55 protein-coding genes (1 of these 55 cut by a window edge) are annotated in these 57,394 nt (G+C 61.4%); 40 read left to right on the forward strand and 15 right to left on the reverse strand.

The features are described 5' to 3' along the window. The 8 genes from PMI03_RS17645 to PMI03_RS17680 all read left to right on the forward strand — a co-directional run. Positions 1-595, forward strand: a 595-nt coding sequence (locus tag PMI03_RS17645) for a zinc-binding dehydrogenase (protein ID WP_007695798.1), incomplete at its 5' end; no start/stop codon positions are given. Between the two features lie 59 nt (positions 596-654). Next, positions 655-1,464, forward strand: coding sequence for a transporter substrate-binding domain-containing protein (locus tag PMI03_RS17650; protein WP_007695800.1), 810 nt, complete (start codon positions 655-657; stop codon positions 1,462-1,464). Between the two features lie 61 nt (positions 1,465-1,525). Then, positions 1,526-2,200, forward strand: a complete 675-nt coding sequence (locus tag PMI03_RS17655; protein WP_007695802.1) for an amino acid ABC transporter permease — start codon at positions 1,526-1,528, stop codon at positions 2,198-2,200. Next, positions 2,197-2,874 carry an amino acid ABC transporter permease gene (locus PMI03_RS17660; RefSeq protein WP_007695803.1) on the forward strand — a complete coding sequence of 226 codons (678 nt, stop codon included), beginning with the start codon at positions 2,197-2,199 and terminating at the stop codon, positions 2,872-2,874. The genes PMI03_RS17655 and PMI03_RS17660 overlap by 4 nt, the downstream gene beginning before the upstream one ends. Beyond that, the gene (locus PMI03_RS17665; RefSeq protein WP_007695805.1) at positions 2,871-3,620 is read left to right on the forward strand and encodes an amino acid ABC transporter ATP-binding protein; all 750 of its coding nucleotides are present in this window, start codon (positions 2,871-2,873) and stop codon (positions 3,618-3,620) included. Before PMI03_RS17660 ends, PMI03_RS17665 begins: the two co-directional genes overlap by 4 nt. Positions 3,621-3,624: 4 nt before the next feature. Then, entirely contained in the window at positions 3,625-4,302 is a 678-nt protein-coding gene (locus PMI03_RS17670) for a GntR family transcriptional regulator (protein WP_007695815.1), read from the forward strand. Between the two features lie 86 nt (positions 4,303-4,388). Continuing rightward, the gene (gene recX / locus PMI03_RS17675) at positions 4,389-4,931 is read left to right on the forward strand and encodes a recombination regulator RecX (protein ID WP_039974277.1); all 543 of its coding nucleotides are present in this window, start codon (positions 4,389-4,391) and stop codon (positions 4,929-4,931) included. Positions 4,932-5,008: 77 nt separating this feature from the next. After that, positions 5,009-5,611 carry a DUF922 domain-containing Zn-dependent protease gene (locus PMI03_RS17680; RefSeq protein ID WP_007695825.1) on the forward strand — a complete coding sequence of 201 codons (603 nt, stop codon included), beginning with the start codon at positions 5,009-5,011 and terminating at the stop codon, positions 5,609-5,611. A gap of 73 nt (positions 5,612-5,684) precedes the next feature. Here PMI03_RS17680 and PMI03_RS17685 read toward each other — a convergent pair whose 3' ends face one another. Continuing rightward, the gene (locus tag PMI03_RS17685) at positions 5,685-6,104 is read right to left on the reverse strand and encodes a heme-binding protein (RefSeq protein ID WP_007695827.1); all 420 of its coding nucleotides are present in this window, start codon (positions 6,102-6,104) and stop codon (positions 5,685-5,687) included. Positions 6,105-6,383: 279 nt separating this feature from the next. Here PMI03_RS17685 and PMI03_RS17690 point away from each other — a divergent pair, with 279 nt between their 5' ends. From PMI03_RS17690 to PMI03_RS17765, 16 genes are all read left to right on the forward strand, one after another. Continuing rightward, a complete protein-coding gene (locus PMI03_RS17690) occupies positions 6,384-7,406 on the forward strand; it encodes a LacI family DNA-binding transcriptional regulator (protein WP_007695829.1) in 1,023 nt (340 codons plus the stop codon). Between the two features lie 82 nt (positions 7,407-7,488). Beyond that, complete coding sequence (locus tag PMI03_RS17695; RefSeq protein WP_007695840.1) at positions 7,489-9,096, forward strand: ABC transporter substrate-binding protein; 1,608 nt, start codon at positions 7,489-7,491, stop codon at positions 9,094-9,096. A 10-nt stretch (positions 9,097-9,106) separates the two neighbouring features. After that, on the forward strand, positions 9,107-10,075 hold the full coding sequence (locus PMI03_RS17700) for an ABC transporter ATP-binding protein (RefSeq protein WP_007695843.1): 969 nt from the start codon (positions 9,107-9,109) through the stop codon (positions 10,073-10,075). After that, entirely contained in the window at positions 10,068-10,934 is an 867-nt protein-coding gene (locus PMI03_RS17705) for an ATP-binding cassette domain-containing protein (RefSeq protein WP_007695845.1), read from the forward strand. The genes PMI03_RS17700 and PMI03_RS17705 overlap by 8 nt, the downstream gene beginning before the upstream one ends. Before the next feature lie 11 nt (positions 10,935-10,945). Beyond that, positions 10,946-11,872: an ABC transporter permease gene (locus PMI03_RS17710; RefSeq protein ID WP_007695847.1), complete on the forward strand. Its 927-nt coding sequence runs from the start codon at positions 10,946-10,948 to the stop codon at positions 11,870-11,872. A gap of 24 nt (positions 11,873-11,896) precedes the next feature. After that, entirely contained in the window at positions 11,897-12,784 is an 888-nt protein-coding gene (locus PMI03_RS17715; RefSeq protein WP_007695849.1) for an ABC transporter permease, read from the forward strand. Between the two features lie 40 nt (positions 12,785-12,824). Next, positions 12,825-13,637, forward strand: a complete 813-nt coding sequence (locus tag PMI03_RS17720; protein ID WP_007695851.1) for a glycerophosphodiester phosphodiesterase family protein — start codon at positions 12,825-12,827, stop codon at positions 13,635-13,637. Between the two features lie 176 nt (positions 13,638-13,813). After that, on the forward strand, positions 13,814-14,599 hold the full coding sequence (locus PMI03_RS17725; RefSeq protein WP_007695854.1) for a GntR family transcriptional regulator: 786 nt from the start codon (positions 13,814-13,816) through the stop codon (positions 14,597-14,599). A 45-nt stretch (positions 14,600-14,644) separates the two neighbouring features. Next, complete coding sequence (locus tag PMI03_RS17730) at positions 14,645-15,574, forward strand: ABC transporter permease (protein WP_007695856.1); 930 nt, start codon at positions 14,645-14,647, stop codon at positions 15,572-15,574. Continuing rightward, positions 15,571-16,428, forward strand: coding sequence for an ABC transporter permease (locus PMI03_RS17735; RefSeq protein ID WP_007695857.1), 858 nt, complete (start codon positions 15,571-15,573; stop codon positions 16,426-16,428). Before PMI03_RS17730 ends, PMI03_RS17735 begins: the two co-directional genes overlap by 4 nt. Before the next feature lie 5 nt (positions 16,429-16,433). Continuing rightward, positions 16,434-17,225, forward strand: a complete 792-nt coding sequence (locus tag PMI03_RS17740; protein ID WP_007695860.1) for an SDR family NAD(P)-dependent oxidoreductase — start codon at positions 16,434-16,436, stop codon at positions 17,223-17,225. A 17-nt stretch (positions 17,226-17,242) separates the two neighbouring features. Continuing rightward, positions 17,243-18,178: a polysaccharide deacetylase gene (locus PMI03_RS17745; protein ID WP_007695862.1), complete on the forward strand. Its 936-nt coding sequence runs from the start codon at positions 17,243-17,245 to the stop codon at positions 18,176-18,178. After that, positions 18,175-19,716 carry a gamma-glutamyltransferase family protein gene (locus tag PMI03_RS17750; protein ID WP_007695864.1) on the forward strand — a complete coding sequence of 514 codons (1,542 nt, stop codon included), beginning with the start codon at positions 18,175-18,177 and terminating at the stop codon, positions 19,714-19,716. The genes PMI03_RS17745 and PMI03_RS17750 overlap by 4 nt, the downstream gene beginning before the upstream one ends. After that, complete coding sequence (locus PMI03_RS17755) at positions 19,713-20,684, forward strand: ABC transporter ATP-binding protein (protein WP_007695867.1); 972 nt, start codon at positions 19,713-19,715, stop codon at positions 20,682-20,684. The genes PMI03_RS17750 and PMI03_RS17755 overlap by 4 nt, the downstream gene beginning before the upstream one ends. Further along, positions 20,681-21,676 carry an ABC transporter ATP-binding protein gene (locus PMI03_RS17760; RefSeq protein WP_007695868.1) on the forward strand — a complete coding sequence of 332 codons (996 nt, stop codon included), beginning with the start codon at positions 20,681-20,683 and terminating at the stop codon, positions 21,674-21,676. The genes PMI03_RS17755 and PMI03_RS17760 overlap by 4 nt, the downstream gene beginning before the upstream one ends. A 6-nt stretch (positions 21,677-21,682) precedes the next feature. Then, a complete protein-coding gene (locus PMI03_RS17765) occupies positions 21,683-23,182 on the forward strand; it encodes an ABC transporter substrate-binding protein (protein WP_007695870.1) in 1,500 nt (499 codons plus the stop codon). 66 nt (positions 23,183-23,248) lie between these two features. Here PMI03_RS17765 and PMI03_RS17770 read toward each other — a convergent pair whose 3' ends face one another. Genes PMI03_RS17770 through PMI03_RS17790 form a run of 5 tightly spaced genes read right to left on the reverse strand, consistent with a single transcriptional unit; the run spans position 23,249 to position 28,532 of the window. Then, positions 23,249-23,974 carry a ribonuclease activity regulator RraA gene (locus PMI03_RS17770; protein WP_007695872.1) on the reverse strand — a complete coding sequence of 242 codons (726 nt, stop codon included), beginning with the start codon at positions 23,972-23,974 and terminating at the stop codon, positions 23,249-23,251. A gap of 18 nt (positions 23,975-23,992) precedes the next feature. Next, the gene (gene araD, locus PMI03_RS17775) at positions 23,993-25,729 is read right to left on the reverse strand and encodes an L-arabinonate dehydratase (RefSeq protein ID WP_007695873.1); all 1,737 of its coding nucleotides are present in this window, start codon (positions 25,727-25,729) and stop codon (positions 23,993-23,995) included. A gap of 55 nt (positions 25,730-25,784) precedes the next feature. Beyond that, positions 25,785-26,648: an ABC transporter permease gene (locus tag PMI03_RS17780; RefSeq protein WP_007695876.1), complete on the reverse strand. Its 864-nt coding sequence runs from the start codon at positions 26,646-26,648 to the stop codon at positions 25,785-25,787. 3 nt (positions 26,649-26,651) lie between these two features. After that, a complete protein-coding gene (locus PMI03_RS17785) occupies positions 26,652-27,470 on the reverse strand; it encodes an ABC transporter ATP-binding protein (RefSeq protein ID WP_007695877.1) in 819 nt (272 codons plus the stop codon). A 54-nt stretch (positions 27,471-27,524) separates the two neighbouring features. Further along, the gene (locus tag PMI03_RS17790) at positions 27,525-28,532 is read right to left on the reverse strand and encodes an ABC transporter substrate-binding protein (protein ID WP_039974280.1); all 1,008 of its coding nucleotides are present in this window, start codon (positions 28,530-28,532) and stop codon (positions 27,525-27,527) included. A gap of 129 nt (positions 28,533-28,661) precedes the next feature. Here PMI03_RS17790 and PMI03_RS17795 point away from each other — a divergent pair, with 129 nt between their 5' ends. After that, entirely contained in the window at positions 28,662-29,354 is a 693-nt protein-coding gene (locus PMI03_RS17795; RefSeq protein ID WP_007695881.1) for a GntR family transcriptional regulator, read from the forward strand. A 31-nt stretch (positions 29,355-29,385) separates the two neighbouring features. Here PMI03_RS17795 and PMI03_RS17800 read toward each other — a convergent pair whose 3' ends face one another. Next, positions 29,386-29,922 carry an SMI1/KNR4 family protein gene (locus tag PMI03_RS17800; protein WP_007695883.1) on the reverse strand — a complete coding sequence of 179 codons (537 nt, stop codon included), beginning with the start codon at positions 29,920-29,922 and terminating at the stop codon, positions 29,386-29,388. Positions 29,923-30,169: 247 nt separating this feature from the next. Between PMI03_RS17800 and PMI03_RS17805 the strand changes: the two genes are divergently transcribed. The 4 genes from PMI03_RS17805 (at position 30,170) to nadC (ending at position 34,510) form a co-directional block, all read left to right on the forward strand. After that, positions 30,170-31,072, forward strand: a complete 903-nt coding sequence (locus tag PMI03_RS17805) for an NrtR DNA-binding winged helix domain-containing protein (protein ID WP_007695885.1) — start codon at positions 30,170-30,172, stop codon at positions 31,070-31,072. Between the two features lie 69 nt (positions 31,073-31,141). Continuing rightward, the gene (gene nadA, locus PMI03_RS17810; RefSeq protein WP_007695888.1) at positions 31,142-32,113 is read left to right on the forward strand and encodes a quinolinate synthase NadA; all 972 of its coding nucleotides are present in this window, start codon (positions 31,142-31,144) and stop codon (positions 32,111-32,113) included. Next, positions 32,110-33,651: an L-aspartate oxidase gene (locus PMI03_RS17815; RefSeq protein ID WP_007695890.1), complete on the forward strand. Its 1,542-nt coding sequence runs from the start codon at positions 32,110-32,112 to the stop codon at positions 33,649-33,651. Before nadA ends, PMI03_RS17815 begins: the two co-directional genes overlap by 4 nt. A 1-nt stretch (position 33,652) precedes the next feature. Then, positions 33,653-34,510, forward strand: a complete 858-nt coding sequence (gene nadC, locus PMI03_RS17820; RefSeq protein WP_007695892.1) for a carboxylating nicotinate-nucleotide diphosphorylase — start codon at positions 33,653-33,655, stop codon at positions 34,508-34,510. A 22-nt stretch (positions 34,511-34,532) separates the two neighbouring features. Here nadC and PMI03_RS17825 read toward each other — a convergent pair whose 3' ends face one another. Then, positions 34,533-35,309, reverse strand: coding sequence for an SDR family oxidoreductase (locus PMI03_RS17825; protein ID WP_007695894.1), 777 nt, complete (start codon positions 35,307-35,309; stop codon positions 34,533-34,535). A 111-nt stretch (positions 35,310-35,420) separates the two neighbouring features. Continuing rightward, positions 35,421-36,281, reverse strand: a complete 861-nt coding sequence (locus PMI03_RS17830; protein ID WP_007695896.1) for a MurR/RpiR family transcriptional regulator — start codon at positions 36,279-36,281, stop codon at positions 35,421-35,423. A 239-nt stretch (positions 36,282-36,520) separates the two neighbouring features. Here PMI03_RS17830 and murA point away from each other — a divergent pair, with 239 nt between their 5' ends. The 11 genes from murA to PMI03_RS17885 all read left to right on the forward strand — a co-directional run bounded on the left by murA (position 36,521) and on the right by PMI03_RS17885 (position 50,649). Further along, a complete protein-coding gene (gene murA, locus PMI03_RS17835; RefSeq protein WP_039974291.1) occupies positions 36,521-37,777 on the forward strand; it encodes a UDP-N-acetylglucosamine 1-carboxyvinyltransferase in 1,257 nt (418 codons plus the stop codon). Next, positions 37,774-38,664, forward strand: a complete 891-nt coding sequence (locus PMI03_RS17840) for an N-acetylglucosamine kinase (protein WP_007695901.1) — start codon at positions 37,774-37,776, stop codon at positions 38,662-38,664. The genes murA and PMI03_RS17840 overlap by 4 nt, the downstream gene beginning before the upstream one ends. A 272-nt stretch (positions 38,665-38,936) precedes the next feature. Next, complete coding sequence (murQ, locus tag PMI03_RS17845) at positions 38,937-39,860, forward strand: N-acetylmuramic acid 6-phosphate etherase (protein WP_007695903.1); 924 nt, start codon at positions 38,937-38,939, stop codon at positions 39,858-39,860. 67 nt (positions 39,861-39,927) lie between these two features. Beyond that, positions 39,928-41,448 carry an ABC transporter substrate-binding protein gene (locus PMI03_RS17850; protein ID WP_039974281.1) on the forward strand — a complete coding sequence of 507 codons (1,521 nt, stop codon included), beginning with the start codon at positions 39,928-39,930 and terminating at the stop codon, positions 41,446-41,448. Between the two features lie 27 nt (positions 41,449-41,475). Next, entirely contained in the window at positions 41,476-42,435 is a 960-nt protein-coding gene (locus PMI03_RS17855; protein ID WP_007695907.1) for an ABC transporter permease, read from the forward strand. Continuing rightward, complete coding sequence (locus PMI03_RS17860; protein ID WP_007695909.1) at positions 42,435-43,274, forward strand: ABC transporter permease; 840 nt, start codon at positions 42,435-42,437, stop codon at positions 43,272-43,274. The genes PMI03_RS17855 and PMI03_RS17860 overlap by 1 nt, the downstream gene beginning before the upstream one ends. Next, the gene (locus PMI03_RS17865; protein ID WP_007695911.1) at positions 43,271-45,013 is read left to right on the forward strand and encodes an ABC transporter ATP-binding protein; all 1,743 of its coding nucleotides are present in this window, start codon (positions 43,271-43,273) and stop codon (positions 45,011-45,013) included. Before PMI03_RS17860 ends, PMI03_RS17865 begins: the two co-directional genes overlap by 4 nt. Positions 45,014-45,035: 22 nt before the next feature. Then, complete coding sequence (locus tag PMI03_RS17870; RefSeq protein WP_007695913.1) at positions 45,036-46,055, forward strand: serine hydrolase; 1,020 nt, start codon at positions 45,036-45,038, stop codon at positions 46,053-46,055. A 10-nt stretch (positions 46,056-46,065) separates the two neighbouring features. Further along, positions 46,066-47,181, forward strand: a complete 1,116-nt coding sequence (locus tag PMI03_RS17875) for an anhydro-N-acetylmuramic acid kinase (RefSeq protein WP_007695915.1) — start codon at positions 46,066-46,068, stop codon at positions 47,179-47,181. A gap of 106 nt (positions 47,182-47,287) precedes the next feature. Then, on the forward strand, positions 47,288-48,238 hold the full coding sequence (locus PMI03_RS17880; protein WP_007695917.1) for a lytic transglycosylase domain-containing protein: 951 nt from the start codon (positions 47,288-47,290) through the stop codon (positions 48,236-48,238). A 140-nt stretch (positions 48,239-48,378) separates the two neighbouring features. Further along, entirely contained in the window at positions 48,379-50,649 is a 2,271-nt protein-coding gene (locus PMI03_RS17885; RefSeq protein ID WP_007695919.1) for an FdhF/YdeP family oxidoreductase, read from the forward strand. A 13-nt stretch (positions 50,650-50,662) separates the two neighbouring features. On the opposite strand, the gene guaD is transcribed toward PMI03_RS17885, so the two are convergent. From guaD to PMI03_RS17915, 6 genes are all read right to left on the reverse strand, one after another. Continuing rightward, positions 50,663-52,021: a guanine deaminase gene (gene guaD / locus PMI03_RS17890; RefSeq protein ID WP_007695921.1), complete on the reverse strand. Its 1,359-nt coding sequence runs from the start codon at positions 52,019-52,021 to the stop codon at positions 50,663-50,665. Between the two features lie 11 nt (positions 52,022-52,032). Continuing rightward, positions 52,033-52,890, reverse strand: a complete 858-nt coding sequence (locus PMI03_RS17895) for an aromatic ring-hydroxylating dioxygenase subunit alpha (protein ID WP_007695924.1) — start codon at positions 52,888-52,890, stop codon at positions 52,033-52,035. Between the two features lie 33 nt (positions 52,891-52,923). Then, complete coding sequence (locus PMI03_RS17900) at positions 52,924-53,859, reverse strand: ABC transporter permease (protein WP_007695927.1); 936 nt, start codon at positions 53,857-53,859, stop codon at positions 52,924-52,926. Between the two features lie 14 nt (positions 53,860-53,873). Further along, positions 53,874-54,917, reverse strand: a complete 1,044-nt coding sequence (locus PMI03_RS17905) for an ABC transporter permease (RefSeq protein ID WP_007695929.1) — start codon at positions 54,915-54,917, stop codon at positions 53,874-53,876. A gap of 1 nt (position 54,918) precedes the next feature. Beyond that, entirely contained in the window at positions 54,919-56,493 is a 1,575-nt protein-coding gene (locus PMI03_RS17910; RefSeq protein ID WP_007695930.1) for an ABC transporter ATP-binding protein, read from the reverse strand. A 78-nt stretch (positions 56,494-56,571) separates the two neighbouring features. Continuing rightward, positions 56,572-57,394 carry the 3' portion of a BMP family ABC transporter substrate-binding protein gene (locus tag PMI03_RS17915; RefSeq protein WP_007695931.1) on the reverse strand. 299 nt of this gene lie beyond the right edge of the window, so the window shows 823 of its 1,122 coding nt (coding positions 300-1,122); its start codon lies beyond the right edge, outside the window; the stop codon is at positions 56,572-56,574.

Below are 57,394 nucleotides of genomic sequence, written 5' to 3' on the forward strand. Positions count from 1 at the left end.
CGCCGAGCCGCTGGCGGTTGCCGCCAACGTGCTCTCGCGCACGGGCTGCGGCCCGGAGGACGTGGTCTTGATCTATGGCGCGGGCACGGTGGGTTTGACCGTGCTGCAGGTCGCCAAGATGAAGGGAGCACGCTGCATCATCGCCGACATCGATGATCAACGCCTCAAGCGTGCCCGCGAATTCGGCGCTGACGTCGCGTTCAACTCTCTGGAAACGTCCGTTTCGGACATGGTTGCCGGCGAGCTCGATGGGCTCGGTCCCTCGGTGGTTATCGACGGTGCCGGTATCCCCGCTTTGCTGGAGGAAGCCTGCCGCGTGGCGGCGCCGGCGGGCAGGATCGGGCTGCTCGGGTTTTCGGCTGTTCCTTGCAATGTCAGCCAGCAGGAAATCGTTCGCAAGGAACTGAGCCTCGTCGGCTCCCGCCTCAACCGCCGTTTCATTCCGGAGGTGGTTGGCTGGCTGGAAAGCGGTGCCCTCAAGCCAGCCGCCATGATCACACAGACTTTCGCCGCCGCTGATGCCGCCGCTGCCTTTGACCTTATCGAACGGCACCCAGAGAAGACGCTCAAAGTCCAGCTCGCCTTCGACGCATGACCGTCACCGCATTCGTGCGGCGGAAGCATTCATTCTTGTTACCTTGGGAGGGTATATCCATGTTCTTGAAACGCGCATTTCTCGGTCTTCTCGGCGGTCTTGCCATCGTCGCATCCGTCTCTATGCCGGCTTCTGCCGAATCCGGCAGCGTTCTTCAGTCGGTTCTGTCCAACGGCAAGCTTCGCATTGCCGTGCTCGGCAGCCTGCCGCCCTATTCGACGGTCGGCGCAGATGGCGTGCCGGTTGGCTATGACATCGACATCGCGAAAAAGCTGGCGGCGGCCCTGAAGGTCGAGCCGGAATTCGTCGTCACCGACATTCCGAGCCGCGTAACCTCGCTGCAGACAGGCAAGGTCGACGTGACCATCGCCGACTTCACCCGCAACGTCGAGCGCTCCACATCGGTTGCCTTCTCGAACCCCTATGTCGTGACCAACATGCGGCTGCTGGTGCCGGAAAGCGCGCCCTACAAGACGATCGAGGAGGCCAATGCCGCCAAGATCCGCGTCGCCATTTCGCGCGGTGGTACGGCGGAGCGTGCCGTGCCGGCCCATCTGCCCAACGCCCAGATCGTCCGCTTCAATACACAGGCTGACGAGCTCAGCGCCCTGCTGTCCGGGCAGGTGGATGCCATGGCGGAAGACGATTTCTACAATCGCAAGGCTATCAGCGACAACCAGGGCAAGCTTCGCCAGGTCGACGGATCGCTCGCGCGAGCAGAGATTGCAATCGGCGTTCCGGCAGGCGATGCCGACTGGTTGCGGGTCATCAATCTGTTCGTCGACCAGTTCAACGCTTCCGGCGACAACAAGGCTCTGTTCAATAAGTGGTTCGGCTTCGAACAGCCGTCGCTACAGGCGCAGTACTGATCCAATGGGAGCGGCGTAAGCCGCTCCTGCCATCCCGCGGAAAGAACCGGCGGAGAGGTTCATGCATTATACACTCCAGTTTCGCAGCATTCGCGAATATCTGCCGCTGCTCTGGGATGCCGCTTACACGACGCTGTACCTCTCGGTTCTGGCGATCATCCTTAGCGTTGCCGTCGGCTGCGGACTGGCGATCATGCGCCGGAGCCAGAGCCGTTTCGCGCGCTTTGTCGCGGTCGCCTATATCGAGGTCATGCGGAATACGCCGCTTCTCGTCATTCTCTACATCGTCTACTTCGCGCTTCCCGCTATGGGGCTGCGCTTTTCCTCCTTCGCCGCCGCCTTGATCGGACTGACGCTGAACAGCGCCGGCTATATGGCCGAGATCATCCGCGCCGGGCTTGTCGCCATCGCCCACGGCCAGTTCGAAGCGGCGCGGGCGCAAGGGTTCAACCCTGTCCAGACCTATCGGCATATCATCCTGCCGCAGGTATTCCGCGTCATCTACGCACCGCTCGGCAATCAGGTCATAGCAGTCATCCTCGCGTCGTCGCTTGCTTCGGCGGTTGCCGTCGAGGATGTGGCCTCGTGGATGCAGACCGTCGGCTCCACCTCTTTCCGCTTCTTCGAGACCTTCCTGGTGGCCGCGGCCGTCTACCTCGTTCTCTGCCAGACGGTAAACCTCATTCGCCTCGCGATCGGCTGGATGCTTTTCAGGGATAATGGTGCGCGCCGATGAACCACGACCTGCTTTCCTATCTGCCATTGTTCCTGAAGGCAGCGGTACTGACGATCTGGCTGTCATGGCTGGCTCTGATGATCGGCGCTATCGCGGGTGGTCTCGTGGCGCTGGCGCGAACGTCCCGCTGGCTGCCGCTGCGCGTGCTGGCGCTGCTCTTCGTCGAATTCTTCCGATCCATCCCTATCCTGATCGTGCTGTTCTTTGCCTATTTCGGGCTACCAGTAATGTTCGGCATCGATATCTCGACCTTCACGGCCGCGACCCTTGCACTGGCGCTTCACGCGACCGCCACGATGTCGGAGGTCATGCGAGCCGGCATCGAAAGCGTCGGGCGTGGCCAATGGGAGGCGGCGCAGTCGTCCGGCATGACCTTTGGCCAGACGATGCAGCATGTCGTCGGACCGCAGGCGCTGCGGGTCGTCCTGCCACCCTCGGTCGGTGTCTATGTGACGACCCTGAAGGAATCGTCGCTTGCCTCGATCATCGGCTATGTCGAATTGACCAAGACCGGTCTTCTGGTGCGTGAAAGCACCGGCGGCGGCTTCGCGCCACTGCTGATGCTCGGCGTCCTTTATTTCCTTATCAACTATGGAATCTCGCTGGCGGGAGGCGTGCTTGAGCGGCGCTACAACGTCGGAACGAAGCCCATGCTCGCGGGAGGCGGACAATGACGCAGGCAGTTCTCGAATTTGACGGCGTGGTGAAGCGCTTCGGAAAGCGCACCATTCTCGACGGTATTTCCATGCAGGTGCAGACGGGCGAAATCGTCTGCTTCATCGGCCCCTCCGGCACGGGCAAATCGACGCTGCTGCGCTGTGTCAACGGGCTTGAAGATATCCAGGGCGGAGAGCTCCGTTTCGAGGGCAGGCCGGTGCTCGCGCATGAGCGCGGGGCGATAACGGCTGTTCGTCGCCGGATCGGCATGATCTTCCAGCATTTCAATCTCTATCCGCATCTGACGGCGTTGGAAAATGTCGTGCTCGCCTCGGTCGTCGTGCACAAGCAGGATCGAAAGACGGTCGAAGCGCGGGCAAAAGCGCTGTTCGAGCGGGTGCGTCTGTCCCACCGGATGAATGCCTATCCGGCGCAGATGTCGGGCGGCGAGCAGCAGCGCGTCGCCATCGCGCGTGCGCTCTGCGCCGAGCCGCACATCCTGCTCTTCGATGAGCCGACCTCGGCGCTTGACCCGGAAACCGTGGGCGAAGTGCTCGGCGTGATGCGCGATCTTGCTCGCGAGGGCCGCACAATGCTAGTCGTCACGCACGAAATCCGCTTTGCTGCGGATGTCGGTACGCGAATGATCTTCATGGATGAAGGCAAGATCGTGGAAGACCGGGAGCCTCGCGCGTTGATCGCTAATCCGGGCAGCGAGCGGGCGCGGCGCTTCCTCAGCACCATTACAGCAGAGGCGCATTGAACCGATGACCGTATCCCCAATCCGCCCCCGCATGAGCATCAAGGACCTTTACGATGTCCTCTATATGCGGATCCTGACCGGGGAACTCAGACCTGGCGCGGCGATTTCGGAGACGAAGATTGCCGACGAGGTGGGGTTGAGCCGAACGCCGGTTCGGCAGGTGTTTCAAAGGCTTGCCGATGCAGGTTTTCTGCTGGTGGTGCCGCAGGTCGGCACCTATGTCGCGCCCATCGAGATCAGTGCGGTTCGTGACGCGCAGTTCGTGCGCGAAATGCTGGAGTGCAGTGCCGTCGCCGAAGCCGCCACATCGTCGGTTACAGACAAGGAAGCACGGCTCCATCGGTTTCTGGAGGACCAACGCCGGCTGATCGGCAAGGGCGACCATATCGGTTTCTTTCTGTCGGACGAGGCGATGCATCGGGCGTTGATGGAAATCGCCGGCCATCCCCATGTTTGGGGCATGATCGCTTCGGCCAAGGTTTCGCTGGACCGTCTTCGCTATCTTTCGCTGGAAAGGATCGATTGGCTGGAGATGATCTTTCGCCAACACGAGGATCTGGTCAATCGCGTTATTGCGGGCGATCCAGAAGGTGCGACCAAGGTGATGCAGGCGCATCTGCGCACCGCTTTCGCCGCCATCGAGCGCATCGCCGCCGAGAATGCGGATTTCTTCGCGGAGTAGCGGCGCATTGCGCAAGTGAAGAGCGTGACGTAACAATCGATGAACTCCGAATCTTCGCCTCATCGATCCGCGAATATCTCTCCGCCATGGACGAAACTCCGACACCCACACCGCGAATGCTCAGCTGGGCACGCAACTCGACGATCTATCGTCTTGAACGCAAGATGATGACCGAAAAGCAGTTGTTTGATGCGATCACCAAAAAGGCGAAGCAGAAGTTCGAAGACATCAGCGATGAGCAGATCAAGGCCGTTGCCGATTTCGCGGTCAAGTTCGCCTACGACCAGAATGCGCTCAACGACGTCTCCTATGCCGAGATCAGCACGCGCTCGGCCGTGCGCTCCGGCAAATCGAAGAAGGCGATTGCCTTCAAGCTCGCCTCGAAGGGGATCGACAGCGAAACCGTAGTCGCGGCGCTGGACGGAGCGGACGATGCGCGCGCGGCCGTCATCTTCGCCCGAAAGCGCGGCTTTGGGCCATTCCGTCGTGGTGATCTCGATGAGAAGCGGAAGGCGAAGGAATTATCGGCCTTCGCCCGCAACGGATTCAGCTTCGGGATCGGCAAGACGGTTTTCGACATGAGCCGGGAGGAGGCGGAAGAAGTGCTGAGCTCCTCGTCTGTTTCCTGAGTGCCGTAACTTATTGAAAGCGAAGCCCGTGACGGTTAGGTTCGCCGCCATGAAGCATCGGTTCCGTGGGGATTTGTGTGACAACAAGCATTCGATTTTGTGTGCTGGCGTTCAGCTTTGCCTCTTTTCCGATGGTCGCGCAGGCGGAATGGCAAGCTGTCGAAAAAGTGCAGACCTATGCCATCGCGGGTAAATCCGGCGCGGAACTCTATGAATCGATTGGCGAGCGCGGTCCGTTCCTCGGCGGTAAAACGAGGGCGATCGCTCATACCGATTTCAAGCTGACCTGGACGCGGAAATACGAGCCGCAACCGGACGGTGCCTGCATGATCACCGTCAACATACCGAAGCTGATCATCACCTACACATTGCCGAAACCATCCGCGCAACTGACTGGCGCGACCCGCAGGAGCTGGCAGCATTTCATTGCCGGCGTCGAAGCGCATGAACGCGTGCATGGTGGGTTCATCAAAGACATGGTCAAGGAAATCGAAGCGATGAGCGTCGGTTTCTCCGTACCCAATGACCCGAAATGCAGCACGATCCGCGTCGAATTGACAAAGCGGCTCGGTGAGATTTCCAAAAGCGAGCGGCAGCGAAACAGCGACTTCGACAAGGTCGAGTTCAGCGACGGCGGCAATCTCCAGCAGCTCGTGCTGAAACTGGTGAGAGAGCAGTAGAAGCCGTCGCCGCTATGAAGACGGGAGTGCCTGCGCTGGACGCCCAACGCAGGATCCCGTGAGGCGGCGCCTTTTAAACCGCATCGGCTCCGATGGCGGCAAGGGCGGCGCGAGCGACTTCGAAATCCTGATCCCCGGTGCCGGACCCCACGCCAATGGCGCCGGCAAATCGGCTACCGAAGCGGATGGGCAAGCCGCCCGGCAGATGCGTAACGCCACCCTGCGAAGCGATGCCGGCGGCCGTGCCGAATTCGAAGGACATCGTGCCTGTCGGAGCGTTGCTTGATGCCGCTGTCCGGGCTTTGGCACGCGCCGTATGCATGCTCAGATACTTCGCGCCGTCCATCCGGATGCTGGCGATGGTCTCGCCGCTTGCGTCGACGATGAAGATGCATTGTGGTACGCCGATCTTCTCGGCATATGCAATCGCGGCCACAAGCGCCTGCACCGCGCCTGAATGAGATAGGGTCAAAGTTTCGCGCATAACGGACATGGATTGGTCGCTCCTTTAATAACAAATGCTTATCGCACTGCATCGATCCGCCCTAGCTAGACCGGGGTTCTCCCGATTGGCAATGCGAAGAAGTGTAGTCGTGTGGGAGAGATCCGGTGAAACTGATGTTCCAGAACGGCATAAACGCGCCGCGTGACTGTGTGTGCCGCTTGATATCGGAGCAGGCGGCTTGCTCTGGTGGTGGTGTTTCGCCATTGTCGCCGGGCAGCGGCTGAGCCCTTTGGGGGAAATGTGAAGACACCGGCGAGAATAGGAATCATGGAAGTGGCGCGGCTGGCCGGGGTTTCGGCGGCGACGGTGTCGCGCGTCCTGAACGACCGCACGGATGCGCGCATCAGCCAGGAGACGCAGGAGCGGGTCAGGGCGACGGCGCGCGAGGTCGGCTATGTCGTCAACCGGCTGGCAACTTCGCTCAGAACTCATCGTACCGGCGTCTTCGGCGCCATCGTCGGCAGCCTTTCGGGTCACTACCAGCCGCATCTGACCGGCTGCCTGCAGGCGGCTGCGCAGAGGCGAGGGATGGAATTGCTTGTCGCGCAGGCAAAAGCCGATGCCGGCGAGGTCGCCGGACAATTGCATCTGTTTCAGGATGATTTTTTCGATGGCGTGGTCATGGTCACCGACCTGCCCGGCCATGAGGCGCTATGCGATCATCTCGACCGCATGGGCAAGGCGCATGTGACGCTTTGCGGCGGTCTTACCGGGTCGAAACCGGCGGTGCTGACCGATGAATGGCGCGGCATGCGTTTGCTGTTCGATCATCTGGTGGGGCTCGGACATCGCCGCATCTCCTTTGTCTATCGCGAAAGCCGAAGCGCTCTTCGTGATCGCCGGACGATTTTCGGGGAGATGGTCAGTGAAAGCGCTGGCGCGATCGAAGGTGGCGTTATCTCGTTTGAAAGAGGGGAGGCGGCGCGCGAAGCGTTTCGTCAGATATTGATGTCGCCTTTGACAGGGCCAACCGCTTTAATTTGCGGAAGCGACGGGCTCGCGATCGAGGTCGTGGCGGCTCTGCGCGATATAGGGCTGACAATTCCTGATGATGTATCCGTCGTCGGTTATGACAATGTCCCCGACACTGCCTATTGGTCGCCACCGCTGACGACGGTGGCGCAGCCGACCGATCGTCTGTGCGAAGCCTCGCTCGATCTGCTTATTGAGCTGGTGGGCCTTTCTCCGGAGGCTCGCGCCGCCACGCGGCCCATGCGGCTCGTTCCGCCGGAGCTTGTCATACGTGCGTCATCGGACGTCCCTAGTTTGCGGCAAATTCCTCCTGCCTAGTTCGAAAGAGTAGTTTTCACGGCGGGGTGGCCTTTTTTCTTTGCGCAAACGTTTGTGCAAGCTTGAACCAGAGAGTCTGCCGATGTCCGAGAACACTTTCAATGGCCTGAATACGGTCATTACCCGCCGCACGACCTTGTTGATGGGAGCGGCTGCCAGCCTCTCGACCCTGATGCCGGTGCTGCCCGCCTTTGCTGACGATGCCGGCGACAACCGGCCCGAGCTTCGTATCGCCGTTCAGCTGAATCCGGTCTCGCAGGAGACTGTAGACGCGGCCAGCAACGTCGCTTTCCGCAACAATTACTCGATCCACGAAACGGTTCTTGCCCTCGAGATGCGGGGGGACTTCTCGGTGAAGCCCAATCTCGGAACGTCGTGGACCTGGATCTCGCCGACCGTTCTGGAAATGAAGCTGCGTCCCGGCGTGATCTTCCATGATGGCCGCGAAATGACCGCCGAAGACGTGGCCTTCTCCTTCGGTCCGGAGCGATTGCTCAACAAGGATGCGCCGGGTTATCCTACCTATCGCACCAGCTTCACCAGTCTCGATCATGTCGAGGTGGTCGACCCGCTGACGGTGCGCTTCGTCACCAAGTTTCAGGATCCGATCTTCCTGCAGCGCCTGGCATGCTATGCCGCCTCGGTCATCAGCAAGGACGCCTGGCAGAAGAATGGTGGGAACTGGACGACCTGGCGTCAGAAGCCGGTCGGCGCCGGTCCCTACAAGGTTGAGAGCTACACTGCCAACGAAAGCGTGATCCTTGTGTCCCACGACCAGGCGCTCCGCGGCAAGCCGGCCGCCAAGCGCGTGACCTTGCGCATCGTGCCGGAAGTCTCCTCGCGCATCGCCGGTCTTCTCGCCGGTGACTATGACATCGTCACCGACCTACCGCCCGATCAGCTCTCCTCCGTCTCCGATAGCCCTGGCCACGCGATCGTCGGCGGCCCGGTTCCGAACCATCGCATTCTCTTTTTCGACAAGACCAATCCGGCATTGAAGGACCCGCGCGTCCGCCAGGCCCTGATCCTTGCGATCGACCGCCAGGCCATCGTCGATACGATCTGGAACGGCCGCACGCGGGTTCCGAACGGTCTGCAATTCGAGCTCTATGGCCCCGTCTATCTCAAGGATTATCCGGCCTATAAATACGACCCGGATCAGGCCATGCAGCTTCTGAAGGATGCCGGCTACAACGGTGAGGAAATCGAAGTTCGCTCGCAGAACAACTACTACGCGGCGGAAAATCCGGTCACGCAGGCCGTGGTCGCCATGTGGCAGGCCGTTGGCGTCAATGCCAAGATGAAATTCGTCGAAGGCGGCAAGCTGTTCGAAGGCACGTCCAGCCGCGCAACCGGCAACTGGTCGAGCACGGCGCAGATCCCGGATCCCTTCATCTCCTTCTATACCCAGTTCGGAGCAGCCGGCAACCTGAACTCGTTCAAGATCTGGCAGAATGCCGATTTCGACGCTCTCGGCGCCAAGATGGAGACGGCGGTCGATCCAGCCGACCGCGCCAAGATATTCCGCGACATGCTGCATCTGGCCGAATGGGAAGACCCGGCCGAAACGGTTCTGCATCAGAACGCTGTTTTCTTCGGCATCCGCAACGGCATAAAGTGGCAACCACTGCCGGCCTTCCAGATGGATCTGGGCGCAGGCAGCCTTTCCTTCGAAGAGCAGAAGAGCTGAGCCGTTCTCAATGGCCACTCCTGTTCTTTCGGTCGACAATCTGAGCGTGACGTTTCGGACCAAGACCGGTCGGTCCCATCCGGTCAACAATGTTTCCTTTGACCTTGCCGAGGGTGAAATCCTTGGCATCGTCGGGGAAAGCGGTTCGGGCAAGAGCGTGACCTGCCTCGCCCTTGCCGGCCTGCTTGGACCGACGGCGAGTGCCACCGGGTTCATCTCCTTTGAGGACGCCATGTATGACGCGGCGGAACTCGGGGCGATGGCGCGGTCGAAACTGCCGTCTATCGGCCTGATCTTTCAGGAGCCGGTCTCCTGTCTCGATCCGGTGCGGACGATCGGCTCGCAGATCGCCGAGGCGGCGATGAGCGCCGGCATGTCGGCGAGCGAGGCGAAGGCCGAGGCGCTGCGGCTTCTGGCGGAAGTGGCCATTCCGCAGCCGGAGATGCGCTACAACGCCTATCCGGCGCAGTTTTCCGGCGGCATGTGCCAGCGCGTGATGATCGCAACCGCGCTTGCCATGCAGCCACGGCTGATCATTGCCGACGAACCGACGACGGCGCTCGACGTCACAGTTCAGGCGCAGGTGGTGGCCTTGCTGGTCAAGGCGGTGCGCGAGCGCGGCATTCCGATGATCTTCATCAGCCACGATCTCGATCTCGTCTCCGAGGTCTGCGACCGTATCGCGGTGATGTATGCGGGATCGCTGGTCGAGCTGAATACCACTGACAACATCTACGACAATCCGCGCCATCCCTATACGCGACTGCTGCTGGAGGCGATGCCCGGGCGGGGCACGCCGCTGGAAAAGCTGGCGGATATTCCCGGCGAGCTGAAACTGCATGACGCCATGCCGTCGGCTTGCGCGTTCGCCCCGCGCTGCCCGCGCGTCGAGGCGCATTGCGCGACCGCGGTTCCGCCCCTGATCGCGGGCGCGGCGTCGCTTGCCTGCTTCAATCCATGGAGTGCCCACGATGTCTGAGACAAGGTCGCAGTTGAATGGGAATGGAGCGGCTCTCGCGCTCGCCGCCCGCAACCTGCAATTCTCCTACTCGTCCGGTTTTTCCCTGTTGCCGCGACGAACCAAGGGCTTTCACGCGATCAAGGATGTGAGCCTGGAGCTGAAGCCCGGCGAGACGCTGGGCCTGGTCGGAGAATCCGGCTGTGGCAAGTCCACACTCGCTTCCCTTCTTTGCGGCGACCGGTTGCCGACCTCGGGAGAGATTGAGCTGTTCGGCCAGTCTTTCGGCAGTCTGATGAAGCCGAATAGGCGAGGGCTGGCAAAGCACCTGCAGGTGATCTCCCAGGATACGCTTGGCGCGCTCGATCCGCGCCGCACCGTGGGACATCAGATGCTGGAAACGCTGGCGATTCATAAAATCGGCGAGCCCGCCGGTCGCCACGACCGCGCCGCCGAGACGTTCAAGGCCGTCAGCCTTCCAGCCTCGGCGTTGCAGAAGTTTCCGCACCAGCTTTCCGGTGGCCAACGCCAGCGTGTCGCCATCGCCCGCGCCCTGATCGTCGAGCCGCAAATCCTTCTCTGCGATGAGCCGGTGTCGGCCCTCGACGTGTCTGTGCAGGCCCAGGTGCTCAATCTCTTGCTCGAACTTCAGCGCGCCCGTGGCCTGTCATTGCTGTTCATCAGCCATGACGTACGGGTCGTGCGCCATGTCTCGCATCGCGTGGCGATCATGGAGGCGGGTGAGATCGTCGAGACCGGCCGCACGGAAGAGGTTTTCTCGAATCCCGCGCATCCCTACACCGCGAAGCTTCTGGCCGCCGTCCCGCGCGGGCGCCGGCAGCGGCTGCGCCAGACAAATACCGTTCTCGAAACGCTCTAGGGAGACCCGCGATGTTCCAGGCCGTCATCCGCGCCCTTCTTAGGGCCGCCGTCACGCTTTTTCTTGCGGTGACCTTTACCTTCATCATCCTGCGCGTCAGCGGTGATCCCCTGCATTCGCTGTTGCCGATCGAGACGCCGCCGGAAGTCGTGGCGTTGATGCGTCAGCAATGGGGCCTCGATCAGCCGCTTTATATCCAATATTTCTCCTATCTCGGCCATCTTCTGCGCGGCGATTTCGGCACGTCGCTGGTGAATGGGCAGAATGCACTGACGCTGGTCTTCTCCAAGGTTCCCGCCACATTGGAGCTGATGGGAGCCGCGCTGGTGGTGGCATTCGGTGCCGGCGTGCCGCTTGGTATTCTCGCCGCACAAAATCGCGGCAGCCTGATCGACCGCTTCGTCATGGCGCTGGCGGTGCTGATGCACTCCCTCCCGAATTTCCTTATCGCCATCCTGCTGATCCAGCTTTTTGCCGTGTCGCTGCGGCTGCTGCCGAGCGGCGGCGGATCGACGGCGGCGCATCTGGTCATGCCTGTTCTGGTCATTGGCCTCTACAATGCCGGCATCATCGCCCGTTTCGTGCGTTCCAGCACGCTGGAAGTGTTGGGGCAGCGCTATATCCTGGCGGCACGCGCCAAGCGGATCGGCGAGCGTGCTGTGCTGTGGCAGCATGTCATGCCTAATGCGGCTTTGCCGCTCCTGACGATGCTGGGCTTTCTGATCGGCGGCATGATTGGCGGAGCGGCCGTCGTCGAGACCGTCTACGCCTGGCCCGGCGTCGGCCGCTTTCTCGTCTCCTCGGTGGCGCAGCGCGATCTCAACATTGTGCAGACCATCGTCATTCTCGTCACCGCCACCATGGTGAGCGCCAACCTGCTCATCGATTTTCTCTACATTCTCGCCGATCCGCGCCTGCGGCATCGGGCGGCGGCCTAAGCCGTATTTTCGAAAGGTATCACCATGGCGAATGCCGCAAACGGCGTGGAGGATCTGACCAAGGCCAAGGCCGGGAGGTCGCCTCGCAGCGCCAGGCTGGATCTGATGACTGCGGTCTGCGTGCTCGTCCTCGTCACCTTCATCCTGGCTGCCGTCTTCGCCAATGTGCTTGCGCCCTATGGCTTCGCGCAGATCGATCTTCATGCTCGCAAGGCGCCACCGCTGTTGTTCGGCGGCACCTTTCGGCATGTTCTCGGCACGGATGAGCTTGGCCGCGATATTTTGAGCCGCGTTTTCTACGGGCTTCGCACCAGCCTGCTGATCGCGCTCGGCGCATCGGCGATCAGTGTCACGCTTGGCACGATGCTCGGCCTGCTCGCCGCCTTTCGCCGTGGATTTGCCGACATGCTGATCCGGGTTGCCGTGGATTTTCAGGCGTCGATGCCCTTCCTGATCATCGCGCTCGCCGTACTTGCCTTCTTCGGCGACAACCTCTGGCTCTTCATGGGGCTGCTCGGCCTTTATGGCTGGGAGCGCTATGCCCGGCTCGTCCGCACCATGGCCGGGCTGGAGTTGGAGCGCGGCTATGTTGCGGCGCTGAAGCGCAATGGCGCGAGCACCGCGCGCATCGCATTCATGCATGTGCTGCCGAACATTCTCTCGGTCGTGCTGGTCAACTTGACGGTGGTGCTACCGGAAATCTTGCTGCAGGAATCGGTGCTGAGCTTCCTTGGCCTTGGCATCCAGCCGCCGTTGGTCAGCCTCGGCAGCATGGTGGGAGCCGGACGCGACTACATGATGACCGAATGGTGGATTTCGATGCTGCCGGGGCTCGTGATCTTCCTGCTGTCGCTGTCGATCAGCCTGATCGGCGACTATTTGCGCGACGCTTTCGATCCGACGCTGCACTGAGCTTTCAGCAATAACCGTTTCATATCCAAGGAGAATTCCCGTGCCTTTGTCTCTTCACGCCGCCCGTCACGAATCGCTTCGCATAGCCGCCCATCGCGGTTTCAGCCGGCATTTTCCGGAAAACACTATTCTCGCTTTTCAGAAGGGCGTAGATGCTGGTGCCAACGAGACCGAGATCGATCTGATGCTGACCCGCGACGACAAGATCGTCGTCATGCACGATCGGACGCTGGACCGCACCACCGACGGCTGGGGCTTTGTCGGCGATCGTGATCTCGACAATATTCTGGCGCTGGATGCCGGCGCGAAATTCGATCCCCGCTTTGCCGGCACCCGCGCGCCGACGCTTGCCGAAGCGGTCGCCTGGGCCAAGCAGACCGACACGCGCCTCGCCATCGAGATGAAAGAGCGCGAACGCGCCGACCGGCTCGCGGATGTCATGATCGAAACACTGCGGGATATGGACGCGTTCGAACACGTCGCCATCTCCTCTTTCGATCATCTCGATCTGCGCCGCGTAAAGGAAATCGAGCCACGACTGCAGACGGAGGCGATCCTGCATCATCGTCCGGTGGATCTGATCAATTCCATGCGTTCAGGCGGTATCGATGGTGTCTCGCTGGAGTTGAACTACTTTCATCGCGCCGACGCGGAGGCCTTGCAGGAAGCCGGGATCGCGGTGCGCCTGAGCCTGCCGCTGCCGGAACGGATTGCGAAGTACTGGCAGAGCGGCCGGGACCCGCTCCCGATGATCCGGCGTTGCGTCAAGGACAGGCTGATTGACGGCCTGATCGGCGACGATGTGGATTTCCTTTGCATGCTGAGCAGAAGTGCCGCTGAACTCGAAGGCTGAACCGGCTTTTTTCCGGCTATGACCGTGTCATCCGCCGATCGGAGGATGGCGCGGTCGATCTCATTGCCGATTTTTTCCTGAACCGATCCCTGGCTCAGCAAAATAGTCCGCAATATCGCTCGACCGCGCAAAACTGACACTTCAATTTCCAAAACTGAGATGTTAGTTTTGCGTTCATGTTCGATACTCAAAGCCCCTTCCTGCCGACCGGCATGCCGGATGCTGTCTCGATTGCCGAGGACAGGCTGAGGCACGCGATCATTTCCGGCGCGCTTGCGCCCGGTGAGCGGCTGTCCGAGGTTGGGATTTGCAAGGACTATGGCGTAGGGCGCGGCATCGTGCGTGCGGCTCTTGCCCGGTTGGCGCATTCCGGCTTCGTTTCGTCCCAGCCGCGCAGCGGCTGGAAGGTAACGCCGATCACCGCCATCGGTCTGCGGGAGGTGATGCTCGGCCGTCGCCAGCTTGAACCGTTGTTGGCCGATGTCGATCTGCCGCCGGAAGAATTCAGGCGTCTGGAGACGCTGTGCGATATGCATGCGGCTTTGGTTGCCGCGCACGCTGCCGGCCTGGACGAGCAGATCGCTTTGGCGCGACGCTACGAGCGTCAATTGAAGCATTTGCTGGTGACGCATTTGAGAGCGCCGTTGATTGCCGGCTGGCTCGAAAATCTCTGGGATAAATCAGAGCGTTATGTCGGTTTCCTCGAGGCGAGGGGCGGTCAGAAATTGCCGCTGGCCGATTGGAATGTCTTTGTCGATGCCAAGCGCTCGGGTCGTGCGCAAGCGGCACGCGAATGTCTGGCGGAAATCTGCGAGACATTTGCGCGATTCACCCAGACGCGGTTTCTGGAAGCCGACGTTGTCGCCGTCGAGCCAACTTCGAAGAAGGCGAAGGCATCGGCGGCGGATTTGCCCGTAACCGTCTTATCCAAGAGCGAAGTCAACCCGAAGCGGGCGAGTTAGCGCGCCCTTCAGTTTTCCTGCGGTCTCCAATAATGGGAGCAAGACGTGCCTGCATTCATCGCCAAGCGTCTGTTGCAGGCCTTCGTCGCGTTGTTCGGCGTGGTGACGCTCGTCTTCTTTCTGCAGCGCCTGACCGGTGATCCCGTGCTGCTGCTCGTGCCGCCGGATGCGAGCAAGGCCGATATTGATATCATGCGGGCGGCCCTCGGCTTCGATCAGCCGCTTTATCTTCAATATCTTCGTTTCCTGACAGGCTTGCTGCGCTTCGATCTTGGCCAGTCCTATGTCCAGCATCTGCCCGTCTTGGATATCATCGGCAGCCGTGTTCCCTATACCTTGTCGCTCGCATCGGGCGCCTTGGTGGTGGCGCTCGGTCTTGGTGTGCCGATCGGCGTTCTCATTGCCGTCCGCCGCCATTCCTGGGAATCGCGCTGGCTGATGAGCTTAGTGCTGATCGGTCAATCGATGCCAACCTTCTGGACGTCCATTCTGCTCATCATGCTGTTCGGCGTGGTGCTGCGATGGCTCCCGACATCGGGTGCAAGCGGCATGGTGAGCCTGCTGATGCCCGCTTTCGCCTTGGGCTTTCTGTCGATGGCGACCTTTGCCCGCGTCGCCCGCACGGCCGTTCTGGATGAATTGGAAAAGGACTATGTCCGCACTGGCCATGCCAAGGGCTTGTCGATGGCGCGCATCGTCATACGCCATTTGTTGCGCAACGCAGCCGTGCCGCTGGTGACGATATCGGCGCTCGAAATCGCCAACCTGCTGACCGGCGCCATCATTATCGAGACCGTGTTTGCCTGGCCAGGCCTTGGCCAGTTGACGATACAGGCAATCAGTGCGCGGGATTTCCCCATCGTGCAGGGTGTCGTGCTGATTGGCGCGGCCGCCGCCATTCTTCTCAATCTCCTCGCCGATGTTCTCTACAGCGTCATCGATCCGCGCATTCGTCTCTCCGGGAGGCAAGCATGAGTGTTTCGGCCGCCGGATCGGCAAAACTTATTCGCCGCACACCCACAGGCGTCGTGATCTCGGTCGTCGTCTTGACCCTGATCGTGCTGATGGCGATCTTTGCTCCGCTGATCGCGCCGCACGATCCGAATACGCAAAATCTTCTTGGCCGGTTGAAGCCGCCGGGAACGGTGGCGCGCAACACGCTCTATCTGATCGGTTCGGATGAATTGGGGCGCGATACGCTCAGCCGCCTGATCTACGGCGCGCGGGTCTCGCTGTTCGTCGCGGTCGCCTCCGTACTGCTGTCGGGAATTTTCGGCTCCGTCATCGGTATGCTCGCCGCATTTTATCGCGGCTGGACCGAGACGCTCATCATGCGGCTGGTCGATATCGTTCTCTCCGTGCCCGCTATTCTTCTGGCGATCATCACGGTTGCGGTACTCGGTCCCGGTCTTTTGAATGTCGTGCTGATCCTGGCGCTGACGCGCTGGCCGCGCTATGCGCGCGTCGCCTATGGCCAGACGCTGACGGTCGCCAATATGCCCTATCTGCGCCTGTCCCGCTTCATGGGAGCCGGATGGTTCCGTGTTCTTTGGCGGCATGTGCTGCCGAATATCGCCGGCGGGCTGATCGTCGTCGCAACGCTTGAATTCGGGCTGATGGTGCTGTTCGAGGCCGGCCTTTCCTTCCTTGGCCTGGGCGTACAGCCGCCGACGGCCAGTTGGGGTGCGATGCTTTCGACCGGGCGCAATTATGTGGCAACGGCCTGGTGGCTTTCGGTCATGCCTGGTGCTGCGCTCTTTCTTCTCGTCCTTTCCGTCAATTTCATCGGCGATCATCTGCGTGATCGCCTCGACCCACGGAGCAATTGAACCACATGGTTGATTTTTCAGAGGACTTTAAAGGAAAGCGCGTCGTCGTCACCGGCGCGGCGGGTATCTTCGGCGGCTGGATTGCGCAGGCTTTTGCAAATGCCGGGGCGCATGTCCTTCTGACGGACAAAGATCCGGCACGCCTCGGCGCCGCTACTGAAAGTCTCGCAGGCAGTGGGCATCTGGAGTTCGCGGCCGATCTGACATCGGATACCGATATCAAGGCATTGCTTGCCTATATCGCTGAAAATTGGGGCGCGGCGGATGTTCTGGTCAACAACGCCGGCATTTATCCATCCGGCTTTCTCTTAGATATCAACGCCGACGACTGGGACAAGATTTTCGGCATCAATCTGCGCGCGCCCTTCCTGGTGTCGCAGGGTGTTGCACGTCAAATGATCGATCGGGGCGTCAAGGGCTCGATCATCAACATCTCCTCCGGCGCGGCGCGCAAGATGCGGCGCAGCGTCGTGCCGTATTGCGTGTCCAAGACAGCGCTTGACCGGCTAAATAAGGGCCTTGCCATCGAGCTTGCCGAGTTCGGCATTCGGGTCAACATTGTCGAGCCCGGCTTTGCGCCCGGCAGCGAAGTCAGCCACCTGACGCAGGAGCATATCGACAGCGTGCTCGGCAATATCCCGCTCGGCCGTCCTTCGCAGCCGACTGATGCGGCCAATGCCGTCCTTTTTCTTGCGTCCGATGCCGCTGCCTATATCACCGGCTCGACGCTGGCGGCCGACGGCGGCAACTCCATTGGGTCGCTTGCCGTCTATCAGGCGAAGAAGAAGCCACTGTAAGTCGGGAGGAAAAGGACATGGCCCAGGATACGGTCGAACCTCCTAGCAGCTTCTCACCCTTTCCCGCCTATGAATGGCCGGAAGGCAGGAAGAGTGCTGTTCTTCTGAGCGTCGATGTCGACGCGACCTCGCCCTTTCTCTGGGAGCAGCGGGAGGGACTGTCCAATCGTCTGTCGCGATTGGAAGTCCGCCGCTTTGGCCTGCGCACGGGCATGACCCGTATCCTCGATCTCTTTGCTCGCTACGACGTTAAGGCAAGCTTCTATGTGCCTGCCGTCGTTGCAAAATCCAATCCTGGGCTTTTGCCGGCGCTGGTTGACGCGGGGCACGAAATTGGGCTGCACGGATATTTTCACGAACTCGTCGGCGACATCGGTGACGAGGAGTTCAGTGCCGCGCTCGATGCAAGCCTGGCGCTCTTTATTGCCCAGACGGGACAAAGGCCGGTAGGCTTCCGCTCGCCAGCCTGGGAAATGACACCGCATATGCTGGCCGAGATCCGCCGCAACGGCCTTGCTTATGACTCCTCCCTCATGGGCTTTGACCACCCTTATGAAATCGACGGGGTGGTCGAGATTCCGGTGCAATGGGCAATAGATGACGCGATCTTCTTCAAATTCGAGAATAGCGGCAACGAACGTTGGGCACCGTCCGCCGGCGCCCAGGTGCTGGACGATTGGCTGACGGAATGGCGCGCGCAACATCGCCTCGGCGGATTGTTCACGCTGACCATCCATGACTGGATCTCCGGCCGGGCGCAGCGCATCGTCATGCTGGAAAAGCTGCTCGACGCGATCACCGCCGAGCCGACAAGCTGGGTCGCCACCGCTGCCGATATCGCCCGTCACCATGCGTCGTCGAATAACCGGGGCCGCTTTGCCGTCGAGCCGGACATTCCTTCCGCCATTGGCCCATCCCGCTTCGGTCCCTCGCAGTCTGGAGCGCACGCATGAGCGAGACCTGGCACATCGGAAAGCATGAAACGCGCAGCAGACACGGTATGGTCGCCTGCCAGAATTGGCGAGCGGCGGAAGCAGGGGCCGCCGTGCTGTCGGCGGGGGGCAACGCCGTCGATGCGGCAGTGACGACGGCGCTCGTTCTCAGCGTCGTCGAGCCTTGGCTTTCAGGTATCGGCGGCGGCGGCTTCATGGTGCGCGCCGATGCCAATGGCGCAGTCGATGCTCTCGATTTCAACGTGATCTCGCCCGCGGCAATCAATCCCGCCGACTATCCGCTCGTTCCCGGCCGCGATGGCGACTGGTTCGATTGGCCATCGGTCGAGGGCGATCGCAATCTGATCGGCTACAGCTCGATCTGTGTGCCGGGCGCCATTGCCGGCTTTGCTGAAGCGCTCGTACGCTTCGGCACGATCTCCTGGGCCGATGCTCTCGCTCCGGCCATCGAGCAGGCGCATCGCGGCCTGCAGCTTGATTGGTATGCAGCGCTGGCGCTGGCGATCGACGGCGCCAATCTGGCGCAATTTCCGGCGGCGTCGGAACTGTTCCTGCATAATGGACGCGCACCGCGCGTGCCGGAGGGTGGACGCACGGCCTTCCTGCCGATGAAGGCGAAGGCGAGGACGCTGGAGAGGCTGGCTGCAGCCGGCCCGCGCGATTTCTATGAGGGTGAGCTTGCCGATCAACTGATCAAGGGACTTGCAGACGGCGGTTCGGTGCTTTCGGAAAAGGATTTTTCCGGTTACGCACCACGTTGGCTGGCGCCGTTGACGCAGGAGTTCAGGGGCCTTGTCGTCCATGCCGTACCGGAGCTTTCGGGCGGCCCGACGCTCTGCGCGGCATTGTCCGAACTGGAGACTAGCCTGCCGGAGAATGATCCTTTCGGCGGGACTGCGGCTCTGGCCTTTGCCCGCGCAATCAGGCGCGCCAGCGAATATCGGCTCAAGAATCTCGGTCATGCGGCCGGCGAAAGCTGTACCAGCCATCTCAGCGTTGTCGATGCCGATGGCACCATGGTTTCACTCACGAACACGCTGCTGTCGCGCTTCGGTTCGAAAGTCTTGGTGCCGGAGACGGGCTTCGCCTTCAATAACGGCATGATGTGGTTTGACCCACGTCCGGGCCAGCCCAACTCCATCGCGCCGGCCAGCAAGCCGCTCGCTAATATGTCGCCGATCGTTGCGACGCGTGACGGCGTGCCGGAGCTGGCGCTGGGTGCGGCCGGCGGCCGGCAGATCGTTCCGGCCGTGACGCAGATCCTCAGCTATGTTGCAGCCTATGGCCTGTCGCTGGAGGACGCCTTCCTTAGCCCGCGCATCGACGCCAGCGGCACGACCATTCGTGTCAATCGGACGGCGGCATCCGATGTGGCACCGACCGTCGCATCCGAGTTCAACGTCGACGTCATCGATGACACGCTCTACCCCGTCAATTTCGCTGTTCCTTCGGCGGTTCTCCGGCGTAGCGGCATCAATACCGGCATGGTTCACCCAAAGAACCCATGGGCTGCCGTTCGCGAGGCTGATCCCAGATGACCGCTCCGGTCCTGATCGTCGAAGACCTGCATATCTCGATCGGTGGCAAGCCTGTCGTCGATGGCGTCGGCTTTTCGGTTTCCGCTGGCGAGATTGTCACGCTGGTCGGCGAATCCGGTTGCGGCAAGTCGATGACGGCCTTTTCGGTCATGGGCCTGTTGCCGCGTGTCGCCGCGCGAAACAAAGGGTCGATCCGGCTGAACGGCAAGGAGCTGGCTGGTCTGGATAATGCCGCGATGAAGCGGCTGCGCGGCGACGAGATGGCGATGATCTTTCAGGAGCCGGTCGCCTCGCTCAATCCGCTGATGCCGATCGGCAAGCAGATTGCCGAGAGCCTGATCGTTCATCGCGGGGTCAAGGGCAGGTCGGCACAGCGGCAGGCGATCGCCATGCTCGAGGAGGTCGGCATTCCCGAGCCGGCCATGCGCTTCCATCAGTTTCCCTTCGAACTCTCGGGCGGCATGTGCCAGCGCGCCATGATCGCCATGGCGCTGATCACCCGGCCGCGTCTGCTGATCGCGGACGAACCGACGACGGCGCTTGACGTGACGATCCAGGCGCAGATCCTGGAGTTGATGAAGCGGTTGCGCGCCGAAACTGGCACCGCGATCCTGCTGATCACCCACGACATGGGCGTTGTCGCCGATATCGCCGACCGCGTGGCGGTGATGTATGCTGGCCGAATTGTCGAAGAAGCCTCCGTCGATGCTATTTTTGATGAACAGAGGCATCCCTATACGCGGATGCTGCTATCGACCATTCCGAGGTTGGATGGCAAGGCGAAGGCGCTGTTGCCGACCATCAGCGGCACGGTCCCGGATATCGGCGCCTGGCCGGAAGGCTGTCGGTTCTCGACGCGTTGTCCCTTGGTTGACGAGGACTGTCGGCAGACGCCGCCGCTTGTGGCCGCAGGCGCGGACCGTCGCGCCGCCTGCTGGCATCAGGATCTGACCGGGGGGCTCGCATGACCGGGCCACTTCTTTCCGTGCGCGACCTTCGTGTGCATTTCCCGATCCGTGGCGGCTTTCTCGGTCGTCCGGTCGGCTGGCTGAAGGCCGTCGATGGCGTCGATCTCGATATCGCACCGGGGGAAAGCCTGGCACTGGTCGGTGAATCAGGCTGTGGCAAGTCGACGCTCGGCGCCACGATCCTCGGGATGCAGAGCGCAACATCGGGCAGGATCATCTTCGAGGGCGAGGATGTGACGAGCGACGCCTCGGTGCGTCGTGCCGATCTTTCGCGGGACATCCAGATCGTGTTCCAGGATCCGGTGTCTGCCCTCAATCCGAAGCTGACCATCGGCGAAAGCATTGCCGAGCCGCTGATCATCCATGGCATCGGCACACGGGAGGAGCGCCGGCAACGGGTAGGGGAGTTGCTCGAACTCGTCGGGCTCAATCCTGGCCATGCCGACCGCAAGCCCAATGCCTTTTCCGGCGGCCAGCGTCAGCGCATCGTCATCGCCCGCGCCATTGCGCTACAGCCCAAGCTCCTCATTCTCGACGAACCGGTCTCGGCGCTTGATGTATCGATCCGTTCGCAGATACTGAACCTGCTCCTCGAATTGCAACAGCGCCTGGGCCTGTCCTATCTCTTCATCTCGCATGATCTTTCCGTGGTGCGCCACTTCGCCGATCGCGTCGCGGTGATGTATCTTGGCCGGATCGCGGAGACCGGATCGACGGCGGAGGTTTTTGCAAAGCCGGTTCACCCCTATACGGAAGCGCTGCTCAGCGCCGTGCCGCTGCCCGATCCAAAGGCACAGCGTCGCCGGCAGCGCATCATTCTGCAAGGGGATCTGCCGAGCCCGGCCAATCCCCCGGCGGGTTGCCGCTTTTCGACCCGATGCCCCATTGCCGTGCCCATCTGCCGAACGGTCTCGCCTGAACTCGAAGCGCTTCAGCCGGGTGGCCATTCCGCAGCATGCCATGTGAGAGCGCCTGATTTCCTAAAGGAGTAGATGATGATGTTTCGCAAACTTCTTGTTTTAACGGCGGTCTTCGGACTCGCTCTTCTTCCGTCCACCATGTTGGCCCAGGCTGCTGAAAAGCAGCAGATCGTCGTGGATCTCGTCAACGAGCCGTCGACGCTCGATCCGCAGCTGCAATGGAATCCGGACAGCTATTTCGTCTACCGCAATATTTTCGACAATCTCGTCACGCGCGACAATAGCGGCAAGATCGTTCCGGAAATTGCCACCTCCTGGAAGACCCTGTCGGACACGAAGATCGTCTTCACCCTGCGCGCCGACGTCACCTTTCACGACGGCACGCCGCTGACGGCGGAAGATGTCGCCTTCAGCGTCAACCGCATCATCGATCCGAAATTGGCGAGCCCGCAGCGCAGCCAGTTCGCCAAGATCGCGAAGGCCGAGGTCTCCGGCGAGCATGAGGTGACGCTGACGCTACAGAGCCCCTATCCGCCGCTGCTTGCGCAACTCACCAAGCTTTCCATCGTTCCCGAACATGTGGTGCAGAAGGTCGGCGATCAGGCGTTCAATCTGGCACCTGTCGGCAGCGGCCCCTATAAGTTCGCCAAATGGGATCGCGGTGTTGCCGTAACACTCGTTCGCAACGACAGCTATTGGGGCAACAAAGGCCCGTTCGAGCAGGCAGTCTTCCGTGCTGTGCCTGACGCTTCGACCAGAGTTGCGGACCTGCAGGCCGGTGTGGCCGATTTTGCCCGCGCCCTGACGTCCGATCAGGCGGCGCAATTGTTAGGTTCGGAGACGGTCAAGGCTTTGCCGATACTGACGGAGAGAATGTCTTTTCTCCGTATCAATCCGAACAAGCCGCCCTTCGACAATCTGAAGCTCCGCCAGGCGCTCGCTTATGCCATAGACAAGGCCGGCATCACGCAGGGCATTCTCGGCGGCTTCGACAAGCCGGTCGCCCAGATGATGACACCGGCGCATTTCGGCTGGAGCGACAAGATTACCGGGCTTCCCTATGATCCGGACAAGGCAAAGGCGCTGATTGCCAGCGCTGGCAAGCCGCCGAAATTTCAGCTGACCGTCGGCACCTTCTTTGACCAGCGCGTGGCCGAAGCCATATTGCAGGAATTGCAGGAAGTCGGCTTCGAGGTCGAGATTTCGCAGGTCGACACGCCGACCTTCCTGCAGCTGGTTCAGAAAGGCCCGGTCGATGCTCCGACCTTGGCGATCAGCACCAATTCATGCGCCTGCCAGGATGCCGATGGCGTTATGAACTACCTCTTCCACACCGGCAGCACCTGGGCGATCGTCGCCAAGCCGGAGATCGATACGCTGCTGGACGATGCAGGCTCGTCGCTCGATCAGCAGAAGCGGTTGGCGGATTATGAAAAGATCAGCCAATCCATCGTGGATGACGTGCTTGCCGTGCCGCTCTACCAGATGATTGCGATCTACGGCGCTGCAAAGCCGCTGAACTTCCAACCGACGCCGAATGAAAGCTTCTTCCTGAACAGGATGAGCTGGGCCGGATAAGTATCTATTATTTTATGCAGAACCCCGCCGGTGCGATCACCGGCGGGGTTTCGATTTATCGCCCGATCAGCGGCCCTTCTGCTTTCGCCACTCGGCGAATTTGGCCTTGGGGGCGTCGCTGGTTGCCGGATAGAGACCGATGATGGTCGCGCCGTTCAGCACTTCCTCGGTGACGAAATCCTCGTAGGCGGTCATTTCGACCGTCTCGTCGGCAATCTCGTCGGCCAGATGGGCAGGGATGACGATGACGCCCTCATTGTCGCCGACGAGGACATCGCCGGGAAAGACCGCAACATCGCCGCAGCCGATGGGGCCGTTGATTTCGATCGCCTGATGCAGCGTCAGGTTTGTTGGCGCGGAGGGGCGGTGATGATAGGCGGGGATATCGAGAGCGGCGATTTCCGGGCTGTCGCGAAAGCCGCCGTCGGTGACGACGCCGGCGACACCACGCACCTGCAGCCGCGAGATCAGGATCGAGCCGGCCGAGGCCGCGCGCGCATCCTTGCGGCTGTCCATGACAAGGATTGCGCCCGGCGGGCATCTCTCGACGGCTGCGCGCTGCGGATGCTCGGGGTTGCGGAAAACTTCCAGCGTGTTCAGGTCTTCGCGGGCGGGAATATAGCGCAACGTGAAGGCCTGGCCGACCATGTTCGCCTTCTTCGTCGATAAAGGATGCACATCCTGGATGAACTGGTTGCGCAAGCCCCGCTTGAAGAGCGCGGTGGCGATCGTCGGTGTGGCAACGCCCAACAGCTTGTTGCGTGTCTCGCTGCTCAGCACGTAATTGCTCATGAGATATATCCTTTGCGATCAATAAATGTCGGGTTCGCCCGGCGCCGGGCCGAAACCGGGTTCCAGGAAATCGAAGTCGCAGCCGGTATCGGCCTGGGCGACATGGCGGTTGAACATCCAGCCGTAACCACGTCCGAACTTTTCAGCCGGCTTGACCCAGGCGTCGCGCCGCCGCTGCAATTCATCCTCGTCCACAAGCATGTCGATGCGGCGTGCTTCGAGATCAAGCCGAATAATGTCTCCGTTCTTCAATAGCGCCAATGGACCGCCGACGTGGGATTCCGGCGAGACATGCAGGATGCAAGCGCCGTAGCTTGTTCCGCTCATGCGGGCATCGGACAGACGCAGCATGTCGCGATGGCCTTGCTTCAGCAGTGCTTTCGGGATCGGCAGCATGCCCCATTCCGGCATGCCCGGGCCACCCTGCGGTCCGGCGCCGCGCAGCACCATGACGTGATCGGGCGTGATGTCGAGATTTTCGTCGTCCACTGCCGCCTTCATCTCCGGATAGCTGTCGAACACCAATGCCGGTCCCTGATGTTTGTGGAAGCGTGGATCGCAGGCGGCGGGCTTGATGACCGCGCCCGTCGGCGCGAGATTGCCCTTCACGACGGCGAGCGAGCCTTCGTGATAGACCGGATTGTCAAGCGAACGGATGACGTCATCATTGTAGCATTTGGCACCTTCGAGGGTTTCGCCGAGGGTGACGCCCGACACAGTGAGGGCGGACAGGTCGAGCTTCGAGGAAAGCTTCACCATCAAGGCCCTGAGGCCGCCGGCATAGTAGAAATCCTCCATGAGGTAGGTCTTACCGGTCGGCCGGATATTGGCAAGCACCGGCGTTGTGCGGCCGGCCTTGTCGAGATCGTCCAGCGTCAGGTCGACGCCGGCGCGGCGCGCCATCGCGATCAGGTGCACGACGGCATTGGTGGAACAGCCCGTGGCCATGGCGACCGCGACGGCATTGTCGAAGGCGGCAGCTGTGACGATCTTCGATGGAACGAGATCCTCCCAGACCATGTCGACAATGCGGCGGCCGACGGCAGACGACATACGGATATGGTTGGCATCCGGCGCCGGGATCGAGCTTGCGCCGGGCAGGGTAAGGCCCAATGCTTCCGCAATCGCCGTCATCGTGCTCGCCGTGCCCATGGTCATGCAATGGCCGTAGGAGCGGGCGATGCCGGCTTCGACGTCGACCCATTCCTTCTCGGTAATCGTGCCGGCACGACGTTCGTCCCAGAATTTCCAGCCATCCGAGCCGGAGCCCAGATATTCGCCGCGATAATTGCCACGCAACATCGGCCCGGCCGGCAGGTAGAGCATCGGCAGGCCCATGGAGAGTGCACCCATGACGAGGCCGGGCGTGGTCTTGTCGCAGCCGCCCATCAGCACGGCGCCGTCGATCGGATGCGAGCGCAGCAGCTCCTCCGTCTCCATCGCCAGCATGTTGCGATAGAGCATGGTCGTCGGCTTCACATAGCTTTCCGACAGCGACAGCGCGGGCAATTCGAGCGGGAAGCCGCCCGCCTGAAAGACGCCGCGCTTTACGTCTTCAACACGGTGTTTGAAGTGCGCGTGACAGGGGTTGGCGTCGGACCATGTGTTGAGGATGGCGATGACGGGCTTTCCGGCCCATTCTTCCGGGGCATAGCCCATCTGCATGGTGCGCGAGCGATGCCCCGAGCTTCTGAGGTCGTCGGGGGCAAACCATCTGGCGCTGCGCAGTTCTGCCGGTTTCTTCTTGCTGCTCATTGTATTCCAGCCTTGTATTCAACGGTTGGTCGAAGAGGTAAATCCGCGCGTAGGGTCATTCCTTCATGCCCCATTTCAGCAGGGTGCGGCGCTCGATCGTCTGGAACACCAGGTTCTCGACAATAAGCCCAATAACGATAACCGTCAGCAGGCCTGCGAAAACCGCGGGTATGTCGAGAAGGTTGCGGTTTTCAAAGATGAACCATCCAAGTCCGCCCTGGCCGGAGGAGACGCCGAAGACGAGTTCGGCGGCGATCAGTGTGCGCCAGGAGAAGGCCCAGCCGATCTTCAACCCCGTCAGGATCGACGGAAAGGCGGCGGGGATGAGGATGCGGAAGACATAGGAAAGCCCGGTCAGTCCGTAGTTCGCGCCGACCATGCGCAGCGTGCGTGAGACGCCGAGAAAGCCGGCATGAGTGTTCAGCGCAACCGCCCAGAGCACGGAATGCACCAGCACGAAGACGAGGCTTGCCGGCCCCAGTCCGAACCAGATGAGGGCAAGCGGCAGCAGCGAGATCGCCGGCAGCGGATTGAACATCGCCGTCATGGTTTCGAGAAAATCGGTGCCGATGCGGGTGTTGATCGCCACGACGGTCAAAATGGCAGCCAGCACGGTCCCCGTCACATAGCCGGTTATCAGCACTTTCAGCGTCGTCCAAATGCGCTCGGGCAGAACGCCGTCCGCGAAGCGATCATAGAGCGCGCTCAGTGTGTCGCTGAGCGTCGGAAACAGCAGCGGATTGTCGAGGTGCCGCGCGTAGACTTCCCAGATGATGGCGAGAATTACGATCAGCAGCGATTTGCGGAAGAAACTCGACTGCCAAAGGAGCTCAAGGGCGCCGAGCTTTTGTTCGACGGCGGCGATGTGGTTGGCGGAATCGGCCGCATCGGCTGCAAGAATGATCTGCGGTGCGCTCATGACCTATTCCTTATGTCCGGCTTCGGCAAACAGCATGTGATGAATTTCCTGCTCCAGCTTGGCGGCCGCCGCCGTGTCGTTGCGGACGGATTCGACGTTGCGAACCTCGGCCTTCACGCGGCCGGGATGCGGCGACAGCAGCAGGATGCGGTTGGAGATCTTGATCGCCTCGGCGATCGAATGCGTGACGAAGATGACGGTGAAGCGCGTATCTTCCCAAAGTTGGAGAAGCTCGTCCTGCATCTGCCGGCGGGTCAGGGCGTCGAGTGCGGCGAAAGGCTCGTCCATCAGCAGGATATCGGGCTGCATGGCCATGCCGCGGGCGATCGCCACGCGCTGCTTCATGCCGCCTGAAAGCATGTGCGGATAGGTGTCTACGGCGCGGGTGAGCTTCACCTTGTCGATATAGTCGCGAGCGATCGCTTCGGCCTCGGCGCGAGGCAGGCGGCGGGCGGTCGTCAGCGGAAACATGACGTTTTCGAGGACCGTCTTCCAGGGCAGGAGCTGGTCGAACTCCTGAAACACCATCATCCGGTCGGCGCCCGGCTTTTTGACCAGCTGCCCCTTGATCTCGATGCGGCCGCTCGTCGGCGTCAGATAACCGCCGATCGCCTTCAGCAAAGTCGATTTTCCGCAACCGGAGGGTCCGAGCAGCACGAAACGATCGGATGTCTCGACGGAAAAGCTGACGTCCTCGGTGGCGGTGATCAAAAGGTTGGGCGTCTTGTAGCGAAGCGTCACCTTGTCGACGTTCAAGAGCGGTGTACCGGCGATGGCCGTTTGGGTCGTTGTCGGATCGGCTGCGATTTTTGCCTGAAGCATGAAGGCTCCTCCAAGAATTGGATCGGGAGGCGGCATTCGCGCCGCCTTCCTGGATCAATTGCCGTTCAGATCGGCGGCTTCGGGCAGATAGTAATCCGTCCAGGCCTTCGGCATCGTCTTCAAGGTTCCGACCTTGTGGAGATGCGCCGCGAACTTCATGGTTCCCTGTGGGTCCATGCGGAATTCCATCATGTGCGGCTGGTTCAGGATCGCGAGCAGATCGTCGACGCTGGTCTTGTCGCCGCTGACAGTCTTATAGGCTTCGACGGCGGTCTTCGGATCCTTCTTGATCACCTCGATGGCGTCGGCTGTCGCCTGGCGTACAGCCTTGATGATCGTCGGATTGGCCTCGGCGAATTGCGTCGTTGTGAAGAAGGTGCCCTGGGTCAGCTCGCCGCCGATGATGTCGCGTGAGTTGACGACCTCATGAACGCCCGGCTGCTTCAGTTCCAGATATTGGAAGGGTGGCGCCGAGAAATGGCTCTTTACCTCATGGTTCTGGTTGGCAAGCGCCGCCATAGCGTCGGGATGGCCGAGCTGCACCGTGTTGGAGTCGAACTTGTGCACCTGATCGTCGCCATACATCTGGGCGGCGGCCATCTGCAGCAGGATCGCCTGCGTCGAAACGCCGACCGTCGGGACAGCGATCCTGTCGCCCGGCTGGATGTCTTTCAGGGATTTGATGCGCGGGTCGCGCGACACCATGATGACCGGCTGGGCGGAGTTGGTGACGATGCCCTTGACCTTGCCTCTGGTGCGGTCCCAGAGCAGCAGCAGGTTGCCGGTGCCGGTATTGACGATATCGACATTGCCGGCAAGCAGCGCGTCGGTCTGCGCGCCGCCGCCGCTGAAGGTGCGCCAATCGACCTTGACGCCGGCGAGGCCATCAGCCTCAGCCCGCTTCTCGATCAGCTTCTGCGTCTCCATGACGTGGCTGACGAGATAAAGGATGCCCGGTTGGCGGGTGATGGAAATATCCGTCTTTTCGGCGGCGCCGGCGGACAAGGTGCCGGCAAGCACGAGACAGGTCGCGGTCAGGCCGCGAAGAAAAGCTCTCATCATTTCCTCCCAAAAATGATCCAAACGCATGAGATTACGTTGGCATGAGTGGACTAAAGCACTAATGTATCAGTGCATCAAGCCCCAAATTGTGTTTAATGGGCTGAGTTTTTCGATGAGGAAGGTGGCCGCGTGAAAGTGAACCCGAAAGAATTCGCCCTGGACCGTTCGCGCCAGGTCGCGCCGCAGATCCTGGAAATCCTGAGGTCGCGTATTCTTTCGATGAGCCTGCCGCCGACGACGGTATTGTCGCGGATCTCGCTGCAGAGCGAATTCAACGTCAGCCAGACGCCGGTTCGCGACGCCTTGATCCGGCTGGAAGAGGAGGGGTTAGTCGAGGTCTATCCGCAATATGCCACCGTCGTCTCCAGGATCGATATCGGCAACGCGCGGGAGGCGCATTTCCTGAGATTGTCGATCGAACTCGAGGCTATCCGCCGTCTGACAGCCGAAACGCCGGCGGAGACGGCTGCAGAACTGGAGCATGTTCTGGCCCGGCAAGAGCATGTCATGTCGCCCGAGACCTACGATTTCTTCGATTCGCTCGACAAGGATTTTCACCGCGTTCTCTTCGAGAGGGTTGGCATATTGGGGCTTTGGGCAACCGTTCGCCGCCAGAGCGTTCATCTCGACCGGCTGCGCCGGCTGAACCTGCCGATGCCGGGCAAGTTGCAGCAGGTCACCACTGATCACCGCGCCATTGTCGATGCCGTTCGGTCGGGCGATGCGGATCGGGCAGTAGCGGCCCTGCGCAAGCATCTCTCTGGCACGCTGTCGATCATTGATCTGATTTGCGAACAATATCCGGACTATGTCCGCCGATAGGGTGGTGGCAATCAAACAGGCAGCTGGGCGGCTACTCGTCGGATTTGGCGGACGAAAATTCTAGTGTTAGACCTTTGATGAAGGTCTCAAAGTTCTGGGCGACCATTGTAATACGATAATCGAATGCCTCATCCACATGCGCAACCTTTGGCTCACCTGCCGGTCCGCACTCCCGATAGTCAAGGCATAACATGTCATGTCCGGCAGATGGGCTATCGCAAAAATATACCCCTATGGGTGGATAATCCCAGTCGTCTATCCAGAACTGACTTCCCATGCTGCTGGCCAAAGACCCCTTTGCGTGTCCAATACCGAAAATTCCGGTGATCGCGATGTGATCAGTTGCCCAGGATGTGGGTGATGAAGTCCTGTGTTCTCTGCGAACAGGCATGCCCCCATTCTTCTGACGCATCAGCGCAACGTAGGCGGATGGAAGCTTGTAACCCAATTGCATCTCAACGGAGGAAAGAAGATTGTCGGTCAACGGCTCATCAAGATATTCTTTACGGGCGAATTCACTGTCGTCCCAAAAACCCGAGAGATCGAAATCTTCGAATGGTTGCGTCATTTTTTCTCGATCCTCACTGGCTGGATTGGGGATTGCGCGCGTGCACCGATGTTAATCTGGTTGGAACGGTGGCAATACCAGCTTTTGTCGTTCAAAATTGTAGGCATGATAATGCGAAGCCTCAATGCCGAACTGTCCATTCGCGCCATGAAAATCATCGACGGACGTTCTCGTCGCGCAGGCTGCATTGGCATCAGCCATTCTTCATGCGACAAAAGTGCAGGTTGAAACAATATATGGAGATTCCTTGACCATAGGGCTTGCGCACGCTGAACTGATCGCGGTTTTGACAGCTGTCACCGGCCACGAGCCGCGGGTTATGACAGTGCGCTCCGGCGAAACCCTGCCATCCGGACCATTCGAGCTCGGGCACCGGACGCTGCAAAGCGGGCTTCGCGAATGGGTGCAGGAACAGACGGCGCATCCGGTCGGCTATCTCGAGCAACTCTATACCTTTGCCGACCGCGACCGGAACAACGAGATCCTGGGCGGGCGAACAATCTCGATCAGCTATCTCGGCCTCGTGCGTGAGCAGGCTGCTTCGGGTACCGGCCTGTCGGGTTGGCATGGCTGGTACGAATATTTCCCATGGGAAGATCACCGCAACGGCCGTCCGGCCATCATTGACGACATTGCCGCTCGGCTGAGTGATTGGATCGACAGCGATGGCGGCAAATGCGATCCGCGGCGCCGACGCGCCGATTATGCCTTCGGGCTCAATGGTGCGACCTGGAATGAAGACCTCGTCCTGCAGCGCTACGAGCTTCTTTATGAGGCTGGCCTGGTCCAAGAGGCGGGATGCGCGCCACCGGCCAGGTTTGGTCGCTCGATGTTTGCCGATCATCGTCGCATTCTCGCAACCGGCATGGCGCGATTGAGGGCGAAGATCAAATATCGCCCCGTCGTCTTCGAACTCATGCCCGAGAGTTTTACCCTCCTGCAACTGCAACGCACCGTCGAGGCGCTGGCGGGGCTGACGCTGCACAAGCAGAATTTCCGTCGCCTTATCGAGCAGCAGGATCTGGTGGAGGAAACAGGCGGAAGCGAAAGCGAGACGGGTGGCCGCCCAGCCAAGCTCTTCCGCTTCCGTCGCGCCGTGCTTGAAGAACGTGAACTCGCCGGAACGAAATTACCTCTCTCCCGCAATTGACATATGCTCATATCGAGGATATCTATTTGCGCATAATATGCTCAAAATGAGTATAATAAGGAGCCGGTCATGAATTCCCCCGTATCCGCATCCTCCCTCTATGATCGCGTCAGCCGCGTCATTCCCAAAGCCGAATGGATGACGTTTCAGGACGATGTCGAGGCTATCCTCGAACTGAAGCGCCGCCGCAACGCTGTCATCCTTGCCCACAACTACCAGACGTCGGAGATCTTCCACGGCGTTGCCGATATTGTCGGAGACAGCTTGGCGCTTGCCCGCAAGGCGATCGATGTGGATGCCGATATCATCGTGCTCGCCGGCGTGCATTTCATGGCTGAGACCGCCAAGCTGCTCAATCCGGAAAAGACCGTGCTGATCCCGGACATGGCTGCCGGCTGTTCTCTTGCGGACTCGATCACGCCGGAAGACATTGCACTACTGCGCCAGGCCCATCCCGGCGTTCCCATCATCACTTACGTCAATACGTCTGCCGCAGTGAAGGCGGCCTCCGACATCTGCTGCACGTCGGGCAACGCCAAGCAGGTCGTGGAATCGCTCGGTGCTCCCAAAGTGCTGATGATCCCCGACGAATATTTGGCGCGGAACGTGGCGCGCGAGACCGATGTCGAGATCATCGCTTGGCATGGGCATTGCGAAGTGCACGAACTTTTCACCGCCGACGATATACGCCAGCTTCGCGAAAACTATCCCGGCGTGACGGTGCTTGCCCATCCGGAATGCCCGCCTGACGTCGTGAAAGAAGCGGACTTTGCCGGCTCCACGGCCGTCATGTCGGATTATGTCGGCAACAAGCAGCCGGCACGCGTCGTGTTGCTCACAGAATGTTCGATGAGCGACAATGTCGCCGTGCACCATCCGAATGTCGAGTTCATCCGGCCCTGCAATCTCTGCCCGCACATGAAGCGCATCACGCTCGGCAATATCCGCAAGGCACTTGAGGAAAACCGGCACGAAGTCACGGTCGACCCAGCTATTGCTGTCGCCGCGCGCCGCGCGGTGGAAAGGATGTTGGCGATATGACCGAGATTCTTCACGATCTTTCGGGCCGCGTCGTTATCGTCGGCAGCGGTCTTGCCGGGCTGATGGCGGCGCTGACCTTGGCGCCGCAGCCCACGGTCATTGTCACCCGCGCGGCTCTCGGCGGGGAGACATCGAGTGCCTGGGCGCAGGGCGGCATCGCCGCCGCCATGGGAGCCGACGATAGCGTGGAGCTGCATCTTGCCGACACACTTGCTGCCGGCGACGGGCTTTGCGATCCGATCGTCGCCGCGAGTATTATCGCCGAAGCAGCGGCGGCGATTGCGTCGCTGGAACGGTCGGGCGTCCGCTTCGATCGGAATAGCGAAGGCAGCCTGTCGCTCGGCCTTGAGGCCGCGCATTCGCGCCGCCGCATCGTTCATGCCGAGGGCGATGGTTCGGGTGCTGCGATTGTCCGCGCGCTGGTTGAGGCTGTCGCCCGCACACCGTCGATCACCGTGTTGGAGGGATACGAGGCTCGCCGGTTGCTTCTGGACGGAGGGCAGATCAGCGGCCTGCTCTGCGCAACGCCAAAAGGGTTGGTGATCCTGCCGACATCCAGGGTGCTTCTGGCGACGGGCGGCATCGGCGGTCTCTTCGATGCAACGACCAATCCGATAGGCAACTTCGGCCAAGGCATTGCACTTGCCGCAAGAGCCGGGGTGCTTCTGGCCGATATGGAATTCGTTCAGTTCCACCCGACCGCGCTCGCTTCCCGTCGCAGGCCGCTGGCGCTGGTCAGCGAGGCCGTGCGGGGCGAGGGGGCCTTGCTTGTCAATGAGAAGGGCGAGCGCTTCATGGCGCAGGTTGCCGGCGCGGAACTGGCCTCACGCGATGTCGTTGCCCGCGCCATCAGCGCGGAAATCGCCCGGGGCGGTCGCGTCTTCCTCGATGCCCGCGAGGCGCTCGGCCACCGTTTCGCTGTCCGCTTTCCGGTGATCGATGCACTCTGCCGGGAGGCGGGCATTGATCCGTCCTGTGAGCTCATTCCCGTACGCCCGGCGGTTCACTACCACATGGGCGGTGTCGCGGCGGACGGAAACGGCCGCAGCTCCGTCCCCGGCCTCTGGGTGGCGGGGGAGGCAGCTTCGACGGGCCTGCATGGCGCCAATCGGCTCGCCAGTAACTCTTTGCTCGAGGCCTCTGTTATGGGCATGCGCGCAGCGCAGGACATTGGTGGCGTGTCTTCACGCCCGACAGCTCCTCTCTCGGAGGATTCGCGCTTGGCGGCTCCGGATGCTTCCCTTGTTCGCCCGATCGTGTCGCGGCATCTCGGCGTGCTTCGCAACGCCGGTGCCATCCATGGGGCGATCGCCACCCTGCTGCCGCTTGCCGAAAGCGACAGTGCGGCAGCCGATCCGGCTATCGTAGCATTGCTGATCGCCGTCTTCGCCAGCCTGCGCACGGAATCGCGCGGCGCCCATGCGCGCACGGATTTCCCCTTGAAGCAGCAACAGGCGCAGCGTCGGATGATGCGCCTCACCGATGCCGTGGACATCGCCCGATCCGTTATTCCCTATTCCTTCGCCAGGAGCGCCTGACATGCCCCTCGTTTCTCTTCCGCGCCTCATTGTCGAGCCGCTGGTCCGCAACGCCCTCCTGGAAGATCTTGGCCTTGCCGGCGATATTACCTCTGCAGCCGTCATTCCCGAGGATCATTGCTCCACGGTTGCCATGGTGGCGCGTCAGCCGGGCGTGGTTGCTGGCCTCGATGCCTCGGAGCTTGCCTTCCACCTCGTTGACCCTAGTATTGTCATGACCCGCCATCTTCACGACGGCGCCAAGGTCGCGGCTGGCGACGTGATCGCAACGATCGAAGGTCCATCTCGTGGCCTGCTGACGGCAGAGCGGACGGCACTGAATTTTCTCGGTCATCTCTCCGGCATCGCGACGGTCACAGCCGGTATCGTCGAGGCGATCAGCGGCACGAAAGCGTCGATCGTCTGCACCCGCAAGACGACGCCGGGGCTGCGGGCGCTGGAGAAATATGCCGTGCGGGCCGGTGGCGGCATGAACCATCGCTTTGCGCTCCATGATGCCGTGCTGATCAAGGACAATCATGTGGCGATTGCCGGCGGCGTCGCCGAGGCGATCCGCCGGGCAAAGGCAGGCGTCGGCCACATGGTCAAGATCGAGGTCGAGGTGGACACGCTCGACCAGCTTCGCGACGCCATGGAGGAGGGTGTCGACGCCGTGCTGCTCGACAATATGACACCCGATCAGCTTCGCGACGCAGTGGGCATGGTTGCCGGCCAGGCGATCACGGAGGCATCGGGCCGCATCACGCCGGCAACCGCCGCCGTCATCGCCGCATCCGGCGTCGACCTCATCTCCGTCGGCTGGCTGACGCATAGCGCCCCGACGCTCGATATCGGGCTCGATTGGCAATCGGTCGCATAGACTTGGCCGACTGTCTGTGCCGTCAGACTATGGTCGGAACCTGCGCTCCATCCATGCTGATGACAACGCCAGTGACGTAGCTCGCCTTTGATGAACTCAGGAAGGCGACGACATTGGCGATGTCGTCCGGGCTTGCCATGCGGCCGATCGGGATGCGTTTCAGCGCATCGGCGAGCGCCTCTTCCTCGGTCGAGCCTGCAAGTTTCGCGGATGCCTTCAAACCCTCAGCAACCCGGTCCGTCTCCGTCAAGCCGGGATTGAGGCCGACGACGCGCACGCCCTGGCTGGCATAGGCATTGGCAAGCCCGACGCTTGCGAGCATCAGTGCCGCGTTGGCGGCGCCACCGGCAAGGTGGACCGGGGAGGCGATCTTGCCGCCATTGCCGATGATGTTGACGATGGTGCCGGAACCGCGCGCGGCCATGCGCTTGATGACGGGATCGAGTACGTTGATATAGGAAAAATACTTCGCATCCATCGCGGCACGCCAGGCTGCAGGCGTGAGGTCAGAAGCCGGTGTTCGCGTCGCGGCGCCGGCGCTGTTGACGAGAATATCGATGGGGCCGATTTCGTTCTCGATCCTGTCGACGACGTCAAGGGCTTGCGTGTCTAAGGTCAGATCGGCAGCATAGCCATAAGCGCCGGGCAGGCCGGACAGCGCCTTGTCGATATTGGCTTGTGCTCGCGAGCAGATGCCGACCCGCGCACCCTCGGACAAAAACAGGTGGGCGCAGGCATAGCCGATACCCTTCGAGCCACCGGTAACCAGGGCGACTTTATTGGCGAGACCGAGGTCCATTTGATTCTCTCCGCATGGGTTGCAATGGGAGCTGGAAGCTATGTCCTGGGAATGGCGGAGTACAGATCGTATCGCTCTCGTCACGACCTGTTTACCGGAGTCCCGTCGCGGCTAGGACAGATGCTTGGCCTTCAGCACCGAGACGGCCGCTTCGCTGTTATGGACATAGTCATGAGCGTCAGGCTGCCTTTGCACCAGCAGGATGAACAGTAGGTCGGTCAGCATCAACTGCGCATCGCGCGCCGTGATCGCCGAGGAGCGGACGCGATCTTCGTCGCCGACGGTGTAAAGGCGGATATCGGCGACGCGGGTCAGGGGATTATCCTGGAGGCCGGTGACGGCGATGACGGTCGCATCGCGCTGGCTGGCGAGTTCGGCAATTCGCAAGGTCTCGATGCTGGCGCCGGAATAGGAGAGGGCGAAGAGCAGGTCGTCTGGGCCGAGCGTCGAGGCGTTGGCCATCTGCACATGGCTGTCGCTGTCATGCAGGACGATGCGTCCGAGTTTCATTAGCTTGTAGGAAAAGTCGCGCGCCACCAGCGACGATGCGCCGACGCCGGCCAGATGAATGCGCCGGGCCTCGTGCAGCGCCTTCAGCGCTCGGCCGATATCCAGCTCGTTGTTGACGGCGATGGTCTGCTGCATGGCTTGCAGCTTGCTGCCGAGCAATTTCTGCAGGATCGTCAGATAGCTGTCGTCCACTTCGATCGTGCCGTGGATCATCCCAGCCGGAGCCTGCCATTCCTGCGCCTTGGCCTCGCTGACGGCAAGCTTCAGCTCCTGATAACCGGCATAACCGAGCTTCTGGCTGAATTTGACGACGCTCGACTGGCTGCGGCCGGTCTCGGCGGCAAGGGCTGCGGATGACAGGCGCAGCATCTGGTCGGGATTTTCAACGATGAACTGCCCAATCTGGCGATCTGCCGGCGCCATGACCTCGAGCTTCGCGCTGATTTTCTTTAAGATAGACATCCGCCCCTTCAGGCCATGGAGGCCGGTTCATGCGTCGATACGGTTGAGCCACGAAGATAGGATTTGCCGAGAGCAGACAACCACGCTTTCGATCAACTGTCCGCCGAGGTTATCATAAAACGGTTGGAATAAAAAATTCCAGACAACATTGACATGATGGAATGACCGAATAGTCTTAAATGAGAGTCGGACGCATTATCGTCCGCTCCTTCGCCCCTTTCTTCGGCGGGTTTCATATCATGGACAGATTGCGGATATCGGGTGGACGACGGCTGCAGGGCGCGGTGACGATTGCCGGCGCCAAGAATGCCGCCTTGCCGCAGATCGCGGCGGCGCTGCTGAGCCCGCATCCACTGGAATTGACGAACCTGCCGGCTGTGACCGATGTCGAGAACATGCTCGGCGTCATCTCGCTTCATGGGGCTATCGTGACCCGTTCAGCACACGGCACCACGATCGATGCGAGCGCCATTGTTTCGAAGGAAACCTCCTACGACACAGTGAGGCGAATGCGGGCGACGGTGCTGGTGCTTGCGCCGCTGCTGGCGCGCTTCGGCCACGCCCGCGTGTCCCTGCCCGGTGGCTGCGCCATCGGCGCGCGGCCGGTCGACATGCATATCAAGGCGCTGGCGACGTTGGGAGCCGATATCGCCATCGAGAGCGGGCTGATCGTCGCGTCTGCTCCAAAGGGGCTGAAGGGTGCGCGGATTGTTCTCAGCTCCCCTTCCGTCGGCGCGACCGAGACGGCGATGATGGCCGCCTGCGCCGCCAAGGGCGAGACGGAGATATTGAATGCGGCGCGCGAGCCGGAGGTGGCTGATCTTGCTGCCTGTCTAGGTGCGATGGGGGCCAGAATCGAGGGCGCCGGTACGCATCGCATCCTGATCGACGGCGACACGAGCTGGCGTCCTGCAAAGCATCACAGCATACCCGACCGGATCGAAGCCGGCACCTATGCCGTTGCCGCGGCCATTACCGGCGGACAGCTCGAACTGATCCACGCCCGGCTCGAGAACCTGGCCTCCGTCGTGCAGATGCTCGAAGCCATGGGCGTCAGTATCTGGCCGAGCGACCGTGGCCTTGTGGTATCTAGGGATGGCCCGCTCAAGGGCGCTGATATCACCACCGAGCCCTATCCGGGCTTTCCGACAGACCTGCAGGCGCAGTTCATGGCGCTTGCCTGCTGCGCCGAAGGCGCCTCGCTGTTCCGCGAGACCGTCTTCGAAAATCGCTTCATGCATGTTCCCGAGCTGATCCGCCTCGGCGCGAACATCAAATTGCAGGGCACGACGGCACTGGTGCGCGGTGGAACGCCTTTGCGAGGCGCTCAGGTGATGGCGACCGATCTGCGTGCCTCCGTCTCGCTGGTGCTGGCGGCGCTGGTGTCGGAAGGCGAAACCATCGTCAACCGTGTCTACCATCTCGACCGCGGCTATGAGCAACTGGATCGCAAGCTTCGCCTTTGTGGCGCAGACATCGAGCGGCTGACGTCATGAGCGCCGAAGTTGATGGCACGTACTATTTCCTCGGCATCGACGGCGGTGGCACCGGTTGTCGCGCAAGGATCGAGGATGCGGAAGGAAGCGTGTTGGGGCAGGGGCTATCCGGCCCCGCAACCACGCGGCTCGGCATTGAGGAGGCCTGGACATCGATTGCAAGGGCCTTTGGTGCGGCGATCGAGGAAGCGGGTCTGGGGCCGGACGAGATCGGGCGGATTCATGCTGGCGTCGGACTTGCCGGGATCGGGCGAAAGGGCGCGCAGGATGCATTGCGGGCCATAAAGCATCCCTTCGCCAGCATCGATTTCGTCAGCGACGGCGAAGGGGCCTGCCTCGGGGCCCATTCGGGGCGTGATGGTGCTATCGTCATCACCGGAACGGGATCGATCGGCCTCGGCTTTGTCGAAGGCCGCCGTTTGCGGGTTGGCGGTTATGGTTTTCCGATCTCGGACGAGGGCAGCGGCGCGGATCTCGGGCTAAAGGCCATACAGCTTGCTCTGCGCGCCCATGATGGTCGCTATGAAAAGACGGCGTTGTTGGCCGAGATCATGCAACGGTTCCAGCAGGATCCGATGGAAGCGGTTGCCTGGATGGATCGCGCTTCCGCTACAGACTATGCGGCGCTGGCGCCCATGGTCATGCGCCACGCCGATCAGGGAGATGCCGCCGGGCGACGGATCGTCCAGAGCGCGGCCGAGCATATCGATACGCTGATCCGTACGCTCTTCGACAAGGGCGCTCCGCGCGTCTCCCTACTCGGTGGTCTCTCCAGCCCGCTCGAGCCGTGGTTGGCGCCGGATGTCCGCCGCCGCCTCAAGCCCATCGATGGCGATGCCGTCTCGGGCGCCATCATTCTCGCCAGGAAGTCGTCCTCCAGCCATTAAAGAACGGTACGTTTCTCGCCGGATTTCTCACATTAGATTTGGAATATTTTATTCCTTTTGCAGTTGACGGAAGGAATAAATGGACATAATCTTAACGAAGGTAAACAGGGAATGGGCGGAAAACGAAGCCGAAGAGGCCGGCCGCCTGAGCTGATGTCGAGCGTTTTGTTGCGTTGAAAATTTGACGGCTGCTGCGGTTGGTCCGATCGCTATCGATCGAGCTCGCCATCCCTGATCCATTGATATCGACGCATAGTTTCGAGAACAGGCTCATGACAGAACAGAGATTGATATCCGAACTGGAGCAGTTGGTTTCCGAGGGTCGCAATCCGAACACGATGCATATCGATCTGCTGCCGACCTTCGATATCCTGCGCGAAATCAACTACGAGGACCAGACCGTTCCGACGGCGGTCGAAAAGGTCATTCCAGCGATCGCCGCTGCCGTGAACCAGATCGTCGCTGCCTTCCAGAAGGGTGGCCGGTTGATCTATATGGGTGCCGGCACCAGTGGCCGGCTTGGCGTTCTCGATGCATCCGAATGCCCGCCGACCTTCAGCGTGCCGTCCGACATGGTGATCGGCCTGATTGCTGGTGGCCCAGAGGCATTGCAGAACTCGATCGAGGGCGCAGAAGATGATCCGGAACAGGGCCGTCAGGCTTTGCAGGATATCAAGCTGACCTCCACCGATGTCGTGGTCGGCATCGCTGTCAGCGGCCGCACGCCCTACGTCATCGGCGGACTGAACTATGCGAAGAGCATCGGCGCTGTCACCATCGCGCTCTCCTGCAATCCCAATTCCATCATTGCCGGCATTGCCGACCTGGCGATTTCTCCCGTCGTTGGACCGGAAATCCTGACGGGATCGACACGGCTGAAGTCGGGTACGGCGCAGAAGCTCATTCTCAATATGCTGACGACGGCGAGCATGATCCGCATCGGCAAGAGCTATCAGAACCTGATGGTCGACGTGCATGCGAGCAACAAGAAGCTGGTCGCCCGCGCCATCAGGATCGTCATGCAGGCGACGGGTTGCACACAGGCGGATGCGCGCCGCGTGCTCGACCAGACGGGCAATGACGTCAAACTCGCCATTCTCATGGAAATTACCGGAATGGGCATTGAAGAAGCCCGCGCGGCGTTGCAAAACGCTGGTGGCTTTCTGCGCAAGGCGATCAGTGCGAAGACTGTATGAAGTGATATCGCGATCATAAAGAAATGGCCAAAATCGGCTGGGGTAACAAGCTCAGGGGGCAAAAAGAATGAAAAGGCATTTTCCAGGCAGGCTGATGTCCTGCGTCGCACTGGCGGCCGGTCTCGGCATCGCGGCCATATCGGCGCAAGCACATGCAGCGACGCTGCGCATGGCATGGTCGCAGGATGCAACCGGGCTCGATCCGCACAAGCAGACTGCCTTTTCCTCGATCCGTTTGCTGGAGCTGATCTATGAGCCGCTCGTCCGGCTCGACGGCAATCTGCAGATCGTACCGGCCATTGCCGATAGCTGGCAGTTTTCGCTCGACGGCAAGGAGCTGACCTTCAAGCTCAACGCGAATGCCAAGTTTCAGAACGGCGCTGCGGTCACTTCGGCCGACGTGAAAGCGTCGTTCCAGCGCATTCTCGATCAGGCGACCGCCGCTGTCGCTCGCGCTAATTTCCTCTCGATCGCCAGCATCGATACGCCTGACACGACGACCGTCGTCTTCCATCTGTCGCAGCCAGACGTTCCGATCCTCACGGCGATGACCAGCCTCAACGCCTCTATCGTTCCGGCCAGCGAAATCACCGCCGGCTCGATCGGCACGAAGGCGATCGGCTCCGGTCCCTTCAAGCTCGACAGCTGGGTTCCCAATTCCAAGGAAGTCCTGAGCGCCAACAAGGCCTGGGCCGGTGGCGCGGTCGGTGTCGACGGGATCGACATCAGCGTCCTTCCGGACGAGACGGCGATCCTGGCGTCGCTGCGTACGGGCCAGATTGATTTCGCGCTTCTGAACGACCCGCTGGTGGCGACGCTTGTTCCCAAGGAGCCGAAGCTGCAGCTGACCCGGACGCCCGGGCTCTCCTACAACGTCCTGCAGCTCAACCCTTCGCACAAGCCGATGGACCAGCTCGCCGTACGGCAGGCGATCTCTTGCGCCATCGGTCGGCAGGATGTGATGGATACGGCGGCGCTCGGCGAGGGCAAGGTGACGGGACCGCTGACCATGCCGCTCTACGCGACCGATCCGAGCCAGCTCTTCTGCTACAAGCGCGATATCGAAAAAGCCAAGAAGCTGATGGCCGACGCCGGTTTTGCGGATGGCTTTTCGGCAACCGTGATCGCCGCGACCGGCGAGCCGCCGACCGCAACGGCCGAAGCCCAGGTTATCCAGTCGCAGCTCGCCGAGATCGGCATCAAGCTCGATATCAAGGTGATGGAGCTCAACGTCTATGTCGACGCGTGGCTGAAGGGCAATTTCGACATGGCCGTCGCGCTCAATGGCGGCAGCGCCGACCCCTATACGATGTATAACCGCTACTGGACGAAGACTGGCAACCTGCAGAAAGTGGCGAACTATATCGACGATACGCTGGATACCCTGATGCAGAAGGGGCGCGTCGAGACCGATCCGACCAAGCGCAAGGCGATCTTTGCCGATTTCGAAAAGCACATCGCTGAGGTGTCGCCGTGGATCTGGCTCTATACCGCCTATGGCTACACGGCCGAGCAGAAAAACGTTCAGGGCTTCGTGCCGACGCCGACGGGCTCTCTCTTCGGTCTCAGCAAAGTCTCCATCCAGTGATGGAAAGCCTGACCTAGAGGACGTTTCATGGGGTATCTGGCGCGCCGGCTGATGACATTCCCGCTGATCATGTTGGGTGTGTCCGTCCTCGTGTTCATCGCCATCCGGCTGGTGCCGGGCGACGCGATCACGGCGATGCTGGGAACCAATGCGGGCCTGCTGACGCCGGAGCAGCGGCAGGCGCTTTCCGCCTATTTCGGCATCGACCAATCATGGTTCGTCCAGTACTGGCGCTGGCTGTTCGGCTTGCTGCAGGGAAATCTCGGCCTCTCTGTCACCTACGGCAAGCCGGTGCTCGATATCATTCTCGAGCGGTTTCCGCTGACCCTTGAGCTTGCCCTGCTCTCCATGGTCATTGCGCTCCTGATCGGCCTGCCGGCGGGCGTCTTCGCCGCGACGCGAAATGGGAAACTGTCCGATCTTCTGGTGCGTATTGCCGCCATGGTCGGACAGTCCACGCCGAATTTCGTGCTTGGCCTTCTTATCATCTATGCGCTCTCGGCGGGCTTCGGCGTGCTGCCGACCATGGGCGCGTTCACGCCGATCTGGCAGGATCCGCTCGGCAATCTCGGCCAGATGATCCTGCCGGCGCTGACGCTCGGCTTTGCCTTCGCGGCCTCGGTTACGCGCGTCGTGCGCTCGGCCATGCTCGATGTTCTGAGCGATGATTATGTCCGCACCGCCCGCAGCCGCGGCGTGCCGGCGTGCGGCGTCATCTGGCGGCATGCGCTGCCGAACGCGCTCATTCCGGTGGTGACGCTGAGCGGTGTCGAGTTCGGCTATCTGCTCGGCGGAGCTGTTCTGGTCGAGCAGATCTACGCGCTTCCAGGCCTTGGACGCATGGTGCTCGATGCCGTCCTACAGCGCGACTACGCGCTGGTGCAGGGCAGCGTCTTGTTCATTGCCTTCAACTTCATGGTCGTCAATCTTCTCGTCGACCTCGCCTATGTCGCGCTCGATCCGCGCGTTCGTCTGGGGGAGGGTTGATGCGTATCGTCAGGGCCATTTTCGGGCACACGAGCGGCCGCATCGGCGGCGTCATCGTCCTGATCTTTTTCGCGCTTGCCGTGCTCGGCATGCTGGGGCTGACGCCGCACAATCCGCTGACCCAGAACCGGATCGACCGCCTGCATTCGCCGAGCACCGTCTACTGGATGGGCACCGATCTCTTCGGTCGCGATGTCGCAAGCCGGTTGATGAACGGCATCGGCGAATCCTTCACCGTCGCCTTCCTCTCGGTTGCGCTCGCGAGCCTGATCGGCACAGTGCTGGGTTTGACCGCCGCCTGGTTCGGAAAGCGCTGGGATGGGGTGATCATGCGGATGATGGATGTGCTTCTGGCATTTCCGGCCATCCTCCTCGCCCTCCTAATCATCGCCATCGTCGGCCCCGGCACCTGGACCAGCGTTGCGGCCATCGCCATCGTCTATACCCCGATCTTCACCCGCGTCGTGCGCGGGCCGGCGCTATCGCTGAAAGCGCGCGATTTCGTCGATGCCGCCCGCACCTTCGGCAGCAGCAAGCGCTATATCCTGACGCGGCACCTGCTGCTCAATCTCGTCGCGCCGCTGACGGTGCAGATCACGCTGGCGTTGGCCTGGTCGCTTCTGACCGAGGCCGGCTTGAGCTTCCTCGGCCTTGGCACGCAGCCGCCGGCGTCTTCGCTCGGGCTGATGCTGAGCGACAGCCGCAACCTGATGGAAACAGCACCCTGGTTGCTGATCTTCCCCGCCATCACCATCATGATCAGCATCCTCGGCTTCAATCTGCTCGGCGACGCGCTGCGCGATATTCTCGATCCGAAAATGCGGAGGACAAGCCCGTGATCCCTCTGCTTTCCGTCTCCAATCTGGACGTGGGTTTCGGGCGCAATCCGGAAGCCAACAAGATCGTTCGCAGTGTCAGCTTCGATCTTGCCGCCGGCGAAACGCTGGCAATCGTCGGCGAGAGCGGCTCGGGGAAGTCCGTGACCGCGCTGTCGATCAACCGCCTCGTCGATTTCGGCGGCGGGCGCATTGTCGGCGGTTCAATCAGGCTGAAGCGTGCCGACAACAGCATTCTCGACTTGACGACGGCGTCGGAAGCGGTGTTGACGAAGATCCGTGGCGCCGAGATCGGCATGATCTTCCAGGAACCGATGACCTCGCTCAATCCGGTGCTGACCATCGGCACACAGATCGAGGAATCCTTCCGCCTGCATCGTGGGCTGACCGGCCAGCAAGCAAGAGCGGCTGCAAAGGACGCACTGGATCGCGTTCGTATCCCTGACGCCGCGCGGCGTCTGAAATATTGCCCGAACCAACTCTCCGGCGGCATGCTGCAGCGGGTGATGATCGCGACCGCACTTGCCTGCAATCCGCGCCTGCTGATTGCCGACGAACCGACGACGGCGCTCGATGTGACCGTGCAGGCGCAGATCATGGCGCTTCTCGCCGAATTGAAGCGCGAGACCGGTATGTCGATGATCTTCATCACCCACGATATCGGCCTCGTTGCCGGCATTGCCGACAAGGTCATGGTGATGCAGGCCGGTCAGGCGGTCGAGCAGGGTGAGCTGAACCAGATCCTCGACAGACCCGCGCATCCCTATACGCAGCATCTTCTTCATTCTGTCCCGCATTTTTCGGCGGGCCGTGCGGCGCGATCGGATTTTAGTCGCGACGAAGTGGTTGAACCGGCTCCGGCACTGAAGGTCGAGGGGCTGACGGTTCGTTTTCCGGTATCGGGCAGTTTCTTTCATCGTCCGACCGGTGCAGTGCATGCGGTCGAAGGTGTCGATTTCGATCTGCTACCCGGCGAAACGCTGGCGATCGTCGGTGAAAGTGGCTCGGGCAAATCCACGACGGCGCGAGCGATCCTCGGATTGGTGAAATCGACACGCGGTACGTTTACGGCGAAGGGTGGAAAGACGGCGGATCGGACGAGCGCCGTGCAGATGGTGTTCCAGAACCCCTATGCCTCGCTCAATCCCCGGCTTCGTGTCGACAGTATCCTGGCGGAGCCCGTGATCGCGGCCGTTGGCCGGGCTTCCGGAGAGGCGCGCGACAGGATGGCCATGCTGTTGAAACGCGTCGGCCTGCCCGAAAACAGTCTTGAGCGCTATCCGCATGAGTTCTCGGGCGGGCAACGCCAGAGGCTGTGCATCGCGCGGGCGCTGATGCTCAATCCGTCCGTTCTGGTGCTGGACGAAGCCGTTTCGGCGCTGGATGTCTCTGTTCAGGCGCAGGTCCTCGACCTGTTGATTGAATTGCAGCGCGAGTATCGTCTCGCTTACCTGTTCATCTCGCATGACATGGCGGTCGTCGAGCGGATTGCGCACAGGATCGCCGTGATCTATGCCGGAGAGATCGTCGAGATCGGCGATGCCGCTTCGGTGCTGTCTGAGCCGAAGCATTCCTATACCAGGCGGCTGATCTCGGCTGTTCCGACGGTTGAGCGCCGGCGGGAGAGTTTTGCGCTGGATACGCGCCAGGTTCCGTCTCTGGTGCGCCCGCTCGGCTTCGAGCCGGCCGCGCCCGAATGGCGCCGGTTTGCTGCGGATCATATGGCCCAGGCGGAAGCTTGAGAAAGATGCGGCGGGGAGGGACATGACGGCAGTGGGGAAAACGGACTTCGCACAACGTTTCGACCGGGCATTCGCTCCCGTCGAAGCTGCCGTTGCGGCCGGGCGTATTCCGGGCGGCGTGTTCGGTATTGTCGATCTCGGTGGCGGCCGTATGGTCCGTGCTGTCGGCTCCGCGCAGAAGGTTCCGGTCACGCGGCCGATGCTGACCGACACTTGGTTCGATCTGGCCTCGCTGACCAAGGTCATCTTCACCACACCGCGCATTCTGGCTTTGGCGGAGGCAGGCACGATCGATCTCGATGCGCCGCTGACCTCGCTGCTGCCGGACCTGCGCCAATATGATGCGAACGCCTGGGAGCGGAAGGTGACTTTCCGCGAGTGCCTCGGCCACCAGACGCCGTTTCCCGCCGTCGCGCCGCTCTATACCTATGGCCAAAGCCCGGATCTGCTGCGCGCCTTCATCCTGCAGCGCGAGTGGCGGTCCGGTCCGCCTGTCTATTCCGACATCAACTTCATTCTGCTCGGCTTCGCATTGGAGCGCCTGACCGGGCGGACGATCCGCGCTATGGACGCCGGTCCTGGCTTTGCCTTTTCAGCCCTGCCCGATCAGGCCGCCGCCACGGAAGACTGCACCTGGCGTCATCGCGTGCTCTCGGGCGAGGTCCATGACGACAATTGCTCGGCGCTGGAAGGCGCCGGTCATGCCGGCCTGTTCGGAACGGTCGCCTCGGTTCTCGATTTTGCCGAGGGATTGCTGACCGGCACCGGTGCCGCCAAGCACTCGATCGCCCTGATGCGGACACCTCTGTCGGCGACACGCACCCATGGCTGGGAGCGTCCCTATGATGACTGGTCCGGCGGCAAGCTATGCTCGCCGGGTACGATCGGCCATACCGGCTTTACCGGCACCGGCCTCTGGATCGATTTCGACAAGGGCAGGGCCTGGACCCTGCTCACCAACCGCATTCATCCGACACGCCATTTCGACAGCGGGATACTGATGCTTCGCCAGAGCGTCGGCGATCTCGTCAATAGAGTTTAGGAGCTTGATCATGGAACCAATCTGGGCAGTCGGTCTGATGACCGGAACCGTTCTCGACGGCAATATCGATGTCGCCTTGATCAAGACGGACGGCGAGCGGATCGCCGAATTCGGCCCCTATGCGCTGCCGCCCTATCCGGATTGGATCAGGCGGCTGCTGGAAGAGACTTTGGCGCAGGCAAGGGTGTGGAATTTCAACGGGCCGGAGCCGGCCATCTTCAAGGAGGCCGAGGAGGCATTGACGCGCGCCCAATCGGCGGCGGTCAAGGAACTTGTCGAAGGCTTTGGTCTGACCATGGCCGATATCGGCGTCGTCGGCTTCCATGGCCAGACCGTGCTGCATCGCGCCCCGCAGAAAGGTCGCCTCGGGGATACGCGCCAGCTCGGCGATGGTGAGTTGATGCATTCCATCCTTGGCACGAAGGTCGCCTATGATTTCCGCTCCGCCGATGTGCGGGCAGGCGGTCAAGGTGCGCCGCTGGCCGCCGCCTATCATACCGCTTTGCTGCGCAGCGCGGGCACCGGCGACGATACCGCCATCCTCAATCTCGGCGGCGTCGCCAACATCACCTGGTCGGACGGCGAGGGCAATTTCGTCGCCTTCGACACCGGGCCGGCCAATGCGCCGCTCAATGACTTCATCAAATCCCATGGGCTCGGCGAGATGGACAGGGATGGTGCGCTCGGCCGGGCGGGTAAGGTGGATGAAACGAGGCTCGCCAAGCTTTTGGAGCACCCTTATCTCAGTGCGGCCTATCCGAAATCGCTTGATCGCTTCGATTTTGGAGCGTCCATGGCCGATGGGCTCAGTGTCGAGGATGGAGCGGCAACGCTCTCCGCTTTTACAGCCTCCGCCGTCGGTAAAGCGCTGGATCTGCTGCCACGCCGCCCGAAAAAGCTGGTGGTGAGCGGTGGTGGCCGCCACAATCCGACGATCATGTCGATGCTTGAGATGCGCGCCGGTGTAACGCCGATCGGGGCCGAAATGTTTGGCTGGCGCGGCGATGCCGTCGAAGCCGAATGTTTCGCGTTCTTGGCCGTGCGCGTGCTTCGGGGCCTTCCAATCAGCTTCCCCGGTACGACAGGTGTGCCCGCGCCGATGCGCGGCGGCCGGCTTGCCGAATAGATAGTATCGCGGTCGCCATTGCAGCCTTTACGGTTTTCGTCATCGCGGATCGATGCTATTGAAAGCTCACCTCGCGATTTGACGGTTTCCAATGGGTTTCGCACGAATGGCAGGCAGACAGCTTCGGCCCGGCTTTGTCGGAAAGACCATAGGCTTCGTTGTTGCGTTCGGCGTCCTGATGTCTGCCGTTGTTTCCGCAAGGGCTCAGCCTGAATGGAGCGTGGCGCCGCCATCCTGCATCTCCGGACCGTTCATCACCGACAGCGGCGAAACGCTCTGCATCCGCAAGGAAAGCTACAATCGCGATCTCTGTGAGGCGATCGACTATTTCGCCCAGGCCAATAAGCTTCCGCCGGACTATCTTGCCCGGCTGATCTGGCGCGAGAGTATGTTTCGGCCCGACGCCATCAGCCCGAAGGGCGCACAGGGCATTGCTCAGTTCATGCCGGGAACGGCGAGATTGCGCGGCGTTCGCGACAGCTACGATCTCTTGGAAGCGCTGGGCAAAGCGGCCGTCTATCTCGATGAATTGCGTGGCCGTTTCGGCAATCTGGGGTTTGCGGCCGCTGCCTATAATGCCGGCGAAAATGGTCTGGCGAATTTTCTCAATTCCGGCAGCCTTCCCTATGAGACGCGCAGCTACGTGGCGGCGATTACCGCCTATACGGTCGAGCAATGGAAGGATGATCCGCCTGAGATCGCAGCACCGGAACTCGACAAGGGCAAACCCTTTCTGGAGGCCTGCATGGCGCTTGCCGGCACGCGCCGGCTGAAGCAGGTTGCATTGCAGCAGGAACGCCCCTGGGCGCCCTGGGGCGTACAGCTTGCCGAGCATTTTCAGCCCGCCGCCGCCCGCCGCCTCTTTTCGCAGGATATCAGCAAGCTTTCCGCGCCGCTCAACAAGGAGAAGCCGCTCATCGTGCGCCAGCGCAATGGCAGCTTCGGTTTTCGCGTCCGCTACGCCGCCCGCATCGGCCGGGAAACGCGCGCTGAAGCGGAACAGGTTTGCGCTCAAATCCGCCAACAGGGCGGCAGCTGTCTGGTGTTCAAGAACTGAATTTCAACCGCCCGAGCCTCTTTTTTGTCGCGCCGGCAAGAGAGCGATCTATTGCACTTTACTCGCTAACGTCCGAAGAATATTCGTCAATCATCCGGGCTCGGGGAGGGAGTCTTGGAAGACAGTTGAAGGAGCGAGCTATGGTGCAGAAACGTGAAGTCCCGGGTATCCGTCCCTACAGCGGCCCCGCCGGTGGCTGGGGTGCGCTGAAAGCCACTGCGAAAGCCGTTCGCGAGCAGATGGATGTAACCGAAGCGCCGCTGCTGCTGTTTCGCACCAACAAGCCGGATGGCTTCGATTGCCCCGGCTGCGCCTGGCCCGATAAAGAGCATACATCGACCTTCCAGTTCTGCGAAAACGGCGCCAAGGCCGTGACCTGGGAAGCGACGAACAAGCGCGTGACGCCTGAATTCTTTGCCGAGCATACAGTGAGCGAGCTGCTCCAGTGGAGCGACTATGATCTGGAGAACGCCGGTCGTTTGACGCACCCGCTGGTCTACGACAGCGCGACGGACACCTACAAGCCGATCGAATGGGAGGCCGCCTTTGCCCGGATCGGCGAAGTCATGCGCACCATGCCCGATCCGGACATGGTGGAATTCTACACCTCCGGCCGTGCTTCCAACGAAGCCGCCTTCCTGTTCCAGCTCTACGCGCGCGAATACGGCACCAACAACTTCCCCGATTGCTCCAACATGTGCCACGAGGCGACGAGCACCGGCCTGCCGCATGCGATCGGCATCGGCAAGGGCACGGTATCGCTCGACGATTTCGACCATTGCGACCTGATCATCTCGATGGGCCACAATCCCGGCACCAACCATCCGCGCATGATGGGGACGCTGCATGAGTGTTCGAAGCGCGGCGTGCCGATCATCGTCTTCAATCCGCTGAAGGAGCGGGCGCTCGAGCGCTTCGCCGATCCGCAAAGCCCGGTCGAGATGGGGACCTTCAGTTCAACGCGGATCGCTTCCTCCTATTATCAGGTGAAGATCGGCGGTGATGCGGCGGCGCTCAAGGGCATCATGAAGGCGGTGCTGGTGTTGGCGGAGACGCAGCCGGATGCGATCGATCGTGCCTTCATCGACCAGCACACCAACGGCTTCGAAGCGCTCGCCGCCGATCTCCAGCAGACGGAATGGGCCGATATCGAGCGGGTTTCCGGCCTGACGCGCGCCGATCTCGAACGGGTTGCCGACGCCTACGTCAAATCCAAGGCGACAATCATTCCCTACGGCATGGGCATTACCCAGCACGCCAAGGGCACCTACAATGTGCAGCAGATCGCCAATCTGCTGCTGCTGCGCGGCAATTTCGGCAAGCCCGGCGCCGGCATATGCCCGCTGCGTGGCCATTCCAACGTTCAGGGTGACCGGACGGTCGGGATCACTGAAAAGCCCAATGCAGCATTGCTGGCCGGCATCGAGCGCGCTTTCGGCTTCAAGCCGCCGGAACATCACGGGCATGACGCGGTTGCCGGGATGCAGGCAATGGCGGAGGGACGGTCGAAGGTGCTGCTGAGCCTCGGCGGCAATCTCGCGATCGCGCTCCCCGATCCGGAGCTTTGCGCCGAAGCCATGCGCAAGCTTGATCTCGCCGTCCACATGAACACCAAGCTCAATCGCTCGAACCTGCTGATCGGCAAGGAATCGATCATCCTGCCGGTGCTCGGCCGCACGGAGGTGGACATCCAGGCGTCCGGCCCGCAATCGGTGACGATCGAAGATTCCATGTCGATGGTGCATGCCTCGCGCGGCAAGTTGAAGCCGGCCTCGGATCAGTTGCGGTCCGAGCCGGCGATCGTTGCCGCCATGGCGCAGGCGACATTGCCCAACAGCAAGGTCGAGTGGATGCATCTGGTCGATGACTACGACCGCATCCGCGACAAGATCGAAATCGTCTTCCCCGATTTTGAGCGCTACAACGAGCGCATTCGCGTACCCGGTGGCTTCCGCCTGCCGATCGGGCCGACCGAACGCATCTGGAAGACGCCATCGGGCAAGGCCGAGTTCCTGCTGTTTCCGGGTCTCAACGAGGATAAGGAGCTTGCCGACGCGAGCGTCCTGAAGCTCGCGACCATTCGCAGTCATGACCAGTACAATACGACGATCTATGGCCTCGACGATCGTTATCGCGGCGTCTTCGGCCGCCGCGACGTGCTGTTCATGAATGATGGGGATCTGGCGGCAAACGGCCTGGAGCATGGCGACCTCGTCGAGATCTCGACGGCGTTGCCCTCCGGCGGCAAGCGGCAGATGAAGCTGACGGCGATTTCCTACGATATCGCCCGTGGCTCTGTCGCCGCCTATTATCCGGAGGCGAATTGCCTAATCCCGATCGACTATCAGGACAAGCAAAGCGGCACACCATCCTATAAATCGCTGCCGGTGCGTATCACCAAGGCCGCATAACTTTAGTGTCTCTCTAAACCTTGCGGCCGCCGACCCAGGTGGCGGCAAGGTTTGGCTTCGATGCGGTGTAGATGATCTTTTGCAGGATGCCTTCACCCTGATCGCGGTCTTCGAATAGCCGGACGGTGCCTTTATCGGCTTCGGTATCGATGAGCACGGCGTCGAACTGATAGCCGGGTGCGAACTGTCCGACGGGCAGATCAAGCGCGATGCCGCCACCTGATGTGGTGATATAGAAGGCGTCGCGGAAATCGATCTGTGCCGGACCGAAGGTCGAGCGCGCGGCAGGAGGCAGGTTCGGGTCGACGCCGCTTTGCAGCATCCGCGAGACGAGGATCGCGCCGCGCGCGTTTTCGAGCATCGACGCGCTCGGGCCGCCGGAAATATCCGTACCGAGACCGACATGCAGTCCCTTTTCGAGCGCGGCGCGCAAGGGAAAGACGGCATTGGCGAAATAGGCATTCGACAGCGGGCAATGGGCAATCGCCGCCTCTCGCGCCTTGACAGTCTCCATGTCCTTAGCCGTCAGGAAATTCGCATGCGCCAGCACGGTCTTTCGGCCGAGCAGGCCGAAGCGATCGAGGCTGTCCGTATCCGTCATGCCGTGGCGGGCGAGCACATAGCCATGCGCCCAATCGCTCTCCGAACAATGGGTCTGCACATGGCAGCCGCATTCTTTGGCGATGGCACCGAGACCTTCGAGCGTCGCATTGGTGCAGGAGGGGATGAAGCGCGGCGTGACGACGGGGAGCACGCGCCCTTCATGATTGTCCGGATGGCCACGTACGTAATCGATCAACGCCCGCGTGCCGTCGAGTGCCTCCCTAGGCGACAGGTCGCGATAATAGTTCGGGCATTCCTCGGCATTGTCCATCGCCACCTTGCCGATCAAGGCGCGTTGGCCTTTTTCGAGGCAGGTATCGACCAGCACCCGCGTCGCTTCCTGATGGATGGTGGCGAAATAGAGGGCGGTTGTGGTGCCGTTGGCAAGCAGGTCTTCGACCAGAAGGCCATAGACTCGGCGTGCGAAGGCGACGTCCTGATAACGAGCCTCCAGCGGGAAGGTGTATTTCTGCAGCCAGACTTCCAGCGGCACGTCGAGCGCATCGCCGAGCTGCGGATATTGCGGCGCGTGCACATGCAGATCGACGAAGCCGGGCAGGATATAAGAATCAGCCGGCAGTGTCACGAGCTCGCCGGATGCTTCGCGGGCATCGCGAATGGTCCGGTAATTTGGATCGCCGTGGCGATGAACGGCGGCGATTGCGCCGTCGGCATCGATCTCGATCAACACGTCGTCCAGAACATCGATGGTACCGCGCTCTGGCGAGTGAAAACCCGATGCGCTCAGCGTCTTGCCGCGTAAATCCATTGCACTCTCTTTCAGGCGGCCATGATCGTCGTGCCGTAGGTGATACCCTTCTCCTTCAGCCAACGGCGATAGGCAATCGAGGTGGCGTCAGCCCGCGTCGGGATTTCGGCGCGTGGCTCCAGTGGTAGCAGCACGGGGCGCTGGTTCTCAAGAATGATGCGGTCCTGCAGGAAAATGAGCTGCTGGAAATGCACCAACTCCGTCGTCGTCGAGACGTCGTCGATCAGGAACATCACCGGATGGGCGCGGCAGCGGTCCGGATCGAGCGGTTGTACGAACAGGCAGATCACGTCCCAGCGGTTGGCCGCATTCGGGCAGGTCTTGTAGAGCAGGGTCGTGAATGGGGTCATGACGCGATAGATGTAGTCGGTCATGATGCCTTCGTTGGCCGAAAGGGCTGCCTGCGGCTGGAAGAATTGGCAATTGGTCGCCCAGACCTCATCGACATCACGGCGGATCTCGACATTGTACTGTGTCACCTCGGTATGCGGCTCGGCGCCGAGGATATCGGTGTGGACGAAGGGGAAATGTGCCAGATCGAGGAAGTTTTCGACGATCCTGAGCCCGGAGGCGCGCACCGAGACCGTACCGCAATTAACGACGCGCCGGTCCGGCTCATCGGCTTCCGGCAAATCGAAAAGCCCGCCGGACGGTGTGCCGAGCGTGGTCCAGACGAGGCCGAAGCGCTTGATCAGCGGTAGGGGTTCTTCTCGACCGTCGGCTTTGATGTCAATCGTGTCGTCGCTGCTGCGCGTGACCGTAAGATTGGTGCCGAGAAGACGGTTGGCGGATGTTCCGAATGGAATCTCCTTTTCGGTCTCAAGTGCGTACCACTGGTCGAGGGCTGCCTTGTCGGAACATTGGCTCATGCGGCGCTCCTTTTCCTTGTCCATCGATCTACTTTAGCGGACATCGCGATAATAGGGCAGGCCGATTGCGGCGGGTGCGGCCATGATACGGCGCATGCGCTGCCAGGCAAGAACCGGCACGATGATGAAGGCCATGGTGCCGAGATAGGGCAGCATGGACAGGAAGGCAGGTGCGATCGGCCAACCGCGCGCCTGGCCGACGAAGCCGAGCGCGGTGATAAGGCCGAAGAGGAGGCCGGAGAGAACGGCGGGGATCGGCCGATAGCCGGCAAAAATCACCAAAGCCACCGCAATCCAGCCGCGCCCGGCAATGACGCCGTCGGACCAGGAGGGTACGAAGGCGAGCGTCAGGTAGGCGCCGGCCCCGGCTGCAAGCGCCGAACCGGCGGTGACATAGGCAAAGCGAATGAGATTGACCGGAATGCCGGCGGCGTCGGCTGCTGCCGGATTTTCACCGACGGCACGCAGGTTGAGACCGTGGCGGGTGCGGAACATGACGTAGCTCAGAGCCACCGGCAGGATGATGTAGATCAGATAGACGAGGATGTTCTGCGAAAAGAAGGCCTTGCCGAGAATGGGGATATCGCTCAGCAACGGGATCTCGATCCCGGAAAAGGTGGCGCGGGCCGGCATGCCGGAATAGGCGCGGCCGATGCTGGAGGCGATGCCGTTGCCCATCAGCGTCAGCGCCAGGCCACAGAGCACCTGATTGGCGCGCAGCAAAACGGTGGCGGCGGCAAACAGCATGCCGAAGACCGCGCCGACTACCAGCGCGGCGATGAAGCCTATTGCCGGCGACGGGAAGGTTGCGACCGTCGCAATCGCCGTTATCGCCCCAATCGCCATCAGGCCTTCGACGCCGAGATTGACGACCCCGACGCGTTCGGCAAGCACTTCGCCGAGAGCGGCAAGCGCCAATACCCCGCCGGCGAGGAAGGCTGTGGTGAGGAGGCCGGTTAGAAGTTCCATGGTATCTTTTCCCTTCAAACCTTGTCGCGGGCGATGCGGTAATGGGCGAGTTCGTCGCCGATCGCCGTCAGGAACAGGATCAGGCCGGTAATCGCCAGCACCGCCGACGTCGTCAGTCCCTGGGTCTGCAGGATGATGCCCGAATTCAGGATGAAGGCCATTAGGGCGGCGGAGAAGATGACGCCGATGGCGGAGTTGCGCGCCAGCACCGCGACCATGATGCCGAGGTAGCCGTAATTGTTGGATATACCGCCTTGCAACCGATGAACCGTGCCGGCGATTTCCAGCATGCCGGCAAGCCCCGCGATCGCACCAGAGAGCAACATGACGGTGATAAGGTGTCGGCGCGCCGGCATGCCGGCATAGTGGGCGGCCGACGGATTGGAGCCGACGAGCCGCACCTCATAACCCCAACGCGAAAAGGCCAGCACGCCCGTAACGAGGAGGGCGGCAAGAATGGCAATCGGGAACCCCCAATGGACCGATCCCCACAGCTCCGGGATTTCGGCTGACAGTCTCCGTGTCGCTGAGTTTGACATCCGGTCGCGCCAGGCGCCGGTGGAGACGTAAAAGACCAGGAGAATGGCGACGAAGTTGAGAAGCAGCGTGGTGATCAGCTCGTTGACGTTGCCATAGGCGCGAGCAAGCGTCGGGATGAGGATCCAGACAGCGCCGCCGAGGAGACCAGCGACGAACATCAGCGGCAGGATCACGACCGGCGGCCCTGGCACGAAGAGGCCAACCGTGGCGGCGCCAAAGGCACCCGCGTAGAATTGCCCCTCGGCGCCGATATTCCAGACACCGATCTGCTGGCCGACCGCAACCGATAGCCCGGTCAAGATCAGCGGTATCAGGAGAACGCCGAGATCCTGAAGACCGAAGCTGGATCCAAAGCTCGCATCGATCACTTCCGAGGCAAGCTCCAGCGGGTTTGCACCGGTAGCGGCGAGGATAAGGCCGGCAAAGACCAAAGCCAGAAGAATGGCGGCAACGCGGGCACCAAAGGCAATAACGGGCGAGGCGGAGGGCATGCGCTGGAAACGCCAGGATGCGGCCATGTCAGGCAACCTCGCGCACTTGGGCGCGGCCGCCCATCATGAGGCCGATCTGGTCGATATCGGCCTTATCGTTTTCCACAATTCCCATGACCTTGCCTTCGTAGAGGACGGCGATGCGGTCCGAGAGGTTCAAGAGCTCTTCCAGTTCTTCGGAAATCAGCACGATGCCTGTGCCTGCGTCGCGCAATTCGACGATATAGCGCAGCATGGTGTTGATGGCGCCGACATCGAGGCCGCGGCTTGGATAGGCGGCGATGAGGACCTTGTTCGCGATACGCATCTCGCGGCGGGCGACGAGGCGCTGCTGGTTTCCGCCCGAGAGGTTGCGGATGGGCATGCCGAAATCTGGGATAGTGACATCCGCGACCGCCGCGATCTCTTTGGCAAGCGCCGTCGCGGCACCCGGACGGTAAACGCCGCCGGATGAAACCGGAGAGTGCTTATATTCCCGCATCACGGCATTGACGGTGATGCTGAGCGCCGGCGCCAGGCCGCTGTGCAGGCGGTCTTCCGGAATATGACCGATGCCGCGCTCGACGAAGGCGGCGGCGTTGCTGCGACCGACAGGTCTGCCCTCGATCAGGATACGCCCATCGCTGATCGGCCGCATGCCTGCCAGCACCTGGCTGAGTTCGCGCTGGCCATTGCCCGCCACGCCCGCGATCCCGAGGATCTCACCCGCATGGACCTGTAGCGAGACGCCATGCAAGGCTTCATTCCCGGCATCGTTCAGGGCGGATACATTGTCGAGGCTGAGCACCGGCTCGGGCGAGATCGGTGCGGCCCCTGCCGCCCGATGCCGCATGTCGGCAAGCACGATGTCGCGTCCCACCATCAATTTTGCCAGCATGCGCGGATTGCAGTCGGCTGTGTTCTGCGTGACGATCTTGCGACCGCCGCGCAGGATGCTGATGCGATCAGAAATCTCCAGAACTTCATCGAGCTTGTGGCTGATGAAGATAACGGCGTTGCCCTGCGCCACGAAATCCCGCAGTGCCTTGAACAGTTCGCGGGCCTCGGCCGGCGTCAACACGGCAGTCGGTTCGTCCAGGATCAGCACGCGGGCCTGCCGCGCCAGGACGCGCAGGATCTCGACACGCTGCTGCTCGCCGGTGGAGAGATCGCTGACACGGGCGCCGGGGCGGGTCTGCAGGTTGAATTTCGCAGCCAATGCCGCCGTGCGCGCTTCCAGCACCTGGGCCGAGGCGCGGCGCGGCGTTTCCGACCAGCCGAGATGAATGTTTTCGGCCACAGTGAAGGCCTGCACCAGCTTGAAATGCTGATGCACCATGCCGATGCCGGCGGCAATCGCCTGAAGCGGCGTGGCGAACTGCTTGGCATAGCCGTCGATGATGATCTCGCCGGCATCGGGTTGATAGATGCCGGTCAGGATATTCATCAAGGTCGATTTGCCGGCGCCGTTTTCGCCGAGGAGCGCGTGGATCTCGCCCGGCAAGACGTCGAGATCGACATCTTCGTTGGCGATGACACCCGGAAAATACTTGGCGATGCCCTTGAGCTGCACCAGAGGCGGTGTGCCCGGGGGCGCGGAGAAGGGTGTCGCGGTCTCAGTCATCGGAAAGGCACCAGAGTGTCATGAAGAGTAACTCTGGCCGGACGCGCCGGCCAGGTTCTTGTTGGGCAATGATATCGGTCAGGCGCTGAGGCCCGTGACACCTTCGACCGACCAATCCCAATTGTAGAGATCGTTGTCGGTCATCGCTTGGCCGGCGGCGACGCGGACCTTGCCGGTCGAATCCTTGATCTCACCGGCAAACGGCGACCAGCCGCCGATGATCTTCTCGCGCACCGCATCGGCTGCGGCGGCGACATCGGCCGGAACCTTCTCGCCCCATTTGTCGCGATCGACGCCGGCGCCCATGGCAAAGAGCGTGTCGCTGGGTGCCCAGGTGCCGGCGAGACGCTTGGCGACCTGATCGACGTAGAACTTGTTGAAATCGATGAGGACTGACGAGACGTAGGAATTCGGGCCATAGCGGCGGACGTCGGTGTTCCACATGGCGGCCCAGACGCCACGCTTTTCGGCGACCTGCAGGTAGCCAGCTTCGTCCATGATGCCGAACAGGAAGTCACAGCCATTGTCGATGAGCGCCGTGCCGGCCTGGGTTGCGGCCTGCGGGTCGAACCAGGAATTGATGGCGATGGTTTGCAGCGTTGCATTCGGATTGACGGAGCGGGCGCCCATCAGGAAGGCGTTGGTGGAGGCGAACACAGACGAGACGGGGAAGGAGGCGACATAGCCGAGCTTGCCGGTCTTCGACAGGTGGCCGGCGGCAACGCCGATGACATAGGTCGGGTACCAGTGTGCCAGGTAATACCAGCCGAGATTGTCCATGTTGACGAGGCCGCCGCATTCGAGGAATGCGACCTCCGGAGCCTGCTTGACCACAGCATGCAGGAAGTCACCGTTCGAGGACGTGTCGAAGATGATGTTGGCGCCCTGGCTGACAAACTGG

The sequence above is a fragment of the Rhizobium sp. AP16 genome, assembly GCF_000281735.1.
Taxonomy (GTDB): domain Bacteria; phylum Pseudomonadota; class Alphaproteobacteria; order Rhizobiales; family Rhizobiaceae; genus Rhizobium; species Rhizobium rhizogenes.

Coding starts and splice junctions, on each gene's coding strand:
- PMI03_RS17650 (WP_007695800.1), top strand. CDS start 655: ATGTTCTTGAAACGCGCATTTCTCGGTCTTCTCGGCGGTCTTGCCATC.
- PMI03_RS17655 (WP_007695802.1), top strand. CDS start 1,526: ATGCATTATACACTCCAGTTTCGCAGCATTCGCGAATATCTGCCGCTG.
- PMI03_RS17660 (WP_007695803.1), top strand. CDS start 2,197: ATGAACCACGACCTGCTTTCCTATCTGCCATTGTTCCTGAAGGCAGCG.
- PMI03_RS17665 (WP_007695805.1), top strand. CDS start 2,871: ATGACGCAGGCAGTTCTCGAATTTGACGGCGTGGTGAAGCGCTTCGGA.
- PMI03_RS17670 (WP_007695815.1), top strand. CDS start 3,625: ATGACCGTATCCCCAATCCGCCCCCGCATGAGCATCAAGGACCTTTAC.
- recX (WP_039974277.1), top strand. CDS start 4,389: ATGGACGAAACTCCGACACCCACACCGCGAATGCTCAGCTGGGCACGC.
- PMI03_RS17685 (WP_007695827.1), bottom strand. CDS start 6,104: ATGTCCGTTATGCGCGAAACTTTGACCCTATCTCATTCAGGCGCGGTG.
- PMI03_RS17690 (WP_007695829.1), top strand. CDS start 6,384: ATGGAAGTGGCGCGGCTGGCCGGGGTTTCGGCGGCGACGGTGTCGCGC.
- PMI03_RS17695 (WP_007695840.1), top strand. CDS start 7,489: ATGTCCGAGAACACTTTCAATGGCCTGAATACGGTCATTACCCGCCGC.
- PMI03_RS17700 (WP_007695843.1), top strand. CDS start 9,107: ATGGCCACTCCTGTTCTTTCGGTCGACAATCTGAGCGTGACGTTTCGG.
- PMI03_RS17705 (WP_007695845.1), top strand. CDS start 10,068: ATGTCTGAGACAAGGTCGCAGTTGAATGGGAATGGAGCGGCTCTCGCG.
- PMI03_RS17710 (WP_007695847.1), top strand. CDS start 10,946: ATGTTCCAGGCCGTCATCCGCGCCCTTCTTAGGGCCGCCGTCACGCTT.
- PMI03_RS17715 (WP_007695849.1), top strand. CDS start 11,897: ATGGCGAATGCCGCAAACGGCGTGGAGGATCTGACCAAGGCCAAGGCC.
- PMI03_RS17725 (WP_007695854.1), top strand. CDS start 13,814: ATGTTCGATACTCAAAGCCCCTTCCTGCCGACCGGCATGCCGGATGCT.
- PMI03_RS17735 (WP_007695857.1), top strand. CDS start 15,571: ATGAGTGTTTCGGCCGCCGGATCGGCAAAACTTATTCGCCGCACACCC.
- PMI03_RS17740 (WP_007695860.1), top strand. CDS start 16,434: ATGGTTGATTTTTCAGAGGACTTTAAAGGAAAGCGCGTCGTCGTCACC.
- PMI03_RS17745 (WP_007695862.1), top strand. CDS start 17,243: ATGGCCCAGGATACGGTCGAACCTCCTAGCAGCTTCTCACCCTTTCCC.
- PMI03_RS17750 (WP_007695864.1), top strand. CDS start 18,175: ATGAGCGAGACCTGGCACATCGGAAAGCATGAAACGCGCAGCAGACAC.
- PMI03_RS17755 (WP_007695867.1), top strand. CDS start 19,713: ATGACCGCTCCGGTCCTGATCGTCGAAGACCTGCATATCTCGATCGGT.
- PMI03_RS17760 (WP_007695868.1), top strand. CDS start 20,681: ATGACCGGGCCACTTCTTTCCGTGCGCGACCTTCGTGTGCATTTCCCG.
- PMI03_RS17765 (WP_007695870.1), top strand. CDS start 21,683: ATGTTTCGCAAACTTCTTGTTTTAACGGCGGTCTTCGGACTCGCTCTT.
- PMI03_RS17770 (WP_007695872.1), bottom strand. CDS start 23,974: ATGAGCAATTACGTGCTGAGCAGCGAGACACGCAACAAGCTGTTGGGC.
- araD (WP_007695873.1), bottom strand. CDS start 25,729: ATGAGCAGCAAGAAGAAACCGGCAGAACTGCGCAGCGCCAGATGGTTT.
- PMI03_RS17780 (WP_007695876.1), bottom strand. CDS start 26,648: ATGAGCGCACCGCAGATCATTCTTGCAGCCGATGCGGCCGATTCCGCC.
- PMI03_RS17785 (WP_007695877.1), bottom strand. CDS start 27,470: ATGCTTCAGGCAAAAATCGCAGCCGATCCGACAACGACCCAAACGGCC.
- PMI03_RS17790 (WP_039974280.1), bottom strand. CDS start 28,532: ATGATGAGAGCTTTTCTTCGCGGCCTGACCGCGACCTGTCTCGTGCTT.
- PMI03_RS17800 (WP_007695883.1), bottom strand. CDS start 29,922: ATGACGCAACCATTCGAAGATTTCGATCTCTCGGGTTTTTGGGACGAC.
- nadA (WP_007695888.1), top strand. CDS start 31,142: ATGAATTCCCCCGTATCCGCATCCTCCCTCTATGATCGCGTCAGCCGC.
- PMI03_RS17815 (WP_007695890.1), top strand. CDS start 32,110: ATGACCGAGATTCTTCACGATCTTTCGGGCCGCGTCGTTATCGTCGGC.
- nadC (WP_007695892.1), top strand. CDS start 33,653: ATGCCCCTCGTTTCTCTTCCGCGCCTCATTGTCGAGCCGCTGGTCCGC.
- PMI03_RS17825 (WP_007695894.1), bottom strand. CDS start 35,309: ATGGACCTCGGTCTCGCCAATAAAGTCGCCCTGGTTACCGGTGGCTCG.
- PMI03_RS17830 (WP_007695896.1), bottom strand. CDS start 36,281: ATGTCTATCTTAAAGAAAATCAGCGCGAAGCTCGAGGTCATGGCGCCG.
- murA (WP_039974291.1), top strand. CDS start 36,521: ATGGACAGATTGCGGATATCGGGTGGACGACGGCTGCAGGGCGCGGTG.
- PMI03_RS17840 (WP_007695901.1), top strand. CDS start 37,774: ATGAGCGCCGAAGTTGATGGCACGTACTATTTCCTCGGCATCGACGGC.
- murQ (WP_007695903.1), top strand. CDS start 38,937: ATGACAGAACAGAGATTGATATCCGAACTGGAGCAGTTGGTTTCCGAG.
- PMI03_RS17850 (WP_039974281.1), top strand. CDS start 39,928: ATGAAAAGGCATTTTCCAGGCAGGCTGATGTCCTGCGTCGCACTGGCG.
- PMI03_RS17855 (WP_007695907.1), top strand. CDS start 41,476: ATGGGGTATCTGGCGCGCCGGCTGATGACATTCCCGCTGATCATGTTG.
- PMI03_RS17860 (WP_007695909.1), top strand. CDS start 42,435: ATGCGTATCGTCAGGGCCATTTTCGGGCACACGAGCGGCCGCATCGGC.
- PMI03_RS17870 (WP_007695913.1), top strand. CDS start 45,036: ATGACGGCAGTGGGGAAAACGGACTTCGCACAACGTTTCGACCGGGCA.
- PMI03_RS17875 (WP_007695915.1), top strand. CDS start 46,066: ATGGAACCAATCTGGGCAGTCGGTCTGATGACCGGAACCGTTCTCGAC.
- PMI03_RS17880 (WP_007695917.1), top strand. CDS start 47,288: ATGGCAGGCAGACAGCTTCGGCCCGGCTTTGTCGGAAAGACCATAGGC.
- PMI03_RS17885 (WP_007695919.1), top strand. CDS start 48,379: ATGGTGCAGAAACGTGAAGTCCCGGGTATCCGTCCCTACAGCGGCCCC.
- guaD (WP_007695921.1), bottom strand. CDS start 52,021: ATGGATTTACGCGGCAAGACGCTGAGCGCATCGGGTTTTCACTCGCCA.
- PMI03_RS17895 (WP_007695924.1), bottom strand. CDS start 52,890: ATGAGCCAATGTTCCGACAAGGCAGCCCTCGACCAGTGGTACGCACTT.
- PMI03_RS17900 (WP_007695927.1), bottom strand. CDS start 53,859: ATGGAACTTCTAACCGGCCTCCTCACCACAGCCTTCCTCGCCGGCGGG.
- PMI03_RS17905 (WP_007695929.1), bottom strand. CDS start 54,917: ATGGCCGCATCCTGGCGTTTCCAGCGCATGCCCTCCGCCTCGCCCGTT.
- PMI03_RS17910 (WP_007695930.1), bottom strand. CDS start 56,493: ATGACTGAGACCGCGACACCCTTCTCCGCGCCCCCGGGCACACCGCCT.